Source organism: Streptomyces sp. NPDC002055, from assembly GCF_040296705.1.
Lineage (GTDB): Bacteria > Actinomycetota > Actinomycetes > Streptomycetales > Streptomycetaceae > Streptomyces.
Window position 1 is genome coordinate 1 of sequence record NZ_JBEOXS010000040.1, and the last position, 57,671, is coordinate 57,671.

The 57,671-nt window shown below is 69.9% G+C and carries 37 protein-coding genes (1 of these 37 running past the window's edge); 21 read left to right on the forward strand and 16 right to left on the reverse strand.

The features are described 5' to 3' along the window. Window positions 1-103: 103 nt before the first annotated feature. From ABT112_RS23495 to ABT112_RS23505, 3 genes are all read left to right on the forward strand, one after another. Complete coding sequence (locus ABT112_RS23495) at window positions 104-460, forward strand: ArsR/SmtB family transcription factor (protein ID WP_351512589.1); 357 nt, start codon at window positions 104-106, stop codon at window positions 458-460. A gap of 389 nt (window positions 461-849) precedes the next feature. Further along, complete coding sequence (gene tsaD, locus ABT112_RS23500) at window positions 850-1,926, forward strand: tRNA (adenosine(37)-N6)-threonylcarbamoyltransferase complex transferase subunit TsaD (RefSeq protein ID WP_351512662.1); 1,077 nt, start codon at window positions 850-852, stop codon at window positions 1,924-1,926. 397 nt (window positions 1,927-2,323) lie between these two features. Then, complete coding sequence (locus ABT112_RS23505; RefSeq protein WP_351512591.1) at window positions 2,324-3,040, forward strand: DUF4232 domain-containing protein; 717 nt, start codon at window positions 2,324-2,326, stop codon at window positions 3,038-3,040. Window positions 3,041-3,246: 206 nt separating this feature from the next. Here the strand turns inward: ABT112_RS23505 and ABT112_RS23510 are convergent, their stop codons facing one another. Beyond that, on the reverse strand, window positions 3,247-3,927 hold the full coding sequence (locus ABT112_RS23510) for an SRPBCC family protein (protein ID WP_351512593.1): 681 nt from the start codon (window positions 3,925-3,927) through the stop codon (window positions 3,247-3,249). Window positions 3,928-4,126: 199 nt separating this feature from the next. On the opposite strand from ABT112_RS23510, the gene ABT112_RS23515 reads away from it, so the two are divergent. The 7 genes from ABT112_RS23515 to ABT112_RS23545 all read left to right on the forward strand — a co-directional run bounded on the left by ABT112_RS23515 (window position 4,127) and on the right by ABT112_RS23545 (window position 18,326). Continuing rightward, a complete protein-coding gene (locus tag ABT112_RS23515) occupies window positions 4,127-4,780 on the forward strand; it encodes a TetR/AcrR family transcriptional regulator (RefSeq protein WP_351512594.1) in 654 nt (217 codons plus the stop codon). A 199-nt stretch (window positions 4,781-4,979) separates the two neighbouring features. Next, complete coding sequence (locus tag ABT112_RS23520; protein ID WP_351512596.1) at window positions 4,980-5,942, forward strand: hypothetical protein; 963 nt, start codon at window positions 4,980-4,982, stop codon at window positions 5,940-5,942. Between the two features lie 619 nt (window positions 5,943-6,561). Then, on the forward strand, window positions 6,562-9,111 hold the full coding sequence (locus ABT112_RS23525; protein ID WP_351512598.1) for a DUF6603 domain-containing protein: 2,550 nt from the start codon (window positions 6,562-6,564) through the stop codon (window positions 9,109-9,111). 152 nt (window positions 9,112-9,263) lie between these two features. Continuing rightward, the gene (locus tag ABT112_RS23530; RefSeq protein WP_351512599.1) at window positions 9,264-11,471 is read left to right on the forward strand and encodes a hypothetical protein; all 2,208 of its coding nucleotides are present in this window, start codon (window positions 9,264-9,266) and stop codon (window positions 11,469-11,471) included. Between the two features lie 43 nt (window positions 11,472-11,514). Continuing rightward, complete coding sequence (locus tag ABT112_RS23535) at window positions 11,515-14,958, forward strand: hypothetical protein (RefSeq protein WP_351512601.1); 3,444 nt, start codon at window positions 11,515-11,517, stop codon at window positions 14,956-14,958. Window positions 14,959-15,047: 89 nt separating this feature from the next. Beyond that, window positions 15,048-16,700 (forward strand): hypothetical protein, encoded by a 1,653-nt coding sequence (locus tag ABT112_RS23540; RefSeq protein ID WP_351512603.1) that lies wholly within the window; start codon window positions 15,048-15,050, stop codon window positions 16,698-16,700. Between the two features lie 627 nt (window positions 16,701-17,327). Beyond that, window positions 17,328-18,326 carry a hypothetical protein gene (locus ABT112_RS23545; protein WP_351512604.1) on the forward strand — a complete coding sequence of 333 codons (999 nt, stop codon included), beginning with the start codon at window positions 17,328-17,330 and terminating at the stop codon, window positions 18,324-18,326. Between the two features lie 617 nt (window positions 18,327-18,943). On the opposite strand, the gene ABT112_RS23550 is transcribed toward ABT112_RS23545, so the two are convergent. After that, window positions 18,944-19,486 carry a hypothetical protein gene (locus ABT112_RS23550; RefSeq protein ID WP_351512606.1) on the reverse strand — a complete coding sequence of 181 codons (543 nt, stop codon included), beginning with the start codon at window positions 19,484-19,486 and terminating at the stop codon, window positions 18,944-18,946. Between the two features lie 39 nt (window positions 19,487-19,525). Continuing rightward, window positions 19,526-20,584: an SRPBCC family protein gene (locus tag ABT112_RS23555; RefSeq protein WP_351512608.1), complete on the reverse strand. Its 1,059-nt coding sequence runs from the start codon at window positions 20,582-20,584 to the stop codon at window positions 19,526-19,528. A gap of 903 nt (window positions 20,585-21,487) precedes the next feature. Here ABT112_RS23555 and ABT112_RS23560 point away from each other — a divergent pair. Then, window positions 21,488-23,752 (forward strand): serine/threonine-protein kinase, encoded by a 2,265-nt coding sequence (locus ABT112_RS23560; RefSeq protein WP_351512610.1) that lies wholly within the window; start codon window positions 21,488-21,490, stop codon window positions 23,750-23,752. A 96-nt stretch (window positions 23,753-23,848) separates the two neighbouring features. Here ABT112_RS23560 and ABT112_RS23565 read toward each other — a convergent pair whose 3' ends face one another. Together ABT112_RS23565 and ABT112_RS23570 are read right to left on the reverse strand one after the other, a co-directional pair. Beyond that, window positions 23,849-28,969 (reverse strand): tetratricopeptide repeat protein, encoded by a 5,121-nt coding sequence (locus tag ABT112_RS23565; RefSeq protein WP_351512612.1) that lies wholly within the window; start codon window positions 28,967-28,969, stop codon window positions 23,849-23,851. Further along, window positions 28,966-29,472 carry a hypothetical protein gene (locus ABT112_RS23570; protein ID WP_351512614.1) on the reverse strand — a complete coding sequence of 169 codons (507 nt, stop codon included), beginning with the start codon at window positions 29,470-29,472 and terminating at the stop codon, window positions 28,966-28,968. The genes ABT112_RS23565 and ABT112_RS23570 overlap by 4 nt, the downstream gene beginning before the upstream one ends. 837 nt (window positions 29,473-30,309) lie before the next feature. Between ABT112_RS23570 and ABT112_RS23575 the strand changes: the two genes are divergently transcribed. The 3 genes from ABT112_RS23575 (at window position 30,310) to ABT112_RS23585 (ending at window position 32,442) form a co-directional block, all read left to right on the forward strand. Continuing rightward, window positions 30,310-31,164, forward strand: coding sequence for an SDR family NAD(P)-dependent oxidoreductase (locus tag ABT112_RS23575; protein WP_351512615.1), 855 nt, complete (start codon window positions 30,310-30,312; stop codon window positions 31,162-31,164). Window positions 31,165-31,247: 83 nt separating this feature from the next. After that, window positions 31,248-31,760 (forward strand): hypothetical protein, encoded by a 513-nt coding sequence (locus tag ABT112_RS23580; RefSeq protein ID WP_351512617.1) that lies wholly within the window; start codon window positions 31,248-31,250, stop codon window positions 31,758-31,760. A 310-nt stretch (window positions 31,761-32,070) separates the two neighbouring features. Beyond that, the gene (locus tag ABT112_RS23585) at window positions 32,071-32,442 is read left to right on the forward strand and encodes an SAV_915 family protein (protein WP_351512619.1); all 372 of its coding nucleotides are present in this window, start codon (window positions 32,071-32,073) and stop codon (window positions 32,440-32,442) included. A gap of 168 nt (window positions 32,443-32,610) precedes the next feature. On the opposite strand, the gene ABT112_RS23590 is transcribed toward ABT112_RS23585, so the two are convergent. Together ABT112_RS23590 and kdpB (ABT112_RS23595) are read right to left on the reverse strand one after the other, a co-directional pair. After that, window positions 32,611-34,545, reverse strand: a complete 1,935-nt coding sequence (locus ABT112_RS23590) for an APC family permease (protein WP_351512621.1) — start codon at window positions 34,543-34,545, stop codon at window positions 32,611-32,613. A 401-nt stretch (window positions 34,546-34,946) separates the two neighbouring features. Next, complete coding sequence (gene kdpB, locus ABT112_RS23595; protein ID WP_502975421.1) at window positions 34,947-37,097, reverse strand: potassium-transporting ATPase subunit KdpB; 2,151 nt, start codon at window positions 37,095-37,097, stop codon at window positions 34,947-34,949. Window positions 37,098-38,005: 908 nt separating this feature from the next. Between kdpB (ABT112_RS23595) and ABT112_RS23600 the strand changes: the two genes are divergently transcribed. From ABT112_RS23600 to ABT112_RS23625, 7 genes are all read left to right on the forward strand, one after another. Further along, on the forward strand, window positions 38,006-38,812 hold the full coding sequence (locus tag ABT112_RS23600) for an SDR family NAD(P)-dependent oxidoreductase (protein WP_351512623.1): 807 nt from the start codon (window positions 38,006-38,008) through the stop codon (window positions 38,810-38,812). A gap of 14 nt (window positions 38,813-38,826) precedes the next feature. Beyond that, window positions 38,827-38,904 carry a 50S ribosomal protein bL37 gene (locus ABT112_RS35410; RefSeq protein WP_502975424.1) on the forward strand — a complete coding sequence of 26 codons (78 nt, stop codon included), beginning with the start codon at window positions 38,827-38,829 and terminating at the stop codon, window positions 38,902-38,904. A 253-nt stretch (window positions 38,905-39,157) separates the two neighbouring features. Then, window positions 39,158-39,247: a potassium-transporting ATPase subunit F gene (locus ABT112_RS23605; RefSeq protein WP_351512624.1), complete on the forward strand. Its 90-nt coding sequence runs from the start codon at window positions 39,158-39,160 to the stop codon at window positions 39,245-39,247. 2 nt (window positions 39,248-39,249) lie between these two features. After that, on the forward strand, window positions 39,250-41,787 hold the full coding sequence (locus tag ABT112_RS23610; RefSeq protein ID WP_351512626.1) for a sensor histidine kinase: 2,538 nt from the start codon (window positions 39,250-39,252) through the stop codon (window positions 41,785-41,787). Between the two features lie 496 nt (window positions 41,788-42,283). Continuing rightward, window positions 42,284-44,134 carry an APC family permease gene (locus ABT112_RS23615; RefSeq protein ID WP_351512628.1) on the forward strand — a complete coding sequence of 617 codons (1,851 nt, stop codon included), beginning with the start codon at window positions 42,284-42,286 and terminating at the stop codon, window positions 44,132-44,134. A 153-nt stretch (window positions 44,135-44,287) separates the two neighbouring features. Then, window positions 44,288-44,623: an ArsR/SmtB family transcription factor gene (locus ABT112_RS23620; RefSeq protein ID WP_351512630.1), complete on the forward strand. Its 336-nt coding sequence runs from the start codon at window positions 44,288-44,290 to the stop codon at window positions 44,621-44,623. A 17-nt stretch (window positions 44,624-44,640) separates the two neighbouring features. Next, on the forward strand, window positions 44,641-45,342 hold the full coding sequence (locus ABT112_RS23625; protein WP_502975422.1) for a cation efflux transmembrane domain-containing protein: 702 nt from the start codon (window positions 44,641-44,643) through the stop codon (window positions 45,340-45,342). A 1,190-nt stretch (window positions 45,343-46,532) separates the two neighbouring features. Here ABT112_RS23625 and ABT112_RS23630 read toward each other — a convergent pair. The 9 genes from ABT112_RS23630 to ABT112_RS23670 form a co-directional block, all read right to left on the reverse strand. Then, window positions 46,533-49,076, reverse strand: coding sequence for a sensor histidine kinase (locus ABT112_RS23630; RefSeq protein WP_351512634.1), 2,544 nt, complete (start codon window positions 49,074-49,076; stop codon window positions 46,533-46,535). A 100-nt stretch (window positions 49,077-49,176) separates the two neighbouring features. Continuing rightward, the gene (locus tag ABT112_RS23635) at window positions 49,177-49,860 is read right to left on the reverse strand and encodes a response regulator (RefSeq protein ID WP_351512636.1); all 684 of its coding nucleotides are present in this window, start codon (window positions 49,858-49,860) and stop codon (window positions 49,177-49,179) included. Between the two features lie 121 nt (window positions 49,861-49,981). Continuing rightward, the gene (kdpC, locus tag ABT112_RS23640) at window positions 49,982-50,638 is read right to left on the reverse strand and encodes a potassium-transporting ATPase subunit KdpC (protein WP_351512638.1); all 657 of its coding nucleotides are present in this window, start codon (window positions 50,636-50,638) and stop codon (window positions 49,982-49,984) included. Between the two features lie 5 nt (window positions 50,639-50,643). After that, window positions 50,644-52,737 carry a potassium-transporting ATPase subunit KdpB gene (gene kdpB, locus ABT112_RS23645; RefSeq protein ID WP_351512665.1) on the reverse strand — a complete coding sequence of 698 codons (2,094 nt, stop codon included), beginning with the start codon at window positions 52,735-52,737 and terminating at the stop codon, window positions 50,644-50,646. A 44-nt stretch (window positions 52,738-52,781) separates the two neighbouring features. Beyond that, window positions 52,782-54,470 carry a potassium-transporting ATPase subunit KdpA gene (kdpA, locus tag ABT112_RS23650; RefSeq protein WP_351512640.1) on the reverse strand — a complete coding sequence of 563 codons (1,689 nt, stop codon included), beginning with the start codon at window positions 54,468-54,470 and terminating at the stop codon, window positions 52,782-52,784. 7 nt (window positions 54,471-54,477) lie between these two features. Beyond that, entirely contained in the window at window positions 54,478-54,567 is a 90-nt protein-coding gene (gene kdpF, locus ABT112_RS23655; RefSeq protein WP_037770757.1) for a K(+)-transporting ATPase subunit F, read from the reverse strand. A 1,304-nt stretch (window positions 54,568-55,871) separates the two neighbouring features. Then, complete coding sequence (locus ABT112_RS23660; protein WP_351512642.1) at window positions 55,872-56,081, reverse strand: hypothetical protein; 210 nt, start codon at window positions 56,079-56,081, stop codon at window positions 55,872-55,874. Window positions 56,082-56,973: 892 nt separating this feature from the next. Beyond that, window positions 56,974-57,375 (reverse strand): hypothetical protein, encoded by a 402-nt coding sequence (locus ABT112_RS23665; protein WP_351512644.1) that lies wholly within the window; start codon window positions 57,373-57,375, stop codon window positions 56,974-56,976. A 163-nt stretch (window positions 57,376-57,538) separates the two neighbouring features. After that, a protein-coding gene (locus tag ABT112_RS23670) for a PP2C family protein-serine/threonine phosphatase (RefSeq protein WP_351512646.1) crosses the window boundary here: on the reverse strand, window positions 57,539-57,671 show its end. The gene runs 1,070 nt beyond the window's last position; the window shows 133 of its 1,203 coding nt (coding positions 1,071-1,203); its start codon lies off the right edge, out of view; it ends in the stop codon at window positions 57,539-57,541.

A 57,671-nucleotide genomic window follows, 5' to 3' on the forward strand; every position in this document is an offset into this window, starting at 1 on the left:
GGAGAGCGCAGCGGGCTGCGCCGACGACCGACAACGCGGCGAGCGTGCGTGCCGGACACCTCCGGCCAGGCGGGACTTTCGAAACACGCCCTAGCATGTGCGTATGAGCGCACGCGTGCAGGCCGCAGGTGCACACCCCTCGCAACAACTGGACAACGACGAGCGGCTGGAAGCCGCCGCTGCGGTTCTCGCCCTGCTCGCCGACCGCACCCGGCTCGCCCTGCTCCAGCAACTCGCCGAAGGCGAGGCGGACGTGGCCACCCTGACCGAAGGGTGCGGGGCAGCCCGCCCTTCGGTCAGCCAACACCTCGCCAAACTCCGCCTGGCCGGACTGGTCACCACCCGCAAGGACGGCCGCCGGGTCGTCTACCGACTGAAGCACGGCCACCTCAAGCGCCTGGTCACCGAGGCCCTCAGCGTCGCGGACCACGAACTCGGGCACCTGGCACCGCACGACTAGGGACGCGTCAGGCACCGACCCTCCCCCTTGACGGGCCCTCCGGCCCGAAGTCCGGGGATTCCGGCGGGGGTCGGTCGCCCCTTCCGGGGGCTTCCTGCTTCTCCGGCCGGCCCTCGCCCCCATCTGCCGGACTCGCCCCCATCTGCCGGGGCGGCACCCCGCGCCGCCCCACCCCCGTCGCATCATCGGCACCCCACCCACTCCGCCGAGGACGACCGCTCCCGCCTGCCCACAGCGAGATCCACGACCCACGAGCGCACCGGGCGACCGTCCGGAGAGGTCACCCCTGCCGGCAGCCGGACCATCGAGCGACGCTCAGCGTGGGCTTATTGCACATATTTCGCAACTACAATGGAATGGCAATGAGGAAGCATCGCGAGGGAGTGGCCATGTCCCGGGGGCGCATCGTGCTCGGTATCGAGTCGTCGTGTGACGAGACCGGGGCCGGGATCGTCTCCGACGGGCGGCTGCTGGCCCACGTGGTGGCGTCGAGCATGGACGAGCACGCCCGGTTCGGGGGTGTGGTGCCCGAGATCGCGGCCCGGGCGCACCTCCATGCCTTCAACCCGGTCGTCCGGGAGGCGCTCGATCAAGCGGGGCTGCGGCTGTCGGACCTCGACGCGGTCGCGGTCACCACCGGGCCCGGCCTGTCGGGCGCCCTCCAGGTCGGCCTGGCCGGCGCGAAGGGCCTGGCCTACGCCGCCGGGTTGCCGCTCTACGGAGTGCATCACCTGGCCGGGCACGTCGCGGCGGACACGCTGGAACACGGTCCGCTGCCGGATCCGTGCATGGTGCTGATCGTCTCCGGCGGTCACACCTCGTTGCTGCTGGTGCGGGACCTGGTGCGCGATCCGATCCTGCATCTGGGCGACACGGTCGACGACGCGGCCGGTGAATGCTTCGACAAGGCGGCGCGGGTGTTCGGCCTGCCCTACCCCGGCGGCCCGGCCGTCGACCGGGCGGCCCGGGAGGGGAACCCCTGCGCCGTGGCCTTCCCGCGCCCGCTGACCGGCCCGAAGGACGATCCGTACGCCTTCTCCTTCTCCGGCCTGAAGACGGCCGCGGCACGCTGGGCCGAACAGCACCACCGGCGGGGCGAGGAGGTGCCGTTGGCCGACGGAGCCGCCTCGCTCCAGGAGGCCGTCGCCGACGTCCTCACCCGCAAGGCGCTCGCCGCCTGTGCCGAGTACGGGGTGCGGACGCTGGTCGTGGTCGGCGGCGTGGCCGCCAACTCCCGGGTCCGAGCCCTCGCCGAGGAGCGGTGCGCCGCCGCCGGGGTGGAACTGCGGGTGCCGCCACTGACCCTGTGCACCGACAACGGTGCGATGATCGCCGCCGTCGGCGACCTGCTCGTCCGTTCCGGAGCCGCCCCCGCCCAACTGGACCTGTCCATCGACCCGTCCGCGCCGCTGGAGTACGCCGCTCTGCACCCCGTCGCCCGGCCGGCTCCGGCGAGAGTCGCATGACCTCCACGGACATCCGTGCCGTCCCCGGGTGAGGACGTATCGCCTGCACACCGAGGGCTTTCTGTTTCCGCATCACGTCGGCCCGCTTTCCGGGTGATGCGGAACCGGTCCCCGGCGGCGCGCAGCTGCTGACTCCCGGCACCTGGGCTTGCGGCACATGCGGGCCCCACCACGGGGCGCCTCGGATCGGCCACTCGGCCGAGAGGCCTGTTCGTGCGCTGGTCCGGCTGTTGTGGCGTGCCAGTGGCGGTGTCGACGGAACTGCGCTGCGAAGCCATTGCACTGCGTTAGCCATCCGTTAGCGGAACGCCAACCCGGTCTTCGAAGATGATCATTAACAGGGCGCGTGCGTGACGCCGCGTCCGGCTGAAGCAGACCGATCCCCGGGGGAACACCCATGCGCAAGAACCTCGTCCGCGCGACCACCATGGCCGCTGTGGCGGTGACCGCCGCCCTGTCGCTGAGCGCCTGCGGGGGTGAGACCGATTCCGCCGACGCTTCGTCCTCGCCCGGCGCGTCGCAGTCCGCGGACCAGGGGCAGGAAGCCGACGGCGGCTCGGGCGGCAGCGCCGAGGACTCCGGATCCACGAGCACCTCGGCAGGGGCGGGAAGCGGGAGTTCGACGGGCGGCAGCGCCTCCGGCAAGAGCGGCGGCTCGGCCGACGGCGGCAGCGGGGGCGGTGGCAAGGCCGGCTACGGGCAGGCCTGTGGGACCAACGACCTGACGTGGAGCGCCAGGTCCGAGAGCCAGGCCGGCGGCTACATCCTCATCTCGGTGAAGGCCAAGGCTGGTATCACCTGCATGCTTCCGGGAGTGCACCCGGTGGTGGCGTTCGGGTCCGACGGCACCGAGGCGGGGCCGGCCGAGCAGGCCGTCGGTGAGCAGGTGAAGCTGAGTGGCGCCACCACCGCCTATGCCGGGGTCAACCCCAAGACCACCAACACCGATGACGGCAAGGAGCTCAACGAGATCATCACCTCGGTGAGCAAGGACGACCGGACCGACCCGGTCAGCCTGACCACCGGCAGCATCACCGTCGACAGGCCGATCGTCACCAACTGGCACACCGTGCCCCAGGACGCCGTCCCCGGCACCGGCCTGGACAGCGACTGACGGCAGCCCGGGGCCCGGACGCATCCCTGACGCACGGGTTGCGCAGCCCCGGGGCTCGGCAGGGGGCGCCATGCCCCGGCCGATGGCTGGAACACGAGGGCCTTCCGGCCGGCGGGGACGACCTTTCCGCCGGGTCCCGGAAGGCCCTCGCGTCCCTCCGGCAATGCCCCGCCGACGTCGGCCGGCAGGGCGGGCCGGTTCATGGCTCAGCGCGGCCCGGTGTGGGTGCGGGCTTCGGCGGCGGACTTCAGGTTGCGCAGCCATGCTTCGAGGCCCTCGCGGAGGATCCCGGTCGCGGTGGGAACGTCCGCTTCGACCTGGGCGCCGCTGTGGGTCTCCTCGGTGCGCACGCGGACGCCGCCCTTGACCTTGGTGAAGCTCCACGCGTGGATGCCGTCGATACGCAGCCCTTCGCCGACCGCGGGGCCGGTCCAGCGGATGCACGCGTTGCGCTCGAGCTGCCGGACGGTCGAGGTGATCTCCAGGCTGGTGGCGGGAGTTGAGGGGTTGGGCGGTATCGGGGTCGTCCAGCGGAATGCCGAGCCCTCGCGGAAGGGGCCGTCGTCGAGGCGGTCGACGGTCTCGACGGGGGGCTGCCAGGACGGCCAGCGCTCCACGTCGGTCTGCAGCTTCCAGACGGTGCGCAGCGGGGCGTTGATCACGATCTCGGTCCGGTGGCGGACGGGGGCGTCGGGGTCGACGCCCTTCCCCCGGCAGGTCAGGGACGTGCCGGGAGGGGAGGCGTGGGAGCCGGCGGCCCCGGCGGGTGCTGCGGTGACGCCGAGGAGACCGAGGACGAGCGGGACGGTGAACAGGACAGCGCGACTGCGGGTGCGGCTGTCGCGGGTGCGGATGCTGCGGGTGCGGGTGCTGCGGGTGCCGGACATGGAGTTCCCCTCCGTCGGTCGGGAGCGAGCGCTGCCGGTCGGCCCTGTCGCGCGGCAGCACCGCACACCCCAACGAGAAATAGCTTCACGTGTTCGTTAGAAGTTATAACGCCACACGGATCGGCAGGTCAATGGGTGCGTGATACCTTCTCATCAATCCTTGAGGTTGTAGCCGGATGAATGGGGACGGTGGCAGACCATGGCGACGACGGGCGCGAACACCCCGCGGGAGCGCTATCGGGCCCAGGTGCGGGCGGAGATCACGGAACGCGCCTGGGAGCAGATCGCCACAGCGGGAGCGTCCGCGCTCTCCCTCAATGCGATCGCCAAGCAGATGGGCATGAGCGGACCGGCGCTCTACCGCTACTTCGCCGGCCGCGACGAGCTGATCACCGAACTCGTCCGGGAGGCGTACCGAAGCCTCGCCGAGACCTTCCGCACCGCGTCCGCCGCGGGCGCCGACCTGGCCGCACTCGCACACGCCCTGCGCGACTGGGCCCTGGCGGACCCTCAGCGGTACTTCCTCGTCTACGGCACCCCCGTCCCCGGCTACCACGCACCCGCGGACACCACGGCCATCTCCTCCGAGATCATGAAATTCCTGCTCGACGCATGCGCGGCGCTCGCCCCGGACAACGCCGCGCCCCCCCTCGACGCCCACCTGGAGGACCACCGGGACTGGGCAGCCGGCCACCCCGCCCCACCCGGAGCCCTCCGCCGGTCCCTGACGTTCTGGACCCGCCTGCACGGCGTCCTGTCCCTGGAACTCGCCGGCCACTTCACCGGCATGGACCTCGACCCGGCCCTGCTCTTCGCGGCCGAACTGGACGACCTGCTGACGCCCCGGACCTGAGTCGCACCCGACGCGGCGCCCCCGATCCGGCGCGGAGCCCCGACGGCCGGTTCGCGTGCACGACTTCGGGCGACCGGGGGCACGATCCGCCGCCGCCTGAGACACAACCACCTCCCCTGCCGTCGGGGTACCGCGACGCGTCGCCCAGCGCTACATTCCTTCGCGTTTGGTCAAAGCGTGCAGAAATCGTGGAGGAAATGTGTCGAAGAGCAGAAGAGATGTGCTCAGAGCAGCGACGGCCGCCGCCGGCTTAGCGGCGTTCGGTGCCGCGGGCACCGGCTCGGCATCGGCCGCGCCGACAGCACCGGGCAGGACGGGACGAGCACTCGCCCCGACGGGGTCGCGAAGAAGCAGCTTCCGGGACGCGTCGGGCAAGGTGACCGTCGCCGTCTTCTCCCGCCGCGGAAACCCGGCGCAGCAGCACTGGACCGACCAGACCCTGCTCGTCGGCGACGGTGACATGATCGCCATCGGCGGCGGCGCCACCGCGGTCGACCTCCCGAACGGGGCGCTGCTCACGGCCTCGTACCCCAATGACGACCTGACCGGCTGGACCGTCTCCTCGAAGGACCACAAGGTGGCCCAGCCGCACGAACTGGTCACCTATGTCATCGGGCTGAAGATCGCCGGAATGACCCGCGACCAGCTGCGGCGGGCGGTTCATGTGGCGCGCGCCGACAGCGGCGCGGCCCCGCACCCCGAGGCCGAGGCGGGCATCCCCTCCTCCTCCGACTACGTCCTGGTCGGCGGGGGATTCCAGGTGAACTGGCACGGGGCCGGCAACCTCGCCACGGCGTCGTTCCCGTCGACGGACTTCTCCTGGAAGGCCCGCTCGAAGGACCACATGATCTCCGACCCCGCCAACATCCGCTCCTACGCCATCTCCTTGCGGCGCGACCTCCCTGCGGGAAGAGTGTCGGGCGCCGTGGCCCGGGCGGAGTCCGCTCAGGCGGCACACCCGGCCGCCGTCGCCACACTGCCCCCCGGATACGCCCTCACCGGAGGCGGCGGAGAGGCACACTGGCGCACGGCCGGCAGCCTGCTCTGGAAACTGGAACCGTCGACCAGCAGCACACCGAGCTTCGGCGCGGCCGCCAAGGACCACCTGATCTCCGACCCCTCCACGATCACCGCGTACGCGCTGGGCATCCGGATCGACTGACCGGCCCCCTTCCGGTCACCGTGACCTCGAGCAACGGTGCCCCCGCCCTCCGGGTATCCCGTTGGACGGAGGCACCGTTCCATCAAGATCGCGGCGGATCGCCACGGCCACCTCACGCTCGACGGCAGGGAGCCTGCCGTCACGCCCTCGACGCGCCCCGCGGGGAGAACGCCGGGCCCACGAGCACAGGTCACCTGTGGAAATCCAGCGCCGCCGGTGAAGGTCACCCAACCGAATCGAGCATCGCCGATGTGTCACGGGGCCCTTTTTCAGCCTCGACGTACGGCTCACCATCGGCCGGCCTCGGCCGGTGCCGGTCGGCCGTCATGACCGGCGCGCGTGTTCCGGGGCCCTTGACTGCGGTGCGGCGGTGGGTGCCGCACCCGATTCACTGGCGGAACTCACCTGGCCGCCCCCGGACCCAACGGCGGTTTCGAAGAGATGCCCGAGACCGTCTTCCGGCCATGTCGGTCAGGTGTGGTTGTGCTCCATGTCACTCAACGGACAGAGTGAGCGGGAGCCTGCGCCGGGTATGGGTGGTTCCCGCCGCTGAGGACATCATCTGGTCCGATTCTCCCTTCTGTTATGGTTCGGGGGCTGGAAATCTGTGACAGTACGTGTGGGTGACATCCGGAAAATTCTTGAGTACGCGGCACCGCGAGGAGCGGTCGAGATCCCGGCATCCGTCCTGGGCGACCGCGCACCTGACGTGGGCCTGGTGTTCCGTGGCGGAACGATGCGGGTCGATGATGCCGAGTGCGATCCGAATGCGTTACGGATCACCGGACAGGCAGCCACCACCGCTTCTCCGGCCCCGGTGCCGGTACGCATCACGTTCACCGGTGACGACGAACTGGTAACCGGGACGACGGCCGCCTTCGATCTCGGCCATGGCCGCAGACTACTGCTCATCGATGGCACTCCTGCCGACGCCGAACTTCCCCCCGGTGCCTGGACTTTGGTGGACGGCCGGGCCCTGCGGCTGACCGGACGGGCCGCCGCGCCCATGACCGATCCCGGGCGTCCGGACGGCCTCGGCCGGCCGCTGCCGCCGCCCCGCCACCGGACCCCATCGGAGCGCGAACAGGACCGCGCGCCAAGGGCGTTGGTCACCGAGCGGGGCATCCTCACCCCGCGCCTCCCGGCGCGCCGCCGCAGGGGCGTGCGGATCCTCGACTCCCCTGCCGTGCGCGGCTGGTCGCCGATCGGCACCCCGACCGGCGAGAACGGCATCAGCGTCGACTATGTGAACCCGCCCCTGCGCATCGCGGGCGCCCTGACCGCGCTGCCGGCGCCCGAGGGGTACAAGGCCGTGGTCGGCGGCGTGCTGGTGGTGGACACCGGAGCCTTCAACGGCTCCGCGATGGGCGCGTATACGGTGCCCGACGGCGACGGCAATCGTCCGTCGCTCTTCGCGTACGGGTCGCTGGGCAGCGAGACCGGGTTCGGCCCGCCGATGTTCCAGGTGCGCGGCATCTCCGCCGGGTTCGGCTGGAACAGCCGGGTGCGGGTACCGGCGGCCGACGCCCTGGGCAGCTTCCCGTTCATGATCGCGCTCGACAACCCCGGTGAGATCGGCGCCGACGAGGACGAGGTCGACCCGCTTACGGTGCTGAGCCACCTGATCGGCGGGGGCAATCCGTGGGTGCGGCCGCAGGAGGGCGATCTGTGGCTGGCCGCCGGTCTGGCCTTCGACTGCTTCGAGACCCTGCGCGGCCACGCGATGGCCCTCGTCCAGATCGGCTCGGATCTGTCGATCAGTCTGCTCGGGGTCGGCGGCGCGCAGTTGCCGACCAAGAGCGACAAGAAGATCGCCCGGGTGGAGATCGGCATCGAGGCCACACTGCGGCCGACTGCCGGGGAACTGAGCATCGGGGCCGCTTTCACCGAGAAGACCTTCCTCATCGACCCGAACTGCAAGCTGCGTGGCGGCATCGGGCTGAAGTTCTGGTTCGGCGAGCACGCACACGCCGGGGATTTCGCACTGCTGCTCGGTGCCATCCCGCCCGGCCGTGAAGTGTCCCCCCACTACCCCAAACAGCAGCCCGCCGGCATCACCTGGGGCGTCGGCTCAACGGTCAACCTCACCGGCAGTGCCTACGCGGCGCTCACCCCGAAGTCCCTGATGGCCGGCGCGGGACTGGACCTGACCTTCCAGTCGGGGATGCTGCGGGCCTGGCTGCATGCGCGGATCGACGCCTTGCTGGAGTGGAATCCGTTCTACTTCGACGTGGGCGTCGGAGTCCGGGTCGGGGTCTCGGCCACCATCAAGGTGTGGTTCGTGAAGATCCGGATCTCGGTCGAGGTCGGGATCAGCATGCGCATCTGGGGCCCGGCCGTGGGCGGCGAGGGCACCATCCACCTGTGGTTCATCTCCTTCACCATCCCCTTCGGCGCCAAACGCCGTGACAAGGAGCCCGCGTTGGGCTGGGGCGGCTTCCAGAGCATGCTGCCGCCGCCCGAGAACATGGTCCGCACCACCCCGGTCACCGGCTACACCGGTGAGGGCGCCCCGCCCGCCCGCGGCGCGGACAGGCCATGGCTGGTGGACAACGGGGGGTTCACCTTCACCGCCGACACCCAGGCGCCCGTCAGCAAGCTCTACCTGGACCGCACGAGCACGACGCCCGTCGCCACCAGTGATCCGGTGGACATCCTGCCCATGAAGGTCACGGACCGGTCCAGCGAACTGCGCGTCTGGCTCACTTACAACGGCGGCGAGGAAAGCCTGAGTGACTGGGCCCGCACGGCCCTCCGCGGAAACGTGGTCAACGGCCTGTGGGGCGAGCGGCCGGACGCGCCCGGTGAGGGCCTGCTCCCCGACCGCATCCTGGGGGTCCGGCTGGTGTCCCCGCCCGTGGACCACGGCGCCTCCACCGGCTTCCTCGACGAGCTCGGACTGGGCTTCGACCCCATCGCTCCCGACGGCAACCAGCCGCTGCAGGAGGAGGACGCCACGGGCCCGGTTCCGCAGCGGCCCGGCGAGGTCATCAGGACGATCCAGGACGGCATCGACACCGCGGGCACCCGGGCGAACCGTGCCGCCCTGGCCGACGCGCTGACGGGTTTCGGCGCCGGCCTCGGGTCACTCGACGCCGATCTGAGCGCGTACGCCCGTGCCGCGGGCACCGCCTTCACCGCCGAACCGATGCTGGTGCCCGCCGGCTGACGGACGGCTCCACGGCGCCCGGCCGGCTCGCGCAACTCCCGCGGGCCGGTCCGGCCGCCCACGTCCGGCCGCACCGCCTCTCGCCGCACCGCGCCCGTCTTCTGCCGCGCTGCCATGCCTCCCGCCGCCGCGCCCTGTCGAAAGGCACGCCCGTGACCACCTCACCCGAATCCGGCCCCCGGCCCCGTACGAGTACACCGCTTGCCCAGCACCGCACCCGGTTCTTCGACCACCGGATCCCCTCGCTGCACGCCGGCCGCTACCGCATCGACAACCGGCAGGTCCTCAAGGACGTCGACGGCGCCGACCGCGTCATCGACGCCACACCGCAGCCGTTCGACGTCGTCCAGCCGCGCTTCGGCATCGACCCGATCGGCATCAACGCCCGCTTCCCCGTACCGGACGCCGTCGGCACGTACAGCCGGACGCTTCCGCACATCAACCTCGACGCCCCCGCGCTGCCCTGGAGCCGCCCGTTGGGTTCCGGCCACGGTGCCGCGGTTCCCTGGATGGCTCTGCTCCTCTTCAGGGAGGACGAGCTCCCCGAGGATCCCGACGCCGTCGGAACGGTCACCGCCGGCACCGTGCGCGAACTCCTCGCCGGTGGTCTGGGTCCCGGCAAGGCGCCCGTCCTGCCCCAGGACAGCCTGCGCCCGGAGGAGTACGACGAGGTGTGCGCCACGGTCCTGGTCCCGGCTGCCCTCTTCGACGCGGTGAAACCGCTGCCCGGCGAGATGGGGTATCTCGCCCATGTCCGTGAGGGCGGCCGGCCCGATGCCACCCGGGCCGGTGACGATCCGGAACCCGATGAGAAGGAACTCAACGGCGTTGTCGTCGCCAACCGCTTCCCGGCCGCGAGCGGCGGCCGGCACGTGGTGCACCTGGTCTCCCTGGAAGGGTTCGACCGGTACCTCACCGCATCCGCCCCCGCCGAGGGCGTCCGTCTGGTCTCCCTCAGCTGCTGGGCCTTCACCAGCGAGCCCGACTCGGGCATCGGCTTCGGCGACGTCTGCCAGAACCTCGCCACCGTCGACGGCACCACCCCGCGCCCGGAAGAAGAACTGCGGCTGCGGCTGCCGGTCTCCGCACCGGCCCGGCCGACGGCCCCGCAGCGCGAGGCCCTCGACCGGATGGCGGGCGGTGCCGTCGCCCTGCCCCAGCGTCTGGAGACCGGCGAGCGCACCGTCGCCTTCCACCGCGGGCCCCTCACCGCCCGGCCCGCGCAGGAGCTGCCCGACCCGGCGGCCACCCGGCTCGACTCGCCCGGCGAGGCCCTGGTCTATCTGGAGACGTACGGCGTCTTCGACACCTCCTACGCCGCGGCCTTCACCGCCGGGCGCACGCTCGCCCTGGCCGACGCCGCCTTCCGTACGGCGCTGATGGAGTTCCGCGCCAGCGCCCGCGGCGCCGTGCGCCGTCTGGCCTCCCACCCCCAGCTCGTCGGACGGGCGGTCTCGGCCCGGCAGCTCACCGCGCCGCTGGCCTTCGAATCCTTCGACCGGATGCTCACCGACGAGGGCGGCACCCGCTTCACCCGGGCCGTGGGCCGGGCCGGTGCGCAGCTGCGCACCGGGCGGCGGCGCGACGCGGCCACCGGAGTCCGCCGCACCCCCGCCGATCCCCGGGCCCTGCTGTCCCGGCCCGGTGTGGCCGACGTCCTCACCCAGGCCGCCGCGGACGAGTACCGGACCGTGACGGGGTGGCTCGACGGTCTGCGCCGGCTGGAGATGCTCGGCCTGGAGCACCTGGTCCCGGACAGCCGGATGCTCCCGCCGGAGACCATCCGCTTCGCCTACATCGACCAGGAGTGGGTCCGGGCGGCCGTCGACGGGGCCTTGAGCATCGGTGTGGGCCACGCCCTGGACGCCGACCTCAACAACCTCGCCACCCGTGGCGGTCCGGTGCCGGCCTGCGCGGTGCTGCTCCACTCCGCTCTGGTCACCGACTGGCCCAACACCGTCATCACCGGCTACGCCGGCGGCACTCCCGTCGAGCCCCTGCGCAGCGCTCTTTACGGCACCGCCCTCCAACTGCTGCTCTACCCCCGGGTGATCGACCGCTTCGAGCTGGCCGAACCGCCGCGCGGTATCTGCTTCGGCATCGGCGACCTCGGCACGATCGAGCTGCGCGAGATCAGCGGGGACCACATCGGCCACCCCAAGGACGAGGAGTTCCCGCAGCCGGCCGGCTTCGGCCGCTTCCTGCGCCCCGGGGGCCGCGATGTCCTCAACGTCCACGGCAGCGGCGACGCCCTCGTCCCCGCCCTGGCCGCGGCGCACGGTGTCGAGCGGATCTCCTCGGCCCAGTTCGCCCTGCAGATGATCAACGCTCCGCAGGTCAAGACCTTCTCCCGGCCCTGATCCCGCCGCCCGTACGCACGACGAACGAAAGGACCGAGGGCCCATGTCCGTGGACAACACCCTGGTCGTACCAGTCGAGGTGGCCGCACTCGCGGTCAACCGCCAGACCCGCGACACCGGCGGCGAACACGTCATCCACCGCTGGATCACCGACTTCGGCGACGTCGGCAGAGGCGTCGCGCCCGAGCCACAGCCCTTCTCGAGCCCCGAGGAGTGGACCGGCCGCGAGGACCGTCTCGGCGTCTACCTCCAGTGGGAACTGCCCGGCGCACTCACCCGCGGCCGCCACGACGAGGAGGAGGGCATCGGGGACTTCCCCCTCGTACCCAACCGATGGCTGGTCGTCCGCCACACCGACCGCGACCGCTCACTGAAGGCCTGGATCGTCGAGAGCGACTACCTCGACCCGATGAAGGGCACCGTCTCCTTCCAGGACCCGGACAGCGACGAGCCGTCCGCCACCCTGATCGGCACGTGCCACGAACTCACCGGCCGCTGGCGGGAACCGGCCGATGTGCATACGCCGTTCCTCACCGCGATCGGCCCCGGCCTGCCCACCTTCTCCGTCTTCCAGCCCTACAACGAGAATGTCTTCTCCCTGCACGACACCCTGGAGGGGGTGCCGGAGCAGGAGCGGCTGAGCTACTTCGTCGCCGGGTGGTACGCCGACCCGGCCACCGACATCCTCGTCGGCCCCGACAGCCTCGCCGCACTCCTGGAACGCCTGGGGTGGACCCAGCCGCCCGGTTCCGGCAGCGGCATCCGGACGTCCGTCCACACCGGCACCGTCCTCGGCCTCGACTGGAACCTGACCGGGCCGGTACCAGAATCCGACTGCCCGCACCGGCGCGACGTCACCCCCATCATCTCCAACAGCATCGCCGAGGCCGTCGGCGAACTCGGCGCCCAGGCCGACGGCGAGGGAGTGTTCTCCGCCGAGGAGGCCGAGCTCTTCCGGGCCTTTCTCCTCGGCGGCATCGAAGCCCTCGAAGAGCGCGACCGGCCCGAGGCCGACATCCTCACCGACCGCCGCGCCCACGACACCGGCTTCGGCCCGGTCCCCGGGGGCTACCGCTGGTTCATCGGCGAGCGCGGGGACGACATCGCCGAAGCGCCCCTCCCGCCCGCCACCCGCGCGGCCGAGGCCGAGACCGTCGCCGAACTGAACCGCAAGCAGACCGAGCACGACGCCACCGAGGCCGAACTCGACGCCGCCCGCGAACGCCTCTACCACCTGTGGTGGCTCAGCCGCCTGGACCGCCAGTCCGAGGAATTCCGGGAGCGCGTAGACGCCGAACTCACCCCGGACGACCCCGACCTTGCGGCCGGCCGGGTCGTCGAACTCGCCCGCCGGCTGTCGGATCACCGCCGCACCCTGCCGTGGGGCAGGACCGAGGCGGAGCTGGCCGCGAACATCGAGGCCCTCCACCCCGCGTACGGTGCACGCGCCGCCCGCCGGCTGATCCGCGTGCCCGCCCAGGACTACGAGTACTCCGCCGATCCTGTCCTCACCCTCGACGGCGCCAACCTCCACGCCCCTCTCACCCGCGGCACTCCGCTGCCCTGCCGTGTCCCCGAGCGCCTCGTCACCCGAGCGTCGGGCATCACCACCGGCGATGTCGCGGCCGTCGCCGGACAGGTCGACCTCACCGGCCTGCCGGACTGCTTCCCCGCCCTGCTCTCCGAGTTCCTCATCCTCGACCGGGCGCTGAAGGCCGGTGGCATCCGGGACGTCACCGGCACCCTGCCCGAATACGGCACGGCCGCGTGGCGCATGCCGTGGCAGCCGCTGTATCTGCTGTGGAAGGCCGAGTACTTCCCGCTGCCGTTCCGCGAGGGAGAGACCGACCACTGGGACTTCATCGAACGCTCCCGCTACCAGTGGAAGGGCACCGGCGAGCCCGGCACCCCCCTGGTCGTCTCCGGCCGCCAGACGCTCGCCCCCACCGCCGGACACGTCATGGACGGCGCCCTCGCCGGCTATGCCCGTATCCGCGACGCCCTGCCCACCGACACGCTGCGCCGCCTGCGCTCCGAGGCGAGCCGGGCGAACCTGCTCTCGCAGACGCTCGACGGCTTCGGTGCCGCCATCGCTCAGCGCCTGCCCCTCTCCGGCCTCCAGCCCGCCGATGATACCGCCGCCCTCGTCGGCAACGGCGACTACTCTCCGCCGGACCCCGGGACCCTGCCCGCCAGTGACTGGGACCCCTGGCCCGCGTCGGCATTCCAGGAACTGCGTGCGGGACAGCTCGCGTTCCTCGACGTGGCGGTGGTCGACCGGTTCGGACGGGCCGTCAACCTCGTCGGCGACTCCCATCACTTCCGGCCGGAGATGTCCCGCACCCTGCGGCCGGCCCACCCGGTCAGCGGCTACGACAGCGACCGCCTCGTCGAACTCGGCCCACGGTTGCTCCAGCCTGCCCGGCTGCGCTTCGACTTCCTCTCCGCCACCGCCGACGAGCCCGTCGACCTGGTCCCCGGCACCAATCCGGTCTGCGCCTGGCTGCTGCACAACCGCCTCGACGCGTCCCTGGTCGTGTACGCGGCCGAGGGCGCGGCACTCGGTGAACTCCGGGTCACCCTGAACGCGGACGGAGTCCGGGAAGTCTCCTGGTCGGCCCTGCCCGGCTCGGACGTGGCCGAATTCGACCAGCTGCGGGACCTCTCCCGGCACGCCCACGACCTCCTGAACGCCGTCCGGAGCCGCGGCCCGCGGACCTTCGACGCGTTCCGCGCCACGGTCGACCGCGCGCTGGAGACCATCGACCCGGACGGGCCCGCCGACCCGGGCCTGGGCTTCTTCCTGGGCCGGCCGCTCGCCCTGGTCCGCACCCGGCTGACCATGGACCTGCGCGGCCCACTGCGCACCGACGTCAGCTGGCAGAACCTGTTCCGCGAGACGGAGGCGGAACTGCCGCGCTACCCCTTCGCGATCCGCCTCGGCGAGGCCGCGCAGACCGACGACGGCCTGGTGGGCTACGTCCTCGACGACGACTACGACCACTTCGAGACGGTCATCGAGCCCACGACCGGCGGCAGCGGCTACCTGCGGCCGATCGGCGACCGCCCGAGCCTGCACCTGAACTTCGGCGACCACAGCACCGCCCTCGCCACCGTCCTCCTGGACCCGCGCGCGGCCGTGCACGCCACCACCGACATCCTCGCCACCAAGCGTGTCTTCATCCCGCAGGAATTCACCGATCAGGCCATCACCCGCATGACGGTCAACTTCCGTACCGGCCCGCTCCTGGCGGCCACCACCGGGCTCAAGGGCCCCCAGGACGAGGTCGAGGAAACCGTCCTCATGCCCACCCCGGCCGGTGTCGTCGGCAACTGGACCTGGACGGAGAAGCGGGGCAGCGCCTGGCGGCAGCTGCCGATCCTCAGCCAGGACCAGTACGACATGCCCCTGGCCGAACCCGAACTCCGCTCGGGCTTCCTCAGCCTCGACGACGCCGCCGCGCACAGCCGCACCACCGACCACTGACCACTGACCACTGACCCGGCACCGCCCCTACCGCCGCGGGTGTTCCCCGTCAGGGACACCCGCGGCGGATCCCACTCGAAGGAGCATCCGTGGCCCTCGTCACGCAGACCGACACCGTGGACCCCACCGCGCAGGAACCGCTGCTGGCCTACACCGTCACCACCGACCCCGACCCGTTGAAGGCGTCACCGGAGAACCCGCAGGCGCCCGAGGAGAAGGGTGAACTGGTCATCGTCGGCTCGCGGCACAGCGGCACGCCGGCCGACGTCCAGTGGATCAAGGTCAAGGTACCCGCCGGAGCGATGTCCCCGGACCTGGCCACGGACCTGGCCAAGGTCACATACCGGATCAGCCTGAACGGCTGGTCGGGACGGCTGGACGCCTCCGCCAAGGAGTTCGTGTTCTCCCCGGAGGCGAGCCACGCCCCGATCGGCCCGGACACCGGATTCACCATCCAGCTCTCGGACATCCCGGTCAACCGGAAGGTCGGCACGTCACCGATCACCGTCACCGAGAGCTCGCGCACCGGCAGCAGCGCGTTCCAGTCCCGGTCCGTGGTGTTCCACGTGGGCAAATTCCCGCCGGACTTCTACCTGCGGGACCTCGTCTGCGATCCGCTGATCATCAACAACGGCGGCGAGGTCGTCCTGACCTGGCAGCGCTCGGCGAACGCCGTCTACGAGCTGCTGTACGGCGAGACCAGCCTCAACGTCACCGCCCTGACCACGAAGAAGATCACCAACGTCAAGTCCGACACGATGTTCTACCTGCGGGGCACCGTCGGTGACCCGTCGAACCCCGTGGTGCGGATCCTGTCCGCCCCGGTCACGGTCCGCAAGCCGGACCTGGAGATCGGCAACCTCGTCGTGAACGGCACCACCAACCTCAAGGGCGCCACCACCACGAGAGACCTCACGGTCAACACCGCGAACGCCCTGCACGTCCGTACCATCGAAGGCAACGGCTCCTACGGATCGCTCGCGATCGGAGGGCGTCTGACCCTCTCCACGGCGGGGCGCGAGGTCAACGTCCAGAGCCAGTTCACCGTCGCCGGTGCCACCACCCTGAACGGTGCCACCACACTGAACGCTGCTGCCACCCTGAACGGTGCCGCAACCTTGAACGGCGCCACCAGCCTCACCGGCGCCACCACCACGAAGAACCTCACCGTCGACCCCGGGGCCGACGGCTATCTCTGGCTCAAGACGGGCCGCCTCGACACCGCCGCGGGAACTCGTCTCCACGCCTACGGCACGGTCGGAATCTTCAAGAACAGCTCGCAGGGGCTGCATGCCAATTACATCAGCAATGGTTACGGGCAGAAGACCTTCCGAGCGGACGGTGACGGGTTCCTCAGCATCAAACTCTCCTGTCTGTCCTACACGTCGAACACAGCGTGGCGAGAGCTCGACGCGTACTTCACCGCGGCCGCGGCCACGGCCGGCGTGACTCACGAGATCGCCGTCCCCCAGGTGCAGCTCAGCGGGTCACCCCAGGCCGTGAGTCTCACCTCGGTCCCCGTCGCGAAGGGCGCCACGGTCAAGGTGTCCCTCAACAACACCAAGCTGCCGGGCGGCACGGGAAACGGGTGGTTCTCCGTCTTCTGGACGCCTCTCGGGGGCGGGCCGAACCTGACGCAGGTGGCGGCCTCGGAGGTTCCGGAGCCGGTCGAGGACGGCCCCGCGGATGCGCAGCCGCTGGGGGCGCCCGCGGAGCCCGAGGCACAGCCACCCGTGGAGTGACCCCGGCGGCGGGTTCGGAAGGCGGCCACACCCCCTGCGGGCATGCCGTCCTCACCCGTCGAGCAGCTCGGTCCGCCCCGAACCATGCCACGAACCGCGGTCATGGCATCGGCAGCTTCCGGACGGCGGGGAGAACGCGCACGGGCCAACCGCCCACGTCGGATCCGATCTCGGCCTCGGCTCGGCGCGGCACGGCTCCTGGAACACGCGGGAGGGTCCGGCGCAGCCGGGCCCTCCCGTTTCGTAGCGCGGACAGGACTTGAATCTGCGACCGTGAACGCCTCGGCCGTCGCCGCTACCGCCGACTGAACCATCGCTACGAACGCTGTCCCCGCACCTACTTGGCCTTCCTCAAGTCTCGCCGGCGCCCTCTACGGCTACAAGCGACTCACTCTCCTCACCACATGGGACAACGTTGCATCAAGGCCCCGCCGACGCACCACTGATGGACGGCGAAAAGGCTTGTCTCGTGGACTGATTCTCACTCGGAAGAATAGGGCTGTAGCTCGCGACTGCCACTCCAAAGTCTGATTTTTGACACGCGAATGACAACGGCGTACCGTTGGAAACGGTTACGTCTCGGATTCCGGTCCGGAAGTGGCGTGGACTTTCACAGGGAGGCGACTCATGAGTGAGCAACCTTCGGTGGGGTCAGTAACCTTTTGGTCGTATCAGATTTGCAAGCAGTTCGGTCGGTACGAAGAATTCTACGATCGCTCAATAAAGAGCGGACTGTCGCCCGAAAAGGCTCAGCAGGCGGCGGCGCGGGTCGCCATGAACAGCCCCTACCTCGGCGATTCATTTTCTCCTGATGTGTTCAGGCAAATTCACGAGTCGCCGGAAGCGCGGGTAGCGGCACACCGGGTGTGCCTCATCCCCGATGAGGCCATAATGAGGCAGGTAACTGACACGTGGAGCCGGGATACGGTAAGTCAATGGGATGGCAGCATTCGGCGCCCCCCGGGAGCCCTGATCGGCGATCAGATTGATTTCCTGAGGAATAATCCTTTCAGTGTGTTTTTTTTGGGCATCGCCAATCTGGTGCACCCGGACAATCCCTCGGCCGGCCCGAAAGAGCGACATGACAATCAGGAGAAACAGCTCGAGTTCAGTAAGCAGATGGCTGCGTTCGTGGGCATCCTGAAGGGCGCGAGGGACATCACCACCCGTCGCTCCGTCAACCCCCCACCGGACGACGCCCCGCCGGCGATGACCGCGCCTCCCGGAGACCGCACGCCGGTACCGCCGAGGAGCAAGCAGCCCGCAGGCGCCGGCAAGGGTGCCGTAAGCCCGGAGCCCGGGGACCTTTCCTACGTCTTGGACGACGCGCTGCAGAAGCCGTCCGCTGTGGAGTCCGGAGACCTCTCCGGCGTCCTGGACGGCGCGGTAGAGAACCCGTTCTCTGCGGAAGCCTGTGCCTCCGCTGCCGAGGTGGCGCCGGAGAGCGGCCACGAGTTCCTGGCCTCCGGCTATGGAACCGATCGTGACGGCAGTGCCTACGAAACCAATGCTTACGAACGCGACACGTCTGGCGCCGATGCAGCCCATGCCGTTGGTTATGAATCCGAGTCAGGTTCGGGGGAAGAGGCGGAAGGGCCACCTCTGCCACCTGCGGGGCAGGCATAAGAGAGCGCAAGCGCATGAGCAAGCACGTGGGAGGAGGAAGTGGCAATGCCCCCACCAAGCAACAGATCCAGACAAAGGCCTCCGCCGGGACCCTCCCCGCTGTATCAGCAGGTGGTGGGTGATGCTCAGGCCCGCAACAAGGAACTGCACAGGTCGCTGATTCAGCGGGTCGAGGTCGAGCTCAAAGCCGAACAGTGGCAAAGGAGTACGGGGCATGCTCCGAAGGTCGATCCGGAACGCAGTCGACTGATACTCGACGCGCTAACGGATTCCCAGGGCGCACCGGAATCCTTTACCGAAAGAGTCCTTGAGGGCCTCATCCGCCAGTACGAGGCCGATGTGTCGAGTGACGACGGCGCTCTCCTCTGGCCCCTGCCGGACGACCTCGCGCCGCCCTTCGGCGCCAGTCCCCCTGACTCCCTCGACCCTGATTCCTCCGTCGCCCCTCCCGATCAGGCTGCGTCAGCCGACACCGGATACAGGGCCCCCTGGCCCGACGACGGAGCAGCCGACCCCGCTCCCGCGGATCCCGGCTACGCCGCCGGGCCGCCGGACGCGGGATATGGGAACACCTGGCCCGACGGCGGGCCGGCCGACCCCTGTGCCGTGGACCCCGGCTATGCCGCCGGGCCGCCGGACGGGGGATCCCCGGGGCCGCCCGCCGCTGGCTTCGGCTGAGGTGAGTGGTCGCCGTGTCTCGCTCTCCTTCGAATCCGCCCAGCAGCCCCCCGCCGCCTTCCGGCCATGAACAGTTCGACGAGATCCGCAGCCGGGCCCACAGACTGTTCCATGACCGGCGGTTCGATGAAGCCGCGGATCTCTACCGACGACTCACCGTAGTGCCGGGGTACGAGGCCGAGGCATATTACGGCCTGGGGATGGTGGCCGTCGCCGGCCGCGACATGGGGGCCGCTGAAGAACGGCTGCTGTACGCCGTTCAGCTCGACGAGCATCAGCACCGGGCCATGGCCGCGCTCGGGAAGATCGCGCTGTCCAGAGGCGACGCAGGCAACGCTCGGAAGTGGCTTCAGATCGCCAAGGGGCAGGGAAACCCGCAGGCAGCCGCCGACCTGGAGCAACTCGACCGACTGGAGCTTCGAGCCGCCCAGGGTGTGCCGGGGCGGGAACGCCCGCCATCGGCGAGCCCAGTCGGCCAGCATGTGCGGCAGCCGGTACCACGGCCCGTCCAGAGCCAGGGCTCATCGCTGCTGAGAGGCGAGGTAAGCCATTTCGTACCGCACCAGAAGCCAAGGGGACGCGGTCAGCCCCCTGTCCTCATCTGGATGTTCCGGGTGAACACGAAAACTGCGGACCACCAGGTGGAGCAGGCACAAGTAGAGATGAGGTCCTTGCACTTCAAGAGCACTATCGGCAACGGCGACACTGTCACCGTGCATGGCCGGTGGAACAGGTCCGGCGTCTTTGTCGCGCACAAGGCATACAACGAGAGCACGCATGCCAAGGTGCTCGGCCAGCCGCGGCAAGGTGTGCTCATTGCCATGGCTGTCATCGTCTTCCTTGTAGTTGCGGTGATGCTTCTCATGGCGTGAGTGCTCACCGGCTGGCGTGAGTTCTTGAGCCCGCCAGAGGTTGCCGGTCTTCTCGAAGAAGCCGGAGGGGTAGTAGTCGACCACGGCGACGATATGTGTCAGATTCGGCGTCAGTTCGTGGAAACTGACGACCCCTCGGGTCGAGCCCTTCGCTCCCTCGGAGTTCCAGACGATGCGCTCGTCGGGCACCTGTTCCTCTACGGTCGCCTTCCAGCTGGGGTTGGAGAAAGCAACCTTGAGCTTCCAGTCCGATTCGATCTCGTCCGAGATCTTGACGCTGGTGACGCCTTTGGTGAAGGAGCTGAAGTCCTCGAACTGCGTCCAGCAGTCGTAGACGGTGCGCACCGGCAGGCCGACGTCGAGCACCTCGATGATGTTGGTGACCTTGGTGTTGCCGGCCTTGCCGTCGCCACCCCCGCCGATGGCGTCCTTGACGCCTCCGAGGACCTTGTCCTTGACGCCCCTGGCCTTCTCACCAAGAAAGGCCTTCATGGGATTCTCACCGCCCAGGACACGCTTACCGATCGCGAGCATGCCACCGCTGCCACCGTCACCGCCGTTGAGCTGATCGGTGAGGCCGGTCAGTTTGTCACCGGCCGACTCCACCCACCGTGAGGTGCGGGCCATCAGATAGTTGCCCAGCTCCTCGCGCAACTGGTCAAAGCCGGGGCCGCCCTTTCCCGTGGTGTCGCCGTCCGCCTTCGCCATGGCGCATCACCTCCGGCGACCGCTAAACGAACCGATCGATCAGGCAGGTTCACCTCGAGCACCTCGACCCGGCGAGCCAGCAAGTAGCGGGCGAGGGCAGCTCCGTAGCTTCCGGACCTTCCACCCCGGCCCTGTGCACTGTACCCAGCCGGCTGACCCACTCCCAGAGTTCGCGATAGCCCACTGCCGTGGCGGGAATGGAAGCGGTGCCCATGACCACACCTAGCGTGGAGAGCACGACGGCCACATGAACATCTCGGTGTGTATCCACGCCAAGGATGACCTCGCCTGCAGCAGGCGGACCGTATCAAGGACTTGGGACATTCATCACGGCGCACCTCCTGCTCTTGGAGACTGCAGGCCCACGCCACCGGGCCGTCGAGGCGGTCAGCAGTGAGACAGTGCCTAGTGCACCGCACGGTCATCCCTGGTACACGCCCCAGCAGCCCGGCAGCAGCACATCCCGCACTGGTGATCGACGAAGGACGGACCGGACACCGGGTCCGATTTCTCATGAGCCGTCACCCAGCGCGCGGGTACCTCAACCGGTATACCCAGGTCTCACGACTTGCGATCACGCGGAGCGCAGTGCTGTTTCAAGGCGTGGTGATCTGATACGGCGGCGCATCTCCGCGAACGCGGAGCACGCCTCTTCCTCGCTGACGGCCAGGGCCTCGGTGCATCTCCGCGGAGGCGGAGCAGACTTGAACTTGCGCGGAGTCGACGCCATCCGCAACGGACTTCCCTTGGCGGGGCATCGTCGTGTGCGGCACAGGAGCAACCTTGGGGTCCTGTTCGTCCCCCGCTGTGCTCTGCTGTACTGCCCTGCGGCTAATTTGTGTGCAGGACAGGTACGCAGGCCCGTGGTGGCAGAGGTGCACGGGGGACGGGAGGTCGGGAAGGGTGTCGCTGCGCGCAGGTGATCCAGCCGAAATCGGCGGTTATCCGCTTGAGGCACGACTCGGCTCGGGTGGCATGGGCACGGTCTTTCTGGCCCGTACGAGCTCGGGTCGTCCTGTCGCGATCAAACTGATCCACCCGCAGTTCGCGGCGGACGACGAGTTCCGCATCCGCTTCCGGCAGGAGGTGGCGGCGGCAAGGCGAGTGAGCGGCGCGTTCACCGCCGCCGTGGTCGATGCTGCCCCTGAGGCCGAGCAGCCGTGGATGGCGACGACCTACATCCAGGGGCACACGCTCGCCCGGCGGATCGCCACGGAAGGCCCGCTGAGCGGAGCGGAGCTGCGGAGGCTCGCCATCGGGCTGGCGGAGGCGCTGCGGGACATCCACCGGGTGGGGGTCGTCCACCGTGACCTGAAGCCCTCGAACGTCGTGCTCTCGCCCGAGGGCCCACGCGTCATCGACTTCGGCATTTCGCGCGCCGTGGACCAGCAGACGCTGACGATCACAGGGCGGGTCATCGGTACGCCGCCCTTCATGTCGCCGGAGCAGTTGCAGGCACCGCGCGATGTGGGGCCGCGGTCCGATGTCTTCTCGCTGGGAACCCTGCTGGCGTACGCGGCGACGGGCCACGGGCCCTTCGACGCGGACAGCCCATACATCTCTGCGTATCAGGTGCTGCACGAGGAGCCGTCGCTGGAAGATGTGCCGCCGGCCTTGCGCACGGTCGCCGAGTCGTGCCTGACCAAGGAGTCCGACGGGCGCCCCTCGGCGGACGAACTCCTCGTACGGCTTCGGGACCTGCCGACCGATCTCGGCCAGATCGACACGAGGGGAGTCGGCGCGGGCCGCACCCGCGACACGGTCACCGAGCATCACTTCGCGACATCGGCCGCCCCGACACCGGCCACCCCGACGCCGGCAGCCCCGACCACCGCCCCGGCCGACCCCGATACGGGGAACGCCGACACCTCCGTCGGCCGCCGGTTGCGTCCCCGATGGCGTCCCGTGTTCGCGGCCGCGGTCGCGGTCGCGGTGGCAGCGATCGGTGGAGGAGTCGCCGCACTGACGGCGGGCGGCTCCGGGGAGAACAGCGGCGCCGGCAAGGGCAACAGCCTTGCAGCGCCGGGTGCCGCGCTTCCGGACGGTTTCGAGCCGTGGCACAAGACCGTGCGCGGCGGTCGCCCCGACATCCCCGACGAGGTGCGTTGCGTCGTGCGCGGCGACGCGCTGTTCTGCGGGGGCGGCAGTGTCGTCGCGACCCGTATCAGGGCCAGGGACGGCTCGCGGGTGTGGACGGCGAAGAGCCCCGGCGTCCCCGTCGACGGCATGCACCTGGTGGGCGCCACCGACGACACGGTGCTCGGTTACCGCTTCGCCGCCCAGGACGCCCCGCAGGACCCTCCGAGCGAGGTGGTGGCCATCGACGCGAACAGCGGACGGGAGCTGTGGTCCGTGCCGTCCGGTGCCCAGTCGACGGCCGTCACGGGCCGGAATCAGGACGCCATGGTGGTCGGTTCCGACGTCGTGACGGTCGACGCTTCCAACTCCCGCTTCGAGGCCCGCGACGCGCACAGCGGTCAGGTCACCTGGACGTCGCCGTTCCCGGCGGGTACGCAGTGCGCTCCCGTCCCGGCGGGCTCACAGCTCGTCGCGATGTGCGCGAAGGATGCGGAGGTGGATGCCTTGGCAGTGCGCCACCCCACCCTGTACCGGGTCGACCGCGCCTCGGGGAACCTGGGCAGGCCCATCGCGGTCAACGGCCCCGCCGTGCCGGTGGGCGTCGCCAACGGCAGGCTCGTACTCCTGCAAGTACACATGGAGGGAACGGATCCGGCCGGCTACAACGGGGTGACGCGGGTCGACCCGGCCTCGCGGAAGGTCACGTACTCCCGACTGGCCAAGACATACGCGGGGACCCCCGGCATGGCGGACAGCACCGTATACATGAGCGGGCAGACCGGTCTCGTCACAGCACTCGACCCCGCGACCGGCCGGAAGAAGTGGTCGCGGCAGACTGCCGTAGAGGGCGCTTCGGGTCCCGGTGCGGGAGGGGGCGCACTGTATTTCAGCTCGGCCACCGGCCGGGTGGTCGCGCTGTCACCGGACGACGGCAAGATCCTTTGGACAACTGATCCGCAGGTCGATGGTTTGACCGGCGAGCAGGGCGCAAGCCCACGTGTGACTCTTGCGGGGCGTGCGGTGATCGTGGCCGCGGACAAGAACACCCTCTTCGCCTTCGACGCGCGGAAGCCGCCGAAGTCGGGCTGACCCGGTGGCTGGACGGCAGTCCAGCCGTGGACCGCCATCGGCGCACCCACGGCCACCGCTCACCGGGCGCGCCGACGCTCTGATAGAGGACCCCGGCTACCCGCGGCCACCGCCCAGGGCCAGGAGAGCCTTCTCGCGATGGTTCAGGGCCAGGTTCACCGACTCGGGCTTGCCTGCCCGGCGGAAGTGGGCGACCGCCTGGTCGTTGACGGCGATGGCCTCTTCGTAGCGCCCCATGTCGACCAGCAGGGCACCGAGGACCAGGAGCGCCGGGCCCTCTCCTTCACGGTCATCGGTCTCCCGGCAGACCTGAAGGTAGCGCTCGAACGCCGGGACGGACTCGTCGTATCGGCGCAGTCCCGCCGTTACGATTCCCAGCCGGAACAGCGCCTGGCCCTCGTGGGAGTGGTCCGCTCTCGCGCGGAACAGTTCGGCGGCGCGCCGGTAGGCGGGAGCCGCATCCGTGGTCCGGCCCAGGTGTTCCAGCAGACCGGCGAGATGGAAGTGGACCTGGGACTCCCGCTCGTGATCGTCCGTCCGGGAATAGATGGTGGCAGCCCGCTGGTAGAGGGTGACGGCTTCCTCATCGCGGCCCAGTGTGCGCAGCGCGCGGCACAGGTTGAGGAGCGCGGATCCCTCCATGTCGGGTTCGTCGAGCTTCTCGAAGAGCGCGGCTGCCCGCTGATAGGTGGCGACGGCCTTCTCGTGCCGCCCCTCGTCCAGGAGCGCTTCGCCCAGGCGGTAGAGGGCGAGGCCCTCGCCGCGGTCGTCGCCCACGTCCCTCGAGCGGGCAGACGCCTGCCTCATGACGTCGAGGGCGTTTGCCTGCCGGCCGGCGGACCACCGGGTGTCGCTGAGGTCGCGAAGTGCTGCGGCCTGTCGATGCCCGTCATCGGCCTGGCGGAAGAGCTCGACGGCCTGCGTGTACGCGTCGGCGGCCTCAGCCGGCTCCCCTCGGTCCCGCAGGGCTCGTCCGACGATGGTGAGGGCATGCCCCTCCCGTGCGCGGTCGCCGGAGCGCTGGTGGAGTCGGGCGGCCTGCCGGCCGACGGCGACTGCCTGTGTGTGCCGTCCCAGTCGAACGAGCGATATCGCTACTTCGGTGCTCACAGCCGCCTCCCCTCGTACGTCACCGGCGTCACGGAACGCGGCGGCCGCTCGCAGGCCGGTGTCGACGGACTCCTCGACACGTTCCAGCTCCGCCAGGGCGGAAGCGAGCCGGCCGAGGCAGGCCGCCTCCTGCGCACGGTCGCCTCCTTCGCGGAAGCGGGCGGCCGCCTGCTCGCAGACGGGTACGGCCTCCGCGTACCGGCCCTCGTACTCCAGCATGAGAGACAGGCTGGACAGCGTCCTGCGCTCGCCGTCGGGGTCGTCCAGCTCCTGGTAAATGCCCAGCGCCCGCTGATACACGGTGATCGCTTCGGCGCAGCGGTGGAGCTGTACGAGATGGACGCCGAGGCTGCGCAGCGCCGACCCTTCCCGTGCCTTGTCTCCCGCCCCGTGGTAGCCGGCGGCGGCCTGCTCGAAGACGGTGACGGCTTCCTCGAACCGCCCCGCCCGGGCCAGGGCCTCGCCACGGTTGGCCAGCGCATACGCCTCGAGCTTGCGGTCACCGGTCTCCCGAAGGAGCGCGGCGGCCTTCCCGCAGGCCGTAGCGGCCTCCGCGTAGCGGCTCATCTGCGTGCAGGCGTTGCCCAGGTTGATCAGTGCACTGGCCTCGCCGGAGCGGTTGCCGAGCTCACGGAAGACGGCGGCAGCCCGCTGCGTGACGGCGACCGCCTCCGCGTGGCGTCCGGTGTGCAGCAGGGTGGTGCCGAGCCTGCTGAGCACCCGCCCCTCCTTGCCGCGCTCGCCGGTCTCCTGGAAGAGTTCCGCCGCGCGCCTGTAGGTGGTGGCCGCCTCTTCGAGCCGGTCCGTCCGGACCAGGGCGTCCGCCAGGTTGCTGAGGGAGTCCGCCTCACGGTCTCGCCGACCGGTCTCGCGGTAGGCGGCCGCGGCCTGCCGTGACGGAGCGATGGATTCCTCGAACCGCCGCTGGCTGAGGAGGGCGTTGCCGAGGTTGTGGAGCGGGATGCCCTGATGGGAATCCCCGGACGCCTCAGCGAGAGCAGCGGCGCGCCGGGCGACGTCGGCCGCTTCGGCGAACCGTTCGCCGGCTGTCAGGGCGTGTCCGAGATTGCTGAGCACGGCGATCTCGAAGATGCGCTCGGTGGCGCCCCGGAAGATCTCCAGCGCCCGTTCTGTGGCGGCGACGGCCTCTTCGGAGCGGCCCTCGTAGGCCAGTGCGGTGCCGAGGTTGACCAGTGCGGCGCCTTCCGGGGCGCGCTCACCGATCAGGCGGAAGTACTCGGCGGCCTGGTCGAAGAGGGGAATCGCGTCTCGGGAGCGGCGCAGGGCGAGGAGGGGGTGGCCGGTGTCGAGGAGCAGTCCGGCCGCGCGACGGCGGTCACCGTTCTCCACGTACACGGCCGCGGCCCGTTGCACGGCGGTGATGGCCTCTTCGTACCTTCCGAGGCGGGTCAGGGTGCTCCCGGCCTTCCCCAGCGACGCGGCCAGGCCGGTGGCTTCGACGGCGGACACTGCCTCGTCCAGCTGCCGGTACAGCCCGGTCACCTCACGTGTGCAGGCCAGCGCCTCCTCCCGAACACTGCTTGGCTCCTGGGCCAGCCGGTCACGTACGTCCGCGTGCTCGGGGAGGTCGATCGTGGGGTGGGCAAGCGCCAGAGTCCGGTAGATGTCGTCGGCCTCCCGCGTGACCTGCAGGGAGCGTTCCTCGTGCCCCAGGGCGAGGAGCCGCGTGCCGAGGCTGTTCAGGACCTTGGCCAGGCCGAGGCAGTGGGCGGCGAAGTCATCGGCGGCGAGCTGCCGCTGGATGGCTACGGCTTCCTCGGCCGAGGCGAGGGCCTCCTCGCCTCGGCCCAGGTCGTCCAGGAACGCGCCCAGGCTGGTCAGCGCGGCGGTCAGGTCCGGCTGATGGGCTGCCGGGTTGCCTGCTGCCAGCCGCCGGTACAGGTCGGTGGCCACCTCGGTGAGCTCCAGGCCCTCCACCAGCCGGCCCGAAGCACGCAGTGCGCTTGCGAGGTTGGCGAGGGACTTGGCGAAGTGGTGCAGTTCGGCGTCGGGGTCGGTGTCGGCCGAGCGCCGGTAGAGCGCGACCGCCTCCTCACCGGCGGTCACCGCCTCCTCCATCCGGCCCGCGTCGGCCAGGCGCAGCCCCAGGTTGTCGAGCAGCCCCGCGAGCTCGGGCCGGTACACCGGGTCGGTGTCGGCCAGGCGCCGGTAGAGTTCGGCCGCCTCCTGCGTAGCGGCCAGGGCCTCCTGGGACCGGCCGTGCCGCGAGAGCCGGTTGCCGAGTGCTGCCAGTGAGTCCGCCAGGCGGTCCTGGTGGGCGACGCGGTCGGTGCCGGCCAGGCGGCGGCTGATGGCGACGGACTCCTCGGCGACGAACAGTGCCTCCTCCCAGCGGCCCGCCGCGGACAGCCGGTCGCTGAGGGCGTTCAGGGAGTCCGCCAGGTGAGGGAGGCGAAGGGGGTCGTTCCCGGCGAGTTCGCGCTGCAGGCGTACGGCCTCCCGGGCGGGGGCGACCGCCTCTTCCCGCCGACCCGCGTTCGCCCGGCGCCACGCCAGGGTGCCGTACAGCCAGGCGCGTATCCCCGGGTCGGTGGTGACGGCCAGGCGGTGGGCGATCAGTGCCTCCGCGACGGCCAGGATCCCGCTGTCGAGGTCCGCGTGTCGGCCCGGGGGCAGCTGTGACTCCACGGCTTCCAAGGCGTCGAGCAAGGGCGGGGCGATGCGGCCCCCGGCCGCCACACCGTCGTCGGCGAGGGCCGCAAGCGCGGTCAGGGCGGGGCTGCCGGCGGCGACCGCGAGGCCGGGCCGCGCACGTATCAGGGGAAAGAGGACCCGCTCGCCGACATGGGGCCAGCGGTGGGCGGCGGACGCCAGGAACGTTACCGCGCGGGGGGCCACCGCAGACCTCAGCTCACCGTCCAGCAGGGCGGCCGGGACGCCGCTCGCCCACGGGTCGGGGTCGTAGGCGCTGATCTCGTGCCCGGGGGTGAGCAGGCCGAGGAAGTCCTCGGCGAGGCGGTCGGGGTTGAGCGGCTCCAGGACCAGGGCGCGGTCGAAGGGGGGATAGCAGAACCGGTGGTCGTCGAGGAGGTGCTGGGGGTGGTCCGGCAGATCGACCGTGCGCAATGCCCGCGCCCCGGTGTCGTGGCTTACGGCTCCGGTGAGCACGGCGGTGAACACTGTCTTGGCCATGACCGCGGGCCGGGTCCGGTAGTCCAGTCCTCGTCCACCGGTGTCGAACAGCCGCTGCCACGCGCGGTATTCGCGGTCCAGGAGGTACGCCGACAGCTCATGCGGTTCCGTGAGGGACGGCCGCTCACCCCGCTTGTGCGCGTCGACGCAGACCAGGGCGGCCATGTGCAGGTTCAGGGTCAGGCCGAAGTCACGACGCTCCAGGGAAGCGGGCGGTGCGACGGTGGCTGTGTCCGGCAGGTCGTACAGGTCGCTCGCTCCGTAGCGGTCGCGAGCGGCGGTGAACATGCGCAGCCGGTCCGCGTCCAGAGAGGGAAGGAGCAGGTCGCCGGTCGAGGCGCGGCGGTCGTCGAGCAGACTGCGCAAGGCCGCGAACCAGCGTACGGTGCGGCCGATCAGCAGGACGCGGGTGGGCCGCCGCTGGTGCAGCACCGGTTCGGACAGCAGGTGTTCCAACTCGCTGTACGCCCAGCGGTCGGCGTAGTCGACGAGGAGCAGCACTCCGGCCTCCGGTGCGGCCGGGGCGTCGGGTGCGCGGTCAGGGGGCGAGGACGATTCCCGCAGACCGGCGTGCAGGACCTGCCAGCGTTCGGCCTCCGGCAGCTGCGTGCTCCGGGACATCTCCGCGAACTGTGTCGCGAGCCGTGTCTTGCCCTGTCCGCCGGGGGCGTGGAGCAACAGCACGGACAGCCGCGCCTCCCGCGCGTCCCGCCACTGCCTCAGCTGCTCCAGTTCGGCGTTCCGGCCGACGAAGGGGACGACGTGGCTGCGCGCGTCCAGGAGGCGACTGGGCTGGGCCATCAGCCAGGCGGTGTCCGGGACGTCCGGGGCGGGTAACTCCTCGATCGCCGGCAGCCGCGTTCCGTAGTAGTGGTTGACGGTCGCGGTCGCGTTCGGGCCCTGCGCGGCCGCCGCGCCCGGGGCGACGCGCTGCTCGTAGCGCGGCTCGGTCAAGATTCACCGAGGGGGGCTCGGTCAGGCAACACGCCGGGCGCGTAGTGGTGGTTGTTGATGGTCACGGCCGCCCCCGGGCCCTGTGCGCCGACGCCCCCGGTATGGACTACCTGGTTGTACGCGCCACCGTCCACCGCCCCGCGCAGTGCGGCCCTCAATGCCCGGATCTCGCCGTCGGCAGCGGGCTGATCAGCCATCAGTTCTCTCAGCAGCTCCGCCGATTCGGCCGAGCGGCCGGCGTTGGCCTCCAGCGCCGCCCCGAGCCGGGACGCCCATTGGTCGTGCGCTGTGCCCAGGGTGGTCTCGTCGCCCCGCTCGTAGGCGGCGAGGACGGTCTCGCGCGCCTGCTCCAACTCCGCCTCGGCCGCAGCACCTTGATCGGCGTGGCCGAGTCCGAGAAGACGGGCGAAGCCTCTCTTGCTGTGCCCCCACGCATCCGTGGTCATCGCGGTGACGAGCGTGGTTGCTGCGGTGGCGGCGACAGCCGCGACAGCCGGATCCAAGACGATCTCTCCCTCCACCTCCCTGAGACTCCAAGGGCACAAGTTTGCCATCGCGCCGCCTCTCGTGGCTTCGGTTCCCGCGAGCGCAAGGAAAGCTGTCGCCCCAGCTCCGGGTCGGCGGTGATCTCCTCTGCCAGGGCGTCGCGGGCCTCGGCCTGGGCCGCACCGTTCTCGGGAGTGGCGTCGAGAGCGCGCAGGGCCACCGCTGTGCGCGAGCCGGTGCTGAGGCGGGTGGTCAAGAACTCGATGAGGGCGGTACCACTGCGCTCACCGACGGCACCCGCCGCTCCTGCAGAGCCGCTGTCACGATGCTGCCGACGGCCGCGGCCGCAAGTTCCGAAGCCTCCATGCGTCCCCCTTGCCCCTGCCCCTGCCCCTGTCCCTGCCCCTGTCCCTGCCCCTGTCCCTGCCCCTGTCCCTGTCCCTGTCTCCCAGGACACCATCATGGATGTTGATGTGCGGCCGTGCGGAATTCGACCTCCCCTGGAAACGCGCCCTGTTGGCGTGACGTTGCTTCTACGGCGCGGCGGCCCCGGGCGAAACGAGTGGCAGGAGAAGAACGGGTGACGCCGTTCCGCTCACCGTGGCAGAGATCCGGCGGCGCCTGGACGCTCCCGGTTGAATATTCGTCAGGGCAACGTCAGAGAAAGCCCGCTGAGCTTGTCCGCGAGTGCACGGCAGGTTTCGATGGAAGACATGAACAGCGCGTGGCCCGACCGGCCGCCTCATCGAGCGATGCCGTTTCGCGCAGCCTGCCGTCCGGAGTCGTCCGCCTCGCGCTGACGCCCTGCGTTGTGTCCTCCCGCGCACCACCGCCCATTCACCCCTGGACAAGCCATGTCTTCATCCCTTTCGGGACGTACCGTTCTCGTCACCGGAGCAACGTCCGGCATCGGCCACCAGACCGCCCGGCTACTCGCCGAGCGCGGCGCCACAGTCCTCCTGCACGGCCGCACCGCCGAGGAAGCCCACGCCGCTGTCGACCGGCTCGTCACGCTGTCCGACGTACCCGCCGAACGGCTCTGCGTACACGGGGCGGACTTCTCCCGGCTCAAGGAGGTCGAGCAGCTGGCTGCCCGGGTCATGACGGAGCACCCGCACCTCGACGTGCTGGTGAACAACGCCGGCATGGCGCCCCCGGAGCAACACACCGTCACCGCCGATGGCAACGAGATCGCCTTCCAGGTCAACTTCCTCGCTCACTACCTCCTCACCCGCCTGCTCGAACCCGCCCTGACCAGCGACTCGGGCGGTCGAGTCGTGAACGTCTCCTCCGCGCTCCACCGCACCGGCTCCATCCAGTGGAACGACCCCAATCGCACCCGCCGCTACTCCCGCCTCGCCACCTATGCCCAGTCCCAGCTGACCCTCACGGTCTTCGCCGCCGACCCACGCATCACAGCCGTCTCCGTCCACCCCGGCATCTGTGCCACCGGCCTCCTGCCGCTGTACGCCCACGAGGGCGTTGATCCCGACGAGCGACGCCGACACCTCGCCCTCGCCTGTGTCCAGGGCCTGGCCTCGGACATCGCCGCCCGCGGCCGTATCGCCAGCTGGAGCTGCTCCCGCGACGACCGGTCCAGCCGCCTCCTCGCCTGGACTGCCGGCTTCCGGCTCGTCCGCGAGTACGTCCACCACACGACCGGGCCCGTCACCGTCAGCGGCGCGTCAAAAATGAAGGCGGCGGCGTAAGCACCGCGTAGCCCCTCCTGTGCCCGGTGGGCGGAGAGCCTAGTGTCGGCGTCATGCAGCCGTCCCGTCATTCGCGTCCCCGGGTGGGCGCACTCCACGACACCCGGCACGACGTGGGATGGCCCGGCGAAGCCCGGTACGCGATCGGGTGCGCCGTCCTCCTGCTCGGAACGTCGCTGCTCATCGACGCGGGCGCGCACGGACCGACCCTGCTCCGCACAACCGGCTGGATCGCCCTGGCGACCATCCTGCTGGTGGTCCTGCTGCCGGCGCGGGTCAGCGCCGGACCGGGCCGCCTGACCATCCGAGAACTGTGGGTCACCAGGACGGTCCGCACCGACCGGCTCACGGCGGTCGACTGGCCGGTCGGCAGTGCGCGGCGCCTGGTCCTGACCGACGCGGACGGCGTACGGGCCGAGGTCGATCTGCGTGTCCTCATCGCCAACCCGGCACTGTGGCTGCGACTCGAAGCCGACGTGCTGCTCGCCCGGGAACGCGGCACCCTGGTCCGCGGAACAGCCGGACTCGCCCGGCTCTCCCTGCACATCGACAGGGAGACGACCCGCTCCGTCGCCAAGGTGTCGGGCCTGGGCTAAGGGGCCTTGCCCGATACCTGCCCGGGTCGCGTGGTCCGGATGTCACAGGAACGGCGGCATCCGGCTGCACCGGCCCGGGACTTGCCGGCCCAGTACTGCCCGTGGATCCGCCTGACACGCCCTGCGCGTCCGCAGCGGCCCCTCCGCCTTCGATCGTCAGCGACCCGTATGGACCGTCCGGTATCCGTCAATGTCCCGTCAGGGGTTGGCCATGGGTGTACGGGTGCGGGATAGCTTCGGTGTCGCGCCCCGATCTGCCTCCCCGCGAACGGGGCGTCACCAGACGTTCGTGGTTCCCCGAGGAGGGTCCATGTGCTTGTTCCAGTACGACGACGATCCCGAGCCTGAAGAACAGGTCCCGGTCGACCCCCTGTACGTCCCGGTCCGGCTGGAAACTGCGGAGCTGATGGTACGTCTGTTCCGCACCCCGCTGGGTACGCGCACCGCGGTCGGCTTCACCCGCCCGGACCTGCTGACCAGCGCGGTCGGAGCGGAGCACCCCTGGATCCGGCTGTCCGAGGCCACGCTCCGGTCGATGACGGAGCCGCTCGGGGCGGCCCTCGTCACCATCGACCCGACCTTCACCGCGCCCGCGGTCACTGGACCCACCGCCACCCGCCAGGCGGCCGTGTCCGCGTCGGCCCCAGCCGTACGGGGTGCTGCCGCGGCCCGGACCGCTTGAGGGGAGAGGGGCCGAGCATGACCACAACCGTTGTCTCCGAGGCGGGGGCCGGTTTCGGCTGACGGGTCGGCGAAGGCTCCAGGAACGGGTCACAGCAAGGCATCCCGTCGGCGCGGTGCTGGTACGCGGCACCGACGGGATGCCCCGGCGTTTTCCGGACGGGTGCTGTCAGCCGACGTGGATGTGGGGGCGCAGATTGCGGTCCGGTTCGGCTCCACGAAGGACCTCCCGGGTGACGGGGGCCACCTCGCCCTGGCCGAAGAGGAAGAACCTCAGGAAGTTGGTCAACGGGCTGCCCTCGGTCCACTCGAAGTAGATGTGGGGGCGTTGACCGGTCTCGTCGCGGATGTGCAGCAGCACTGCGGCGAGCGCGTTGGGGATGGAGGAGGACTCGAGAGTGAGGACGCGGTAGCGGCCGTGCATGACCTCGCCGCGGACCCGCACACCGGCCTCGAACTCCGACGGATCCAGAACGGTGACCTCGACGAACACGAAGTCGTCGCCGGCCGGGGTGTCGTTGTCCGCACGAATCTGGTCGATCTTCTCGCGGTATTCGGCCTTGTCGCGGTTGTCCGGCTCGTTGGCGATGAAGCGGATGGTGCGGGTGGCGGTGTCCCGGATGAACCTCTGGGCCATCTCGTCGAGCTCGACGTCGGTGACACGCAGCTCGAAGACCCGGGCGAGGCGGGACAGCAAGGACAGGGCCATGATGCCGGCGATGAAGCAGGCACCGATCTTCACGCCGTCGGGCCGTTCGACCACGTTGACGGCAGTCGTGTAGATGAAGACCGCGGAGATGACACTGAAGCCGACGGTCCAGCCGCGCTCCCCCGCCCGGCGGGCGGCGATGGTCACGGCCACGGCCGCCGAGGTGATCAGGACGAGCACACCGGTGGCGTATGCCCCGCCCTGTGCGTCGACGTCGGCGTTGAAGATCCAGGTCACCAGGAACGCGATCAGCGTGAACACGATCACCATGGGCCGCAGCGCTCGGGCCCAGTGCGGGGCCATGCCGTAGCGGGGCAGGTAGCGCGGCATCAGGTTCAGCAGGCCGGCCATGGCCGAGGAGCCGGCGAACCACAGGATCAGGATGGTCGCGATGTCGTAGACGGTTCCGAACGCGGAGCCGAGGTGTTCGTGGGCGAGGTAGGCCAGTGCGCGGCCGTTTGCCTCGCCACCCGACTTGAACTCGTCCGCCGGGATCAGCAGCGTGGTGACGAAGCTGGAGCAGATCAGGAACACGCTCATGATCACTGCGGCGGTGGTGAGCAGCTTCTTGGTTCCCCTGATCCGCCTGGCGGGCTTCTCGGGGTCGTCGCCCGGCGCGCCTCGGACGTGGGGCATGACGGCGACGCCGGTCTCGAACCCGGACAGCCCCAGCGCCAGCTTGGGGAAGACGATCAGCGCGATGGCGATCATCATGAACGGGTTGCCGTGCTCGGCGGTCAGTGCGCCGGTCCAGTCGGCGACCACGTGCGGCTCGGTGGCCACCTGCCAGAGTCCGACCGCGACGACGATCGCGTTCAGGAAGAGGTACGAGGTGACGAGGGCGACGGCGAGCCCGATGGCCTCGCTGAAGCCCTTGAGGAAGACCGCGCCGAGCAGCGCGATCATGATCAGGGTGATGAGCACCTCGTGCCCGTGCAGGGTGCTGGTCAGCTGCGGGTTCTCCACCAGGTGGGCGGTCGCGTCGGCGGCCGACAGGGTGATGGTGATCAGGAAGTCGGTCGCGGCGAACCCGAGCAGGGTCAGCACGAACAGCTTGCCCTTCCAGAACGACAGCAGCCGCTCCAGCATCGCGATCGAGCCCTCACCGTGCGGGCTCTCCTGCGCCACCCGCCGGTAGACCGGGAGTGCACCGAACAGTGTGAGCAGCACCAGGACGATCGTCGCCAACGGTGACAGCAGCCCGGCCGCGAGCGCCGCGATGCCGGGCTGGTAGCCGAGGGTGGAGAAGTAGTCAAGGCCGGTCAGACACATCACCCGGTACCAGGGTTTGCCCTCGTGTGCGGTCTCGGAGTGCTGTTGCTGTTTGTGACGGCGGTCGGTCAAGCCTTCCAGCATCCACGCCCGCAGGCGTGCGGTGCGGGCAGGGGTGGCCATCGTGGGGGGCTCCTGTCGTACGGCGCGGACTCAGCCATCGACGTTGACGGCTGGGCCAGCGTACGCAGCCTGAACACGGCCAGTACATCCATACCCTTGTCTGACGAAATCCTGATGCTCTCTTAACGCGTTTCCTTTCGGGTCGTGATGGACACGCTCGCGCCGGAGGGGAAACGCTGCCCGCCAGGCGACGGGCCGGCTGGGCCGGTTGTCCCGTGGGCGGGCTTCCGTTGGAGGGGGCGGCCGCCGGCGCCTCACGGTCGGCGATGTCGGCGGGGCAGGCCGTGTCGGACACGCTGTCCGGTCGTCGCCTCGCTGACCGGAGTCACCTCATTCATCCGACCGGTCGCGGTGGCCGCCTCAAGGAGTCCTGCGGTTGCTCGGCAGGCTCCTGACGAGATTCATCCGAGGCCGGGAAGGGCGGACACGACGAGGTCGATGAGCTTGATACCGACGAAGGGAAGGATCAGGCCACCGAGGCCGTAGACGGCAAGGTTGCGGCGCAGCAGGCCATGGGCCGAGGCCGGTTTGTAGCGGACGCCGCGCAGGGCCAGCGGGATGAGCGCGATGATGATCAGCGCGTTGAAGATGATCGCCGAGGTGATCGCCGACTGGGGACTGTGGAGGCCCATGACGTTCAGCCCCTCCAGGCCCGGGTGGGCCGCGGTGAACATGGCCGGGATGATGGCGAAGTACTTCGCCACATCGTTGGTGATCGAGAAGGTGGTCAGTGCTCCGCGGGTGATGAGCAGCTGCTTGCCGATCTCCACGATCTCGATCAGCTTGGTCGGATTGGAGTCCAGGTCCACCATGTTCCCGGCCTCCTTGGCGGCCGAGGTACCGGTGTTCATCGCCACCCCGACATCCGCCTGGGCCAGCGCCGGAGCATCGTTCGTCCCGTCACCGGTCATCGCGACCAGCTTCCCACCCGCCTGCTCCCGCTTGATCAGGGCCATCTTGTCCTCGGGTGCGGCCTCTGCGAGGTACTCGTCGACGCCGGCCTCCGCGGCGATCGCCCGGGCCGTCAGCTCGTTGTCACCGGTCACCATCACCGTACGGATGCCCATCCGGCGCAGCTCGGCGAAGCGCTCCCGGATACCGTCCTTGACCACGTCCTTGAGGTGGATGATGCCGAGCACCCGCGGCCCCTCCCCGTCATGGACGGCCACCAGCAGTGGTGTACCGCCGAACTGGCCGACCTGGGCGGACCAGGCCACGGCTTCGCTCGGCACGGTTCCGCCGCGCATCGCCACCCACTCCATGACCTGAGCCGCTGCGCCCTTACGGATGGCGATGCCGCCGCCGTTGTTCCAGCTCAGGTCGACTCCGCTCATCCGGGTGCGGGCGCTGAACTCCACGAAGCGCGGTTGGGCGAGCTCGTTCTCGGCCGGCGGCGTGAGTCCGTATCGGGCGGTGAGTTCGACCACCGAGCAGCCTTCGGGGGTTTCGTCGGCGAGGGAGGAGAGCTGAGCGGCCTCTGCCAACGTGCCGTGGTGGATGCCCGGCAGCGGGATGAGAGCGGCGGCCTGCCGGTTGCCGTGGGTGATGGTGCCGGTCTTGTCGAGGAGGAGGGTGTTCACGTCTCCTGCGGCCTCGACGGCACGGCCGGACATGGCCAGGACGTTGCGCTGCACGAGGCGGTCCATGCCGGCGATGCCGATCGCGGAGAGCAGGGCGCCGATGGTGGTGGGGATCAGGGTGACGAGCAGCGCGACCAGGACAGTGGTCGACTGGGCCGCCTTCGCGTAGGCGGCCATCGGCGCCAGGCCGACGACCACGAGGATGAAGATCACCGTGAGCGCGGCCAGCAGGATGTTCAGCGCGATCTCGTTCGGGGTCTTCTGCCGGGAGGCGCCCTCGACCAAGCGGATCATGCGGTCGACGAAGCTGTTGCCGGGGCGGGAGGTGACCCGGACCACGACCGAGTCCGACAGGACCGTCGTACCGCCCGTGACGCCGGACCGATCGCCACCCGACTCCCGCAGGACGGGAGCCGATTCGCCGGTGACGGCGGACTCGTCCACCATGGCCGCACCGTCGACGACATCGCCGTCGGCAGGCATCGTCTCGCCCGCTTGGACGAGCACGAAGTCGAACGGCTGGAGTTCGGCCGGTGTGACCACCTCGGTCTCCGCGCTGCGCAGATTCGTACCGTACGTCCAGTGCCGCAGACGCACGGCGACCGTGTCCGTACGGGCTTTGCGCAGCGAGGCGGCCTGGGCACGGCCGCGGCCCTCGGCCACCGCCTCCGCGAAGTTGGCGAACAGCACGGTCAGCCACAGCCAGACGCTGATCACCCAGGTGAACACCGATGGGTGGATGAGGGCCGAGAGCGTCGTCAGCACGGATCCGACCGCGACGACGAACAGCACTGGCTTCTTGGTCAGTTCACGTGGGCGGAGTTTGGAGACGGCCTCCCGCACGGAGGCCGCAAGCTGCCCGGGCTCCAGCATGTTCGCCCGGCCGGGACGCTTGCGGGGCGGCGGGGTGACCGGGACCTGAGGCGGAGTCCCCAGACCCGGGGGAACGTGCTGCGCGGCGGCGGGAGACATCAAGGGACCTTCTGAGCAGAGTTCGGGAGGGCATCCCCTGCCCGCACGGCGGACAGGGCTGCGGGCTGCGGGCTGCGGGCTGCGGGCTGCGGAGTGGGTAGCGCCGCCGGGACCCTCCACATGGAGCCCCCTCGGCCGTCGTCATGCGAGTCAGGTCTCCGGCAGCGCAACAGGCAGGAAACTACTGCCCTTTCCTGGTCATCCACCGCTGAGCGCCGGGAAATTGGCATCTTCTTGTCGGCGGCCCACGGGACGCGTCGCCCCGCAAGCACGTGAGCCGTCCGGCCTCCCCACACCGGAAACCGGACGGCTCATGTGGTGTGCGACGGGCAAAATGGCGCGCGGTCGCTCCGATCCGTGCCCCCTCGCCGAATCGTGCTTTCTGTCGGCGGTGTTCAGGTCACACGCCCTCAATCCACGCGTCACGGAACCGTCATTCCGTTCCGTCGCTCCCTCAGTCTCACCCACCTCAGTGGGACTGCCTGCCCTTCTTGACGTGTTGCTTCCGCAGCGGAGCGGATCCTTGACGCGCCCCTGACGAGCCAGGCGCGGTCCCTGCGCACCCCAGGCTTCACGCCGTCAGAAGGCCGTCAGAAGGCCGTCAAGGAGTGGTGCGCAGACTTGCCGCCGCAGACCGGATGCACTCGGATGAGCTTCATGAACAGCGGTCCGCGCTACGACGACCGGCCACCGAATCCGGTGCCGCCGGCAGCGCCTGCTGTCCGCGCGACGGTGTGATACCGGCTCGCGCGTCGTCTCGTACCCGCCCTCCGGCCTCCCGGCCTTCCGAAGCGCCTCCCGGGCTTGGTACGCGTCTTCCCTTTCACCGCATGAGTTGAGCCTGCTCCCCTGACCGTCCGCGCAACGGGGAAGCCCGGCACAACCGTGCCCGTTTTCAGGATCCCGCCATGTCTTCATCCCTGTCCGGACACACCGTCCTCATCACCGGCGCCACCTCCGGCATCGGCTACGAGACCGCCCGTCTGCTCGCCGAGCGAGGAGCCACCGTTCTGCTGCACGGCCGCACCTCCGAGGAGGCGCAGGCCGCCGCCGACCGACTGACCGCCACGGCCGGCCCCGATGCCTCCCACCTGCATCCCCTTGGTGCCGACTTCTCCCGCTTCGACGAGGTCGAGTCCCTGGCACACACGGTGGTACGCGAACACCCGCGCCTGGACGTACTCGTCAACAACGCCGCCATCGCCGCACCCGAGCGCCACACCGTCACGGTCGATGGCAACGAGATCTCCTTCCAGGTCAACTTCCTCGCCCACTACCTCCTCACCAACCTCCTCGAAGAGGCCCTCACCAGTGCCCCGGGCGGTCGCGTCGTCAACGTCTCCTCCTCCCTGCATCGCACGGCCTCGATCCAGTGGAACGACCCCAACCGCACCCGTCGTTACGCCCGGCTCGCCGCCTACGCCCAGTCCCAGCTGGCGCTCACGATCTTCGCCTCGGACCCGCGGGTCACCGCTGTCTCCGTCCATCCCGGCGTCTGCGAAACCGGCCTGCTGCACCTCTACGGGCACCAGGGCGCGCCCGCCGCCGATGGCGCGCAGCACGTCGTACAGCTCTGCGATCCGGCCACCGAGATCGTCAACGGCGCGTACTACGACCGCTCCGAGCGCATGGAGCCCGCCGCGGTCGCCACCGAGAACCGCACCGTCGGGCGCCTCAGCAAGCTCGCCGACGTGCTCGTCGGCCACACCGCCTGAAGGGATACACCGCAATGTCCAAGCGCGCCCGCAAGAAGAAGGCCCGCCGCAAGAAGGCCGCCAACCACGGCAGCAAGGCCGGCCAGCGCTAGCCTCCACCGACTCCCGCTGTGGGGCGGTCCTCCGGGCAGCTCCGGGCAGGGCCGCCCCACAGACGTTGTGCATTCGCCGACCAGGCTTCCCGGCACTCCACGTTCGCCCAATCGGCGCAATGACCGTCAACGCGCCATCAGTGATCCGCTCAGGTGGTGTCAAGAGTGGGCCGGGGACGATTCGTCCGCGTCATCGCTGCGGTTCCCTGGGGTTCGCTGGTGAGGTCAAGGTCTACGGAGGGGGTGAGTACGGGTGAGCACGGAGACTGTCGTAGGCATCGTGATCGCGGCAAGCCTGGTCGGCTATCTGGTCCTGGCGATGTTCTTCCCGGGGAAGTTCTGAGCATGACCGTCACAGAGGGAACGGTCCCCGCAGCGGCAGTTGCGGCGGGGCAGCCGGGGTTACGGCCGGGCAGGCTCAAGGTCTTCCTCGGCGCGGCCCCAGGGGTGGGCAAGACCTACCGGATGCTCGACGAGGCCCACCGCCGGGTGGCCCGCGGCGTGGACGTGGTGGCCGGATTCGTGGAGTGCCACCGGCGCCCGCACACCGAAGCCAGACTCGACGGGCTGGAGACCCTTCCCCCTGCCGAATACACGTACCCCGGTGGCCGCTGCGCCGGGCTGGGCGTCGAAGCACTACTGGCCAGGCGGCCACAGGTGGTGCTGATCGATGAGCTGGCCCACACCAACGCCCCCGGAGCGGGCGGGCACCCGAAGCGCTGGCAGGACATCGAGGAGATCCTGGCCGCCGGCATCGATGTGGTCACCACACTCGACATCCAGCACCTGGACTCGCTCAGCGACGTCGTCGGCAAGATAACCGGTGTTCCTCAGCGGGAGACCGTCCCCGACGATCTCGTCCGCCGCGCGCACGAGATCGAACTCGTCGACATCCCCCCGGAGGGACTGCGCCGCAGGATGGCGCACGGCAACATCTGTCCGCCGGAACGGATCGACGCCTCTCTCGCCAACTACTTCCGGCCGGGCAATCTCATCGCCCTGCGGGAGCTGGCTCTGCTGTGGCTGGCGGGCCGGGTGGACGAGGCGCTGCAGAAGTACCGCAGCGAGCACGGCATCGGGGGTGTCTGGGAGACCCGGGAGCGGGTCGTGGTCGCCCTCACCGGCGGCCCGGAGGGGGAAACCCTCGTCCGCCGTGCCGCGCGGATCGCCGGCCGGTCCGCCGGCGGGGGGCTGCTCGCCGTGCACGTCACCCGCAGCAACGGCCTCGCCGCCGGGGTGTCGCACGCGGCGCTCGCCGGTCAGCGGGCCCTCGTCGAGAGTCTGGGCGGCAGCTACCACTCGGTCGTCGGCGACGAAGTGCCCCTCGCCCTGGTCGACTTCGCGATGGCGGAGAACGCCACCCAACTCGTGCTGGGGACGAGCCGCCGCGGCCGGCTGGACCGCTTCCTCACCGGAAGGGGGATCGGCGAGACGGTGGTGGAGCTGTCCGAGGACATCGACGTCCACATGGTCACGCACGAGCGGGCGGGACGCGGCAGGCTCCTGCCGTCCCGCAGGCGCACCCTCCCCGCTTCCCGGCTCGCCGCAGGGCCGATCGCCGCCCTGCTGCTCCCCGCACTCCTCAGCGTGGCCCTGGACCACATGCGCGGAACGCTGAACCTCACCAGCGAAGCGCTGCTGTTCCTGTTGATCGTGGTGGGCGTGGCGTGCATCGGCGGGGTCACCTCCGCCCTGATCGCGGCGCTCACCGCCGCGCTGGTGCTCAACTACTGGTTCATGCCGCCCGTAGGCGAATTCACCATGGGCGACCCGGACAGTGTGCTGGCCCTGGCGGTCTTCGCCTGTGTGGCCACGACAGTGGCGACCGTGGTGGACCGGTCCCTGCGGCTGTCCCGCCGCGCCGCGCGGGCCACGGCCGAGGCCGAGACCCTGTCCTCCCTGGCGGGCAGCATCGTCCGGGGCGACCAGACGCTCCCCGCGCTGCTGGACCGTACGAAGGAAACCTTCGGCATGGAGGCCGTCGAACTTGCCCTGGAGTCCCCCGGAGCCGTTGCCGGACCGGACCCCGCTCTGGTGGTGGCCGCAGGCCCCGAGGCGTCCCTCATCCTCCGCGGGCGTCTGCTGCCGTCCTCCGACCGGAGGGTGCTGACGGCCTTCGCCGCACACGTCGGCGCCGCCGTCGAGAAGGCCCGCCTGGCCGAGGCCGCGGCCGAGGTGGAGCCCATCAAGGCGGCGGACAAGCTGCGTACGGCCCTGCTCCGAGCGGTCAGCCACGACCTGCGCACCCCGCTGGCGGGCGCGCTGGCCGCCATCGGCTCCCTGCGCGGCACGGACGTCGCGTTCTCCGACGAGGACCGGGCCGAGCTCCTGGCCTCCGCGGAGACGTCGCTGCTGCGGCTGCACCGCCTGGTGGAGAACCTGCTCGACCTGAGCCGCCTCCAGGCCGGCGCCCTGAACCTCGAACTACGGTCCGCCACACTCGAGGAAGTGCTTCCGGTCGCCGTGGACTCGCTCGACCTGGATGCAGCGGCCCGGCGCCGTGTCGACGTCCAGGACCTGGAGTCGGTATCGGCCGTCATGGTCGATCCGCCCCTCCTCGAACGGGTGCTGGCCAATCTGGTGAGCAACGCCCTCCGCCACTCGTCCGGCGACCGTCCGGTCCTGGTGACGGCGAGCGCGCTGGCCTCGCGGGTCGAGATCAGGATCGCCGATCGCGGCCCGGGCATCGACGCCGCCGATCGCGAGCGGGTCTTCGAACCCTTTCAGCGCCTCGGCGACCGCGACAACTCCGCCGGGCTCGGCCTCGGCCTCGCGCTGGCCCGTGGGCTCACCGAGGCGATGGGCGGCACCCTCTCCCCCGAGGACACGCCTGGGGGCGGGCTGACCATGGTGGTGTCACTGCCCGCCGCCGAAGGAGTGTGAGCCCGGGCCGTGGTGCGCTCCGCAGAAGCAGGCGAGAAGCGGCGCTCCGTGGACAGCACCGGCATCAACACATGGACCGCCGACCCCGGACTCAGCCGGCGTGGACGCAGGGCCGGCGGTCGCGAAACCGGTTCAGCCTCGCGCAGCAGCTCACGACTGACCGGCGCCACCTCTCCCTGCCCGAAGAGGAACAACGTGACGAAGTGGGAGAGAGGGCTCACCTCCGGCCACCCGACTGCCGCGCAGGGCAGAACGTAGAGGCGGGCCGACGGAGCGGAGCACTGCGACGCGGCCGGAGGCAGATCGCACCGCAGAACACAAGCTCCGCTCTGTTCCCGGCGCCGCGGCAACCGCTGGGCGCGTATCCGCAGGTCCGAGCATCCGCCAAAAGGACGTTAAGACCCTTCCGTTTCGCGCCAAGAACGCGCAAACGCTGCCTGCAGCCGATGCGATCCGGGCTCACCCTGAGCTGACCGTTGACAGGAGGAGTCTTCGTATGTCCGTTCTCGCCACCGAATCCGGCACCGCACCCAACGCAGAGGAACCCCCCGATAGCGACGCCCGTCACAAGCTCACCGCGGTGACCGGCCTCGCCGCGCTCTCGCTCGACGCGATGGCCTCCGTGGCCTACGGGCCCGAGGCCATCGTCCTGGTGCTGGCCGCGGCAGGCGGCTACGGGCTCGGTTTCACCCTCCCCGTCACCGTGGCGATCGCCCTCCTGCTGGCCGTGCTCGTCGCCTCCTACCGGCAGGTGATCGCCGCGTTCCCGGACGGCGGCGGCAGCTACGCGGTGGCGAAAGCACACCTGGGACGGCGTACCAGCCTGGTCGCGGCCGCCTCCCTGGTCCTGGACTACGTCCTCAATGTCGCCGTCGCGGTCACGGCCGGCGTCGCCGCGCTCACCTCGGCCTTCCCCGCCCTCTACGAGGACCGGCTGTGGCTCTGCCTCGGCGTGCTGGTCCTGATCACCGGCGTGAACCTGCGCGGGATCGTCGACTCCGCCCGGGCCTTCATCGCGCCGACCGCGGTCTTCATCGGTTCGATCCTGGTCCTCATCACGGTCGGCCTCTTCCGGGACAGCCCCGCTTCCACCGAAGCCGCCGCGGGTCACGCCTCGGCCCTCGCCGACAACGCCACCACCGTCGGCGCGCTGCTGCTGCTCAAGGCCTTCGCCTCGGGCTGTTCGGCACTGACCGGGGTCGAGGCCATCGCCAACGCCGTACCGTCGTTCCGGTCACCCGCGGCCCGGCGAGCGCAGCACGCCGAAGTGGCCCTGGGCGCCCTGCTCGGGGTGATGCTGATCGGCCTGTCCGTCCTGATCTCCCGCTTCGGACTCCAGCCCGTCGAAGGTGTCACCGTCCTCGCCCAGCTCGCCGACGCGTCCATCGGTCACAACATGGGCTTCTACGTCATCCAGTTCGCGACCATGCTGCTGCTGGCGCTGTCCGCCAACACCTCCTTCGGCGGGCTCCCGGTCCTCCTCAAGCTGCTGGCACGCGACAACTATCTGCCGCACGTCTTCGGGCTGAAGGCCGACCGCCAGGTCCACCGCCACGGCATTCTGGCCCTGGCCGCCGTCTCGGCACTGCTTCTGGTCTTCTCCGGAGGCGACACCAACACCCTGGTCCCCCTCTTCGCGATCGGCGTCTTCATCGGCTTCACCGTCGCCCAGACCGGCATGGTCATCCACTGGCGCCGCGTCCGCGGCCGTCGATGGAAGGGAAAGGCCCTGCTCAACGGGGTCGGCGCACTGCTCACCGGCGTCAGCGCCGTCGTCGTCACAGCCGGCAAGTTCCAGGAGGGAGCCTGGCTGATCGTCCTCGCGCTGCCGCTGCTGGTCGCCGCGTTCGAGATCGTGCACCGTGCGTACACCCGGATCGGGGAGCGCCTCGGTCTCGGCCGCATCCCGGAAACCCCGCACCGCGACCGCTCGCTGGTCATCGTCCCCGTCTCCTCGCTGAGCCGGCTGACCAGTGAGGCGCTGACCGCCGCCGTGTCCCTCGGCGACGAGGTGCGCGCGATCACCGTCCGCCACACCGACCCCGAGGACCGCACCCGGACCGAGGCGCTGATGATGGACTGGGCACTGTGGAACCCCGGCGTCCCCCTGGTGCAACTGGAGTCGGCCCACCGCTCCCTCGGCCGGCCCATCACCACCTATGTCCGGGAGCTGTCCGAGACACTTCCCGGTACCCGGATCACCGTCCTCATCCCGGAGGTCGAACCCGCTCGCCTGTGGCAGCGCCTGCTGCAGAACCAGCGCGGCGCGGTCGTCGCCCACGCCGTACGCCGGGACACCGACGCGGTGATCTGCCGACTGCGATTCCAGCTGTCCGACCTGCCCTGACAAGGCACCGGCACGGGGAGCCGCATCGTCGAGGCCGGTGGAGGCCGGGAGCGCCACCGCGCCCTCCACAGGCCGACGGCAAGTGAGAAGCCCAGCACAGTGATCAACGGTTCACGGGTTTATGGATTCAGGATTTCGTGTACCGTGACTGGTGTGCTGACGCTCGCTACCGACATCGAGGTCCTGGCGCGGTTCGGCCGCGCCCTCGCCGACCCCATCCGCTGCCGGATTCTCCTCGCACTGCGCGAGGCCCCGGCCCACCCCGCCGATCTCGCCGACACCCTGGAGATCTCCCGGACCAGACTGTCCAATCACCTGGCGTGCCTGCGTGACTGCGGCCTGGTCGTGGCCGTGCCGGTCGGCCGCCGCACCCGTTACGAGCTCGCCGACGAACGTCTCGGTCATGCGCTGGACGACCTGCGCACCGCCGTGGTGGCCGTCGAGGCCGACAAGACCTGTGCGGACGCCGACGAGAAGGGCTGCTGCTGATGACCGCCGGGATACCCATGGGTATAGGCCCGGCCCCGGCCCGCCGGGACGCCCTGGCTCGACGGATACGGCTGCTGGTCGCGGCGACGATCACCTACAACGTCATCGAGGCGATCGTCGCGATCACCGCCGGGACGATCGCCTCCTCCACCGCGCTGATCGGCTTCGGGCTGGACTCGGTCATCGAGGTCTCCTCCGCGGCGGCCGTCGCCTGGCAGTTCTCGGCCCGGGAGCACGCCGTGCGCGAGGCGAGGGAGAAGAAGACCCTGCGGATCATCGCGGTGTCGTTCTTCGCGCTGGCCGCCTACGTCGCCATCGACGCAGCTCGCACGTTGGCCGGCACCGGTGAGGCCGAACGTTCCGTCCCCGGCATCGTCATCGCCGCGCTGTCCCTGGCCGTGATGCCGTTCCTGTCGGCCGCCCAGCGCAAGGCCGGCCGCGAACTCGGCTCCGCCAGCGCGGTCGCCGACTCCAAACAGACACTCCTGTGCACCTACCTGTCCGCCGTCCTCCTGGCCGGCCTGCTCCTCAACGCCACCGTGGGATGGTCGTGGGCCGACCCGACAGCCGCTCTCGTCATCGCCGCCATCGCGGTCAAGGAAGGCCGAGACGCCTGGCAGGGCAAGGGCTGCTGCGCGCCCACCACTGCGGCTGTGACCGCATCGGCGCCTGAGACCGACGCTTGCGGCTGTCGCCCCGGCTGCGACTGCTGCACATGATCGGTGGCCCCGGTTCTGCCGCGCTCATGGACATCAGGAACCCTGGGCCGGTACGGACACCGGGCCAGGACTCGGTGTCCGTACCAGTTGTCGGCCGACGGCCTGCCGACACACGATCAGCTCACTTGCCGGTCGTGATCAGCACTGCACAATGTCCCTGCCGCCGTCTCTCAGGTAGCCGTTGTAAACCCAGCCGTATTTCGTTCCTGCGGTACGCACGTACGTGAACGTCGGTCGTGCAGTAGTAGTCGACCTTGTTGACACGGCTGGCGGTGTGCTCGGGGTCGCAGTGCCAGGCCGGGCCGTCGCGAAGGGTGACGTCCCCTCGTGAAGTACTGCCCGTACGGGCGGTGGTCAAGGTTACGTCCGGGAACGCCACAGGCCATGGCTTCCGCGATGTCCGGCCAGCGGTCCAGGACGCTGCCGCCGGCGGCCGGGATCGCCCAGGCCCGCTCCGCCATTTGCACAGAGTTCTGCTGTTGATGTCCGCTTCGTAGCTCGTAGATTCCCGGTAAGTTTTCCTCCACGCCGACTCGGTCTGGTCCTCCCCGCGGGCACTTGATGCGCCGACAGGAATTCTGACGAGACCTTGATATCGCGACCGCCGCAAGGTGTTGTCGCCTCCGGAGCGTCCGGAACCAGGACCTGAGTCGCGGCTCCTCCCCCTGAACAGCAATGAGCACGACCACGAGATCTCGACGCCATTTCGGCACACCGCCGAGCGAAAGCCCGTCAGTAATCCGCAAAGAAAAGCGCGGCCCGGATCCCACTGACACCGCCATCCGCTAGATTCACCGTCAGGGACACCCGAAGTCCCCAGGGGCGGGCGGCTCCCCCCGTCCGCACCCTCACATTCCCCCACCCGGGCCTGACACGCTCCCGAGGTGGGAGCGCAGGCAGTCCGGCATCGCCCTGCCTGCGCTCGGCCCGTCGGCGGTGGGGCCCCACCGCCGACGGGTCCTTCCACCGTTGGCGCAGGATCCGTCGGCCTTGACGCACCGTTGACGGCCACTCCCCCGGACGGACTCGCTCGCACCCCGATCGGACGGGAGCATGGGCGCACGTCAGGCGCACTGCCCCTGGTGCCGCACGGCACGCGTCGCCCCGGCTCATGGTCCAGCCGATCCCGGCCGCTGCACTCCGGCCGGCCGGCACCACGCCTCCTCGGGGCCGGAGGCACTGGACAGGGGTCAGGTCGAGGCCGAAGGCGGAAGGTCGGGGTGCACCGGCGGACGGCCCTTGGCGGAGCGCAGGCTCAGCACCATGGTCATACCGCCGCCGGGCGTGTCCTCAGCGGAGAGCGTGCCGCCCATGGCCTCGACGAAGCCCCGGGCCACGGCAAGACCGAGCCCGACTCCGGCGCCGCGCGGCGCGTCCCCGTACCGCTGGAAGGGCTCGAAGATGCGATCCTTCCCGGAATCCGGGACTCCGGGGCCACGGTCCATCACGCGCACCTCGACACGCAGACCGATCGCACTCGCGGAGACCAGCACCTTTGAGTCCTCGGGGCTGTATTTGACGGCGTTCTCCACGATGTTGGCCACGCTGCGCTCCAGCAGCCCGGGGTCGACGTCCACCATCGGCAGGTTCTCCGCGATATCCAGGTGCACGCTCCCCTCGGGCACACCACCGAGCGCCATCGGCACCACCTCGTCCAGGTCGACCTCACGGATCAGCGGGCTGAGGGAGCCGGTCTGCAGCCGGGACATGTCGAGCAGGTTCCCCACGAGGTGGTCCAGCCGGTCCGCACCCTCCTCGATTCCGGCGAGCAGTTCGGCCTCGTCGTCGGCGGACCAGGCCACGTCGTCGGAGCGCAGCGAGGTGACCGCGGCCTTGATCCCGGCCAGCGGAGTGCGCAGGTCATGGGAGACAGCGGCGAGCAGCGCGGTGCGGATGCGATTCCCCTCGTCGAGCTCCCGGGCCCGCTCCGCCTCCCCCACCAGCCGCTGACGGTCCAGGACGACGGCAGCCTGGGCGGCAAAGGCGGCGAGCACCCGCTGGTCCTCGGCGGGAAGAACCCGACCGTTGAGTGCCAGGGCCATGTGTTCGCCGACGGGCATATCGGCGTCCGCGTCCTCGGGGCGCCCCGCGGGCCTCGGGCCGGCACTGCCCACGCACAGCCACGGGGCAACATCGCCCGCGCGCTCCAGCAAGGCCACCGAGTCCATTCCGAACGTCTCTCGCACCCGTTCCAGCAGAGCTTCGAGACTGTTGTCCCCCCGCAGGACGCTCCCGGCCAGGAAGGAGAGAACCTCGGACTCCGCGCGCAGCCGGGCTGCCTGATGAGTGCGCCGAGCGGCGAGGTCGACCACGGATGCCACCGCAACGGCAACCCCGAAGAAGATCACGATGGCGACGATGTTGATCGGATCGGCGATGGTCCAGCGATGCAGAGGCGGCGTGAAGAAGTAGTTCAGCAGCAGTGACCCCAACGCCGCGGATGCCAGGGCGGGAAGGAGACCGCCGAGGAGCGCGGCGGCCACGGTCAGCGACAGGAACAGCAGCATGTCGTTGGCGAGACCGAGCCCCGGGCCGAGGGTGTTGAGCAGCAGGGCGAGCAGGAGCGGGCCCGCCAGGGCGACCAGCCAGCCGGCGACGATGCGGGTACGCCCGAGCCGCGCCCCCCGGGCGACGGGGAGCCCGCGTCCCTTGGCGACTTCGTCGTGGGTGACGATGTGGACATCCAGGTCCGGCCCGGACTCGCGGGCGACGGTTGCGCCGACCCCCGGCCCGAACACGTACTGCCATGCTTTGCGGCGGCTCGAACCGAGGACGATCTGTGTGGCGTTCACTCCGCGGGCGAACTCGAGCAGGGCCTCGGGGATGTCGTCCCCGATGACGTGATGGAACGTCCCTCCCAGGTCTTCCACCAGGGTGCGCTGGACCGTCAGTTCCTGAGGCGATGCGGAGGTCAGGCCGTCGCTGCGGGAGATGTACACCGCCATGACCTCGCCGCCTGCGCCCTTGGTGGACATGCGAGCGGCACGGCGGATGAGGGTTCGGCCTTCGGGGCCACCGGTGAGCCCGACGACGATGCGCTCCCGGGAACCCCAGATGGTGGAGACGTCGTGCTCGGCGCGGTACTGCTGGAGATACGCGTCGACCCGGTCCGCGGTCCAGAGCAGGGCGAGCTCCCGCAGGGCCGTGAGGTTGCCCGGCCGGAAGTAGTTCGACAGCGCCGCGTCGACCTTGTCGGAGGTGTAGATGTTGCCGTGCGCCATCCGGCGGCGCAGGGCCTGCGGCGACATGTCGACCAGCTCGATCTGGTCGGCCCGGCGCACCACCTCGTCGGGGACGGTCTCGCGCTGCCGGACCCCTGTGATCGTCTCCACCACGTCGCCCAGCGACTCCAGATGCTGGATATTGACGGTGGAGATGACGTCGATGCCGGCTTCCAGCAGTTCCTCGATGTCCTGCCAGCGCTTGGCGTTGCGGGAACCAGGAACGTTGGTGTGGGCCATCTCGTCGACCAGGGCCACCGACGGCCGGCGCTCCAGCACGGCGTCCACGTTCATCTCGGTGAACGTGCTGTCGCGGTACTCCAGCTCGCAGCGCGAGACCTGTTCGAGCCCGTGGAGCATGACCTCGGTGCGCGGCCGGCCGTGGTGCTCGACGAAGGCCACCACACAGTCGGTGCCCCGCTCAACTCTGCGGTGGGCCTCGGACAGCATGGCGTAGGTCTTTCCGACGCCCGGTGCCGCACCTAGATAGATCCTGAGCGTGCCGCGTCTCATGTTCCTCATATCCTCGGAGAAAGCTCATCCATGCTGTTCGTCGACTGTACAGCCGGGCTGCTCATCACCCCGACCGCGCTTTCTGCGGAGATTCCGGCATTCATTTCTCGAAGCGATAGCCCATACCCGGATGCGTGATGAAGTGCCGGGGACAGGAAGGATCCGGCTCCAGTTTGCGCCGCAGTTGCGCCAGATAGACCCGCAGGTAATTGCCCTGACCGGTGCAGGAGGGACCCCATACCTCACCGAGCAGCTGTTTCTGGCTCACCAGGCTCCCGGGATTCCGGATCAATACTTCGAGCAGGTGCCATTCCGTGGGCGTGAGGCGCACATCTCTGCCCTCCCGGGTCACCTTCTTCGCGGACAAATCGATGGTGAACGAATCGGTCTGCACCATCGCCGTTTCGCCGACGGTCTCCTCCGCACGGGTGCGACGGACCGCTGCCCTCAGCCGGGCCAGCAGCTCGTCCATCGCAAAGGGCTTCGTGATGTAGTCATCGGCACCCGCGTCGAGGGCTTCCACCTTCTCGTCGGACGTCTGCCGGGCCGAGACCACCAGGATCGGAACCCGGCTCCATCTGCGCAAGCGCCTGATGACCTCGGTTCCGTCCATATCGGGCAACCCGAGGTCGAGCAGAACCACATCGGGCCGGCTCTCCGCGGCAATCAGCAGAGCGGTGGCGCCGTCAGGTGCGGCGTCCACCTCGTACCGTCTTGCCTTCAGATTGATGACAAGGGTTCGTACGATCGGTGGTTCGTCCTCGACCACCAGTACCCGGGTCATCGCTGTTCCGCCTTCCTCTGTGCACGAACAAGAAGCGAGAAACGCCGAGGATCGGTCCTCCGGACAGCGGGAGCGAGAGAGGGGAAGCTCCCGCGGTTCCCGACTCCCGCTGTCGGGACCGTCAGTGCCGGGTCAGGTCCCTCAGCGCGATATTGAGTTGGAGGACGTTGACATGCGGCTCGCCGATGAATCCGGCGGTGCGCCCCTCGGTGTGGTCCTTCACCAGCTGCTCGACCCTGCCTTCGTCCAGGTGGTTGGTCCGGGCGACGCGTGCGGCCTGGAGCCGGGCGTTCTCCGGTGAGATGTCGGGGTCGATCCCGGAGGCGGAGGCCGTGAGGGCGTCCACCGGGACCCGACTCCCCTCGACACCGTTCAACTCGGCGTAGGCCGCCCGGCGTTCGGTGACGGTGTCCTTGAGGACCTTGCTGTCGGCGCCGAGGTTGGAGGCGCCGGACAGCAGGATGCTGTACTGCGTGTTGACGGTGTTGGTGCCCGCCGCGGAGGGGCGGGGCTGGAACCACTTCGGGTCCGGCCGCGGCACCTCCTCGGCGTCCTGGGGATCCTTCTTCGGCAGGTCGAAGGTCTGGCCGTAGAGCGAGGAGCCGACGACCTTGCCGTCCTTCGTCACCTCCGACCCGCCTGCCTTGTCGTGGAACAGGGCCTGGGCCACGCCGGTGATCAGCAGCGGGTAGATGACGCCGCAGACCAGGGTCAGTACGAGGAGGGCGCGCAGCCCTGCCCCGGCCAGTCGTGCGGTGTTGCCGACGGTGTTGTTCATGGCGGTCACCCGATGCCCGGTACGAGGGAGATGAGCAGGTCGATGAGTTTGATGCCGAGGAAGGGCGCCACCAGGCCGCCCAGGCCGTAGATGGCGAGGTTGCGGCGGAGCATCCGGTCGGCGCTCATCGGCCGGTAGCGCACACCCCGCAGGGCCAGCGGCACCAGCGCGATGATGACCAGGGCGTTGAAGATCACCGCGGAGAGGATCGCGGACTCCGGAGAGGCCAGACCCATGATGTTGAGCTTGTCCAGCCCCGGATAGGCCACGGCGAACATCGCGGGAATGATCGCGAAGTACTTCGCGACATCGTTGGCGATGGAGAAGGTGGTCAGTGCTCCGCGGGTGATCAGCAGCTGCTTGCCGATCTCCACGATCTCGATCAGCTTGGTCGGATTGGAGTCCAGGTCCACCATGTTCCCGGCCTCCTTGGCGGCCGAGGTACCGGTGTTCATCGCCACCCCGACATCCGCCTGGGCCAGCGCCGGGGCGTCATTCGTGCCGTCGCCGGTCATCGCGACCAGCTTGCCGCCGGCCTGCTCCCGCTTGATCAGCGCCATCTTGTCCTCGGGCGTGGCCTCGGCGAGGAAGTCGTCGACGCCCGCCTCGTCCGCGATCGCCTTGGCGGTCAGCGGGTTGTCGCCCGTGATCATGACGGTCCTGATGCCCATGCGGCGCAGCTCGTCGAACCGTTCCCGCATGCCGTCCTTGACGACGTCCTTGAGGTGGATGACGCCCAGGACCCGAGCGCCCCGCTCGTCCTCGACGGCCACGAGCAGCGGCGTGCCGCCGGCCTCGGAGATGGTGTTGGCCTTCTCGTCGGCGTCGTCGGCGACCGTCCCGCCGCGCTCCTGGACCCAGGCGATGACGGAGCCCGTGGCGCCCTTGCGGACCTGGTGGCCGTCGACGTCCACGCCGGACATGCGGGTCTGCGCCGTGAAGGGTACCCACTCGGCGTGGGCGAGCTCGCCCTGGTGCCGTTCGCGCAGGCCGTACTTCTCCTTGGCGAGGACCACGATCGAGCGGCCCTCGGGGGTCTCATCGGCGAGGGACGACAGTTGGGCCGCGTCAGCGACTTCAGCTGCCGTGACACCTCGAAGCGGCAGGAACTCGGCGGCCTGGCGGTTGCCGAGCGTGATGGTGCCGGTCTTGTCCAGCAGCAGCGTGGAGACATCGCCGGCTGCCTCGACCGCCCGGCCGGACATGGCCAGCACATTGCGCTGCACGAGCCGGTCCATCCCGGCGATGCCGATGGCGGAAAGAAGCGCGCCGATCGTCGTGGGAATCAGGCAGACCAGCAGCGCGGTGAGCACGATCAGGGACTGCTCGGCCCCGGCATGGATCGCGAAGGGCTGGAGGGTGACCACCGCGAGGAGAAAGACGATGGTGAGGGACGCGAGCAGGATGTTCAGCGCGATCTCGTTGGGCGTCTTCTGCCGGGCGGCCCCCTCCACCAGACCGATCATCCGGTCGATGAACGTCTCGCCCGGCTTGGTCGTGATCCTGACGACGATCCGGTCGGAGAGCACCTTCGTACCGCCGGTGACCGCGCTGCGGTCGCCGCCGGACTCCCGGATCACCGGGGCGGACTCCCCCGTGATGGCCGACTCGTCGACCGAGGCGACGCCTTCGACGACGTCGCCGTCGCCGGGGATGGTGTCGCCGGCCTCGCACACGACCAGATCGCCGATGCGCAGGTCGGTGCCCGGCACCCGCTCCTCGGTCGTGCCGTCGAGGCGGCGGGCGACGGTGTCGGTCTTGGCCTTGCGCAGGGTGTCCGCCTGGGCCTTGCCGCGGCCTTCGGCCACCGCCTCGGCCAGGTTCGCGAAGATCACCGTCAGCCACAGCCAGGCGGTGATGACCCAGCCGAACCAGTCGGACGGGTCCGTGAGCGCCAGCGCCGTGGTGACGACCGAGCCGATCTCGACCACGAACATCACCGGGGACTTGGCCATCACCCGCGGGTCGAGCTTGCGGAACGCGTCCGGCAGCGAACTGAGCAGTTGCCGGGGGTCGAACAGGCCGCCGCCGACCCGGCCGGGCCCGTGGCCGGCCGGTGTGTCCTGATGGGGCGCCAGGGTGGGAGGGGCGGTGGACATGGAGCGGTGCTCCTCGTGCGTGGTGTCGTGGGTCGTGTGGCCGGTCATGACGCCAGCCCTTCCGCCAGGGGCCCGAGGGCCAGGGCCGGGAAGTACGTCAGGCCGGTGATGATGACGATCGTGCCGACCAGGAGTCCGGCGAAGAGCGGCTTCTCCGTCCGCAGGGTGCCCGCGGTTTCGGGCACCGGCTTCTGCTCGGCGAGGGACCCTGCCAGCGCCAGGACGAACACCATCGGAATGAAGCGGCCGAGCAGCATGGCCAGACCGATCGTGGTGTTGTACCAGGGCGTGTCGGCGCTCAGTCCGGCGAAGGCGGAACCGTTGTTGTTGGCGCCGGAGGTGTAGGCGTAGAGCACCTCGGAGAAGCCGTGCGCTCCGCTGTGGCCGACCGCGTTCGCCGCCGTGTTGTAGATCGACTCCTGCGGCGTGGTCAGTGCCATCGACAGGGCGGTGAAGCAGAGCACCAGGGCCGGGGTGACGAGGATGTAGCAGGCGGCGAGCTTGATCTCGCGGGTGCCGAGCTTCTTCCCCAGGTACTCCGGGGTGCGGCCGACCATGAGGCCTGCGATGAACACCGCGATGACGGCCATGATCAGCATGCCGTAGAGGCCGGACCCGACACCGCCGGGCGCGATCTCGCCGAGCATCATGCCCAGCAGGGTGATGCCGCCGCCGAATCCGGTGAACGAGGAGTGGAAGGAGTCCACCGCACCGGTCGAGGTCAGCGTGGTGCTCACCGCGAAGATCGAGGAGGCTCCGACGCCGAAGCGGGTCTCCTTGCCCTCCATCGCGCCGCCCGCGGCCTGCAGGGCCGGTCCGCCGTGGTGGAACTCGGTCCACATCATCAGGCCGACGAAGGCCAGCCAGATCGTGGCCATCGTGGCGAGGATCGCGTAACCCTGCCGGACGTTGCCGACCATCTTCCCGAAGGTCCGGGTCAGCGCGAACGGGATGAGCAGGATGAGGAAGATCTGAAAGAGGTTGGAGAAGCCGGTCGGATTCTCGAAGGGGTGGGCGGAGTTGGCGTTGAAGTAGCCGCCGCCGTTGGTGCCCACCAGCTTGACGACCTCCTGGGAGGCCACCGCACCACCGTTGACCTGCTGGGTGCCGCCGGTGAGCGTGCCCACCCCGTGGATGCCGGCGAAGTTCTGGATCGCGCCGCACGCGACCAGGACGACCGCGCCGATGACCGCGATCGGTATCAGGATGCGGACGGTGCCGCGCACCAGGTCGGCCCAGAAATTGCCGAGTTCCCCGGTGCGGGAGCGGGCGAAGCCCCGGACAAGAGCCACCGCGACGGCGATCCCCACGGCGGCGGAGAGGAAGTTCTGCACCGCGAGGCCGCCGGTCTGCACGACGTGGCCCATGGCCTGCTCGCCGTAGTACGACTGCCAGTTGGTGTTGGAGACGAACGACGCGGCGGTGTTGAAAGCCTGGTCCGGGTCGATCGACGCAAAGCCGAGCGAGCCGGGCATGCTGCCCTGGACGCGCTGCAGCAGGTACAGGAAGAGGACACCGATGGCGGAGAAGGCGAGTACGCCGCGCAGATACGCGGGCCACCGCATCTCGGTGTCCGGATCGGCGCCGATGACGCGGTAGATCCACTTCTCGACGCGCAGGTGCTTGCCGGAGCTGTACACCGCGGCCATGTAGTCGCCAAGAGGGCGGTACGCCAGAGCGAGCGCCGCTATCAGCGCGAGCAGCTGGAGCACACCGGCGAGGGCAGGGCTCATATCGTGCTCAGAACCTCTCCGGGAAAATGAGGGCGAGGACGAGATAGCCCAGCAGGGCAACCGCCACGACCAGTCCGACAACGTTCTCGACGGTCACAGCTTCGCCACCCCCTTGGCGATGAGCGCCACCAGCGCGAAGACCGCGATCGTGGTGACAACGAAGGCCACGTCGGCCACCGTGCACTCCTAGGGACTTTTTCGGACAGAGACCGGGCCCGCGGAATTGCGGACGCCACAGGGAAGGAAACCCCTCCTACCGGCGAGTAATGACGTCCTTGACAGCTCCCTAACGGCCGCAGCCATGGCCTTGACGCATCCTTGACGGCGCCCGGCACCTCGCGTCGCAGCAGACACTCCCGGCAGGCGAGGGTTCCTGAACCCATGCGCCCATGACCGAAACCGCCACGGACAGCACCCCGGCCACCCGGGTCGGTCACCGGCCCAGTGGGCGGACACCTCACCACTCGCGCTCGGGAGCAACGCCTTCCGAGCCGCCATCAGGCATCAAGGGCTCGTCAGGGACCGGGCTCACGCCGTCATCAGCGCGTCAATATCCAGGGGGACACCCCGCAGCATGTCGCCGGCGGCGGACACTGATCGTGGCTGCACCACTCGTGGTCGCACCAGGAGGCGATCCCATGAATTCCACACGACGTGACCCACTGCTCCTGGACCTGGCGCTGCCGATGGCAGGGGTGGCCGCCGCATTGCTGACCGTCGTACTCGCCCTGGCGGGCGCGAACCCCCGTTCGGCGTGGCCGCTGGGCATCTTCCTGTCCGGCGACGCCGCCAACTGGCACTGTTCAAGGGCGACTTCACCCAGGACAGCGCCTACGGCGGTGCCGTCTGCGGGTGGCCGCACGGTGCCTGCCGAGCCCCCGTCCGCGCATCCTCACGCGGCGGGCACGCTCGGCGCGGGACACGACTCGGCGAGCGTCTTCCACTGGCAGAAAATCGGCTCTGACCTGGGGGTTTGGGTCTTTCAGAGCTGTCAGGGCCTTGCCCTCCTACTCAGCGGACCCTGAAAAGTCCCTGAGACAGAGCCGAAAGTCCCCGAAAAATCCCTGGGGAGTGCCTGGTTTGGAGCGGCCCGACCAGGGTGGTCGAGCCTGCATCGGCCGTGCAGGCGACGAGACTCGAATCCGCGATCTATGCATGGTGAGGGGACGCAAGATGGTGACGGGTAGTGCTGCGAACGCCACCGAGTCCCGGTCCCCAGGTCTACCTCGCGGCTCCACCTTCGCCGGCGCCCCCGCCCGCCAGCCGCTCCTCGATCAGAGTTCCAGTGAGGTGCGATCAGCCCGCCGTTGAACAGTGCCTGCCAGCCCGTGCTCGCCGGAGTCGCGCTTGCCCACTACTTCCCGGCACCCACCCTGCGCCAGCTCCTGAAGGAGCCCGGTGTCACTCGTTCTCCGATTCTCGGAATTCGGTGACCATCTCGTCGGCGTGCACATAGCTGGGCGCACTGTCGACGCCACCGAGACTGGTCGCGCCTCCCTTCTCCTGCCATTCCTCGAGCAGACGCCCTCGCCGATCTGTCGGCAGGGCCTCCACCCAGGCCCTGTTCTCCGGCGAGAGCTGCTCCAAGAGCTTCTCAAGTGCGTTGCCCACAGTAAGCCTCATACATTTCAAATCAACCGAAATGGGATTCCAGGCTACAGGGATGCGTGCCGCCTGAGGCGGAGCACACGCAGGCGCCCGGAGCGCCCGGGCGCCCTCAACGGGTTCGGGTGCGTCGCCACCGGACACCCCCTTCCGCCGACGTGACGATCTGATTTCTCTGTGTTGACGACTGCTCGCGCCTCCCCACACAGACTGCACATGAGCGGCGCTCTCCCGGCCCTTTGCTGGCCGAAGCCCCACGCGCACGGGGTGTGCCGGGCAAGGGGGATGCGCGGGACCGTGCCGGGAGCAGCCGAAGCAGAAGGAGTGCGGCCAGTGGCACTGTCGACGCGCGTCTACCTGCCCACCGCCCCGGCTCACCCACCAGAGTCCCGAATGCGAGGCACCGTGATGAGACGGAGACTGGAGGAGACAGGTACCGACCTCGAAACCTGTCTGCCCACCGTCCCCAGTGGGTACCGCCCCCGCGGGAGGAAGCTCCCCGGGGGCTCTGTCGGAGATGTGCGCCGTCGTCACCCTGACATCTATTCCGCAGAGCAGCCCTGCGTGCGACAGGGGTGCCACGCTGTCACGGTCACCGCGGCGTCCGCCGGCCCTTTCGCCGCGCTGAGCAAGACCCCCGGCCGGGTCGCCGGGGAGACTGACCACCTGAAGGGCCGGTGTCGTACCACCGTTGCTGGTGCCTGCTGTGCCACGCTTGAGGGGTTACTCCAAGCCCTTCCTCTTGAGGGCTGAGCGGGCCCCCGGGATGTGTTCCCCCTCTCCCGGGGGCTTTCGCTTTCCGGGCGTGCCCCTCCCGGGACCTATGGCGATCCGGGCCTCCTCTGTTTGCGCGGTACTCGCGGTGCATGCCCGGAACGCTGTTCTCTGACGTGGTCTGTCAATGGCAGCAGCGGCGATACCTCCGTCGGGCTGGAGTGCGCGGGGAGCCGGTGGCGGCGGCGCAGAGCGCTGCCCAGGCTGCGGCGAGGCCTGCGGCCTTCAGGCGCCGGGACCGGTCGGGGAGCATCGTGCCGAAGAGGACCGCGTCGGACAGGTCGGCGGCGATCCGGCAGGCGGTCACGGTTCGCAGCGCGGAGGTGCGGGTGGCCAGGAGCATGGCTGTGCCGATGGCGGCATCGCGTGCGCCGATGGCGCGGATCAGCAGGGCGGTCGCTGCGGGCACTGTGCCGTCGGCGTCGGTCAGCCCGCACGGCCTGGCCAGCCATGCCGGACGGGCCATGATGGCGACGCTGTAGGCGGCGGTCGCCGCTCCCAGCACGCGCAGCAGCGTTGCGGACATTGCGGTGGGCCCCTCTCTGGTCGCTCGATGGCATACCCGAACCTCGGCCTGCATCCCCCGGGCGCTTGGTGATGCGTGCTCATCTCACGGGTGTTCTGCCGCGGTGGCCACTGGTGTACGGCCACTCGGAGCAGGCGCGCGTTCGTTGTGCGGTGGTGAGGGTTCAGCTTCGGGGGACGCCGGTGTCGGGTGTGTGCTGCCTGGAGCTGGGGCCGTGCCAGTCGACACAGATCACGGTGGCGTCGTCGAGCAGGTTTCCTCCGGTGGCTTCCCGTAGTGCGCGCATCAGCGAGCAA

What these genes read in the sequence shown, in the direction of transcription:
- ABT112_RS23510 (WP_351512593.1), bottom strand. Translation starts at nt 3,927, where the DNA reads ATGTCCGGCACCCGCAGCACCCGCACCCGCAGCATCCGCACCCGCGAC.
- ABT112_RS23550 (WP_351512606.1), bottom strand. Translation starts at nt 19,486, where the DNA reads ATGCTGGCCGACTGGGCTCGCCGATGGCGGGCGTTCCCGCCCCGGCAC.
- ABT112_RS23575 (WP_351512615.1), top strand. Translation starts at nt 30,310, where the DNA reads ATGTCTTCATCCCTTTCGGGACGTACCGTTCTCGTCACCGGAGCAACG.
- ABT112_RS23615 (WP_351512628.1), top strand. Translation starts at nt 42,284, where the DNA reads ATGTCCGTTCTCGCCACCGAATCCGGCACCGCACCCAACGCAGAGGAA.
- ABT112_RS23600 (WP_351512623.1), top strand. Translation starts at nt 38,006, where the DNA reads ATGTCTTCATCCCTGTCCGGACACACCGTCCTCATCACCGGCGCCACC.
- ABT112_RS23495 (WP_351512589.1), top strand. Translation starts at nt 104, where the DNA reads ATGAGCGCACGCGTGCAGGCCGCAGGTGCACACCCCTCGCAACAACTG.
- ABT112_RS23625 (WP_502975422.1), top strand. Translation starts at nt 44,641, where the DNA reads ATGGGTATAGGCCCGGCCCCGGCCCGCCGGGACGCCCTGGCTCGACGG.
- kdpA (WP_351512640.1), bottom strand. Translation starts at nt 54,470, where the DNA reads ATGAGCCCTGCCCTCGCCGGTGTGCTCCAGCTGCTCGCGCTGATAGCG.
- ABT112_RS23630 (WP_351512634.1), bottom strand. Translation starts at nt 49,076, where the DNA reads ATGAGACGCGGCACGCTCAGGATCTATCTAGGTGCGGCACCGGGCGTC.
- ABT112_RS23610 (WP_351512626.1), top strand. Translation starts at nt 39,250, where the DNA reads ATGACCGTCACAGAGGGAACGGTCCCCGCAGCGGCAGTTGCGGCGGGG.
- ABT112_RS23535 (WP_351512601.1), top strand. Translation starts at nt 11,515, where the DNA reads ATGTCCGTGGACAACACCCTGGTCGTACCAGTCGAGGTGGCCGCACTC.
- ABT112_RS23555 (WP_351512608.1), bottom strand. Translation starts at nt 20,584, where the DNA reads ATGGCGAAGGCGGACGGCGACACCACGGGAAAGGGCGGCCCCGGCTTT.
- ABT112_RS23665 (WP_351512644.1), bottom strand. Translation starts at nt 57,375, where the DNA reads ATGTCCGCAACGCTGCTGCGCGTGCTGGGAGCGGCGACCGCCGCCTAC.
- ABT112_RS23635 (WP_351512636.1), bottom strand. Translation starts at nt 49,860, where the DNA reads ATGACCCGGGTACTGGTGGTCGAGGACGAACCACCGATCGTACGAACC.
- ABT112_RS23515 (WP_351512594.1), top strand. Translation starts at nt 4,127, where the DNA reads ATGGCGACGACGGGCGCGAACACCCCGCGGGAGCGCTATCGGGCCCAG.
- ABT112_RS35410 (WP_502975424.1), top strand. Translation starts at nt 38,827, where the DNA reads ATGTCCAAGCGCGCCCGCAAGAAGAAGGCCCGCCGCAAGAAGGCCGCC.
- ABT112_RS23585 (WP_351512619.1), top strand. Translation starts at nt 32,071, where the DNA reads ATGTGCTTGTTCCAGTACGACGACGATCCCGAGCCTGAAGAACAGGTC.
- kdpC (WP_351512638.1), bottom strand. Translation starts at nt 50,638, where the DNA reads ATGAACAACACCGTCGGCAACACCGCACGACTGGCCGGGGCAGGGCTG.
- ABT112_RS23545 (WP_351512604.1), top strand. Translation starts at nt 17,328, where the DNA reads ATGAGTGAGCAACCTTCGGTGGGGTCAGTAACCTTTTGGTCGTATCAG.
- ABT112_RS23590 (WP_351512621.1), bottom strand. Translation starts at nt 34,545, where the DNA reads ATGGCCACCCCTGCCCGCACCGCACGCCTGCGGGCGTGGATGCTGGAA.
- kdpB (WP_351512665.1), bottom strand. Translation starts at nt 52,737, where the DNA reads ATGTCCACCGCCCCTCCCACCCTGGCGCCCCATCAGGACACACCGGCC.
- tsaD (WP_351512662.1), top strand. Translation starts at nt 850, where the DNA reads ATGTCCCGGGGGCGCATCGTGCTCGGTATCGAGTCGTCGTGTGACGAG.
- kdpB (WP_502975421.1), bottom strand. Translation starts at nt 37,097, where the DNA reads ATGTCTCCCGCCGCCGCGCAGCACGTTCCCCCGGGTCTGGGGACTCCG.
- ABT112_RS23505 (WP_351512591.1), top strand. Translation starts at nt 2,324, where the DNA reads ATGCGCAAGAACCTCGTCCGCGCGACCACCATGGCCGCTGTGGCGGTG.